Origin of the sequence: Nodosilinea nodulosa PCC 7104, assembly GCF_000309385.1 — a bacterium.
Taxonomy (GTDB): domain Bacteria; phylum Cyanobacteriota; class Cyanobacteriia; order Phormidesmidales; family Phormidesmidaceae; genus Nodosilinea; species Nodosilinea nodulosa.
In genome coordinates, this window is record NZ_JH976537.1 from 139,799 (window position 1) to 196,313 (window position 56,515).

Annotated in this window: 50 protein-coding genes and 1 riboswitch (2 of these 51 cut by a window edge); of the genes, 25 read left to right on the forward strand and 25 right to left on the reverse strand. The window is 59.0% G+C overall.

All coding sequences use genetic code 11. The features are described from left to right. On the reverse strand, positions 1-1,848 hold the 5' portion of the coding sequence (gene glgP, locus LEPTO7104_RS0100575; protein ID WP_017296592.1) for an alpha-glucan family phosphorylase. Its footprint begins 369 nt before the window's first position; the window shows 1,848 of its 2,217 coding nt (coding positions 1-1,848); its start codon is at positions 1,846-1,848; its stop codon lies beyond the left edge, outside the window. Positions 1,849-2,188: 340 nt separating this feature from the next. On the opposite strand from glgP, the gene LEPTO7104_RS0100580 reads away from it, so the two are divergent. Together LEPTO7104_RS0100580 and LEPTO7104_RS0100585 are read left to right on the forward strand one after the other, a co-directional pair. Next, entirely contained in the window at positions 2,189-3,475 is a 1,287-nt protein-coding gene (locus LEPTO7104_RS0100580) for a YcbK family protein (RefSeq protein WP_225886902.1), read from the forward strand. Positions 3,476-3,589: 114 nt separating this feature from the next. Continuing rightward, the gene (locus LEPTO7104_RS0100585) at positions 3,590-3,835 is read left to right on the forward strand and encodes a hypothetical protein (RefSeq protein WP_017296594.1); all 246 of its coding nucleotides are present in this window, start codon (positions 3,590-3,592) and stop codon (positions 3,833-3,835) included. 152 nt (positions 3,836-3,987) lie between these two features. On the opposite strand, the gene LEPTO7104_RS0100590 is transcribed toward LEPTO7104_RS0100585, so the two are convergent. The 8 genes from LEPTO7104_RS0100590 to LEPTO7104_RS0100620 all read right to left on the reverse strand — a co-directional run bounded on the left by LEPTO7104_RS0100590 (position 3,988) and on the right by LEPTO7104_RS0100620 (position 10,102). Continuing rightward, positions 3,988-5,394 carry a 16S rRNA (cytosine(967)-C(5))-methyltransferase gene (locus tag LEPTO7104_RS0100590; RefSeq protein WP_051158461.1) on the reverse strand — a complete coding sequence of 469 codons (1,407 nt, stop codon included), beginning with the start codon at positions 5,392-5,394 and terminating at the stop codon, positions 3,988-3,990. 1 nt (position 5,395) lies between these two features. After that, complete coding sequence (locus LEPTO7104_RS0100595) at positions 5,396-5,584, reverse strand: hypothetical protein (protein ID WP_017296596.1); 189 nt, start codon at positions 5,582-5,584, stop codon at positions 5,396-5,398. Positions 5,585-5,640: 56 nt separating this feature from the next. Beyond that, a complete protein-coding gene (gene petN, locus LEPTO7104_RS32140; protein ID WP_017296597.1) occupies positions 5,641-5,730 on the reverse strand; it encodes a cytochrome b6-f complex subunit PetN in 90 nt (29 codons plus the stop codon). Between the two features lie 134 nt (positions 5,731-5,864). Beyond that, on the reverse strand, positions 5,865-6,902 hold the full coding sequence (locus tag LEPTO7104_RS0100605; RefSeq protein ID WP_017296598.1) for an agmatinase family protein: 1,038 nt from the start codon (positions 6,900-6,902) through the stop codon (positions 5,865-5,867). Positions 6,903-6,914: 12 nt separating this feature from the next. Continuing rightward, positions 6,915-7,253 (reverse strand): HepT-like ribonuclease domain-containing protein, encoded by a 339-nt coding sequence (locus tag LEPTO7104_RS0100610; RefSeq protein WP_017296599.1) that lies wholly within the window; start codon positions 7,251-7,253, stop codon positions 6,915-6,917. Next, complete coding sequence (locus LEPTO7104_RS37745) at positions 7,225-7,557, reverse strand: nucleotidyltransferase family protein (RefSeq protein ID WP_071527348.1); 333 nt, start codon at positions 7,555-7,557, stop codon at positions 7,225-7,227. Before LEPTO7104_RS37745 ends, LEPTO7104_RS0100610 begins: the two co-directional genes overlap by 29 nt. A 116-nt stretch (positions 7,558-7,673) precedes the next feature. Next, entirely contained in the window at positions 7,674-8,954 is a 1,281-nt protein-coding gene (gene speE, locus LEPTO7104_RS0100615; protein ID WP_017296600.1) for a polyamine aminopropyltransferase, read from the reverse strand. A 596-nt stretch (positions 8,955-9,550) separates the two neighbouring features. After that, positions 9,551-10,102: a peroxiredoxin gene (locus LEPTO7104_RS0100620; RefSeq protein ID WP_017296601.1), complete on the reverse strand. Its 552-nt coding sequence runs from the start codon at positions 10,100-10,102 to the stop codon at positions 9,551-9,553. Between the two features lie 104 nt (positions 10,103-10,206). Between LEPTO7104_RS0100620 and LEPTO7104_RS0100625 the strand changes: the two genes are divergently transcribed. Continuing rightward, positions 10,207-11,184 carry an aldo/keto reductase gene (locus tag LEPTO7104_RS0100625; RefSeq protein ID WP_071527152.1) on the forward strand — a complete coding sequence of 326 codons (978 nt, stop codon included), beginning with the start codon at positions 10,207-10,209 and terminating at the stop codon, positions 11,182-11,184. A 256-nt stretch (positions 11,185-11,440) separates the two neighbouring features. After that, positions 11,441-11,597, forward strand: a riboswitch (cyclic di-AMP (ydaO/yuaA leader). A 189-nt stretch (positions 11,598-11,786) separates the two neighbouring features. Continuing rightward, positions 11,787-12,275 (forward strand): universal stress protein, encoded by a 489-nt coding sequence (locus tag LEPTO7104_RS0100630; RefSeq protein ID WP_017296603.1) that lies wholly within the window; start codon positions 11,787-11,789, stop codon positions 12,273-12,275. Positions 12,276-12,503: 228 nt separating this feature from the next. Here the strand turns inward: LEPTO7104_RS0100630 and LEPTO7104_RS32145 are convergent, their stop codons facing one another. Next, complete coding sequence (locus tag LEPTO7104_RS32145) at positions 12,504-12,998, reverse strand: hypothetical protein (RefSeq protein WP_017296604.1); 495 nt, start codon at positions 12,996-12,998, stop codon at positions 12,504-12,506. A gap of 166 nt (positions 12,999-13,164) precedes the next feature. On the opposite strand from LEPTO7104_RS32145, the gene LEPTO7104_RS0100640 reads away from it, so the two are divergent. Then, a complete protein-coding gene (locus tag LEPTO7104_RS0100640; RefSeq protein ID WP_026072246.1) occupies positions 13,165-14,175 on the forward strand; it encodes an aspartate carbamoyltransferase catalytic subunit in 1,011 nt (336 codons plus the stop codon). Between the two features lie 155 nt (positions 14,176-14,330). On the opposite strand, the gene LEPTO7104_RS0100645 is transcribed toward LEPTO7104_RS0100640, so the two are convergent. Then, on the reverse strand, positions 14,331-15,107 hold the full coding sequence (locus LEPTO7104_RS0100645) for a YdcF family protein (protein ID WP_225886903.1): 777 nt from the start codon (positions 15,105-15,107) through the stop codon (positions 14,331-14,333). A gap of 256 nt (positions 15,108-15,363) precedes the next feature. On the opposite strand from LEPTO7104_RS0100645, the gene LEPTO7104_RS0100650 reads away from it, so the two are divergent. Beyond that, positions 15,364-15,858 (forward strand): molybdenum cofactor biosynthesis protein MoaE, encoded by a 495-nt coding sequence (locus LEPTO7104_RS0100650; protein WP_017296607.1) that lies wholly within the window; start codon positions 15,364-15,366, stop codon positions 15,856-15,858. A gap of 24 nt (positions 15,859-15,882) precedes the next feature. Here LEPTO7104_RS0100650 and LEPTO7104_RS0100655 read toward each other — a convergent pair whose 3' ends face one another. Both LEPTO7104_RS0100655 and LEPTO7104_RS32150 read right to left on the reverse strand, forming a co-directional pair. Next, a complete protein-coding gene (locus LEPTO7104_RS0100655; RefSeq protein ID WP_017296608.1) occupies positions 15,883-16,260 on the reverse strand; it encodes a hypothetical protein in 378 nt (125 codons plus the stop codon). A 79-nt stretch (positions 16,261-16,339) separates the two neighbouring features. Further along, complete coding sequence (locus LEPTO7104_RS32150) at positions 16,340-16,579, reverse strand: ribbon-helix-helix domain-containing protein (RefSeq protein ID WP_017296609.1); 240 nt, start codon at positions 16,577-16,579, stop codon at positions 16,340-16,342. A 147-nt stretch (positions 16,580-16,726) separates the two neighbouring features. On the opposite strand from LEPTO7104_RS32150, the gene LEPTO7104_RS32155 reads away from it, so the two are divergent. From LEPTO7104_RS32155 to LEPTO7104_RS32160, 3 genes are all read left to right on the forward strand, one after another. Next, positions 16,727-17,467 carry a leucine-rich repeat domain-containing protein gene (locus tag LEPTO7104_RS32155; RefSeq protein ID WP_051158463.1) on the forward strand — a complete coding sequence of 247 codons (741 nt, stop codon included), beginning with the start codon at positions 16,727-16,729 and terminating at the stop codon, positions 17,465-17,467. 36 nt (positions 17,468-17,503) lie between these two features. After that, positions 17,504-18,295 (forward strand): IS5 family transposase, encoded by a 792-nt coding sequence (locus LEPTO7104_RS0100670; RefSeq protein ID WP_017296610.1) that lies wholly within the window; start codon positions 17,504-17,506, stop codon positions 18,293-18,295. 257 nt (positions 18,296-18,552) lie between these two features. Then, the gene (locus LEPTO7104_RS32160; protein ID WP_225886904.1) at positions 18,553-20,883 is read left to right on the forward strand and encodes a COR domain-containing protein; all 2,331 of its coding nucleotides are present in this window, start codon (positions 18,553-18,555) and stop codon (positions 20,881-20,883) included. A 754-nt stretch (positions 20,884-21,637) separates the two neighbouring features. Here the strand turns inward: LEPTO7104_RS32160 and LEPTO7104_RS0100680 are convergent. The 3 genes from LEPTO7104_RS0100680 to LEPTO7104_RS0100690 all read right to left on the reverse strand — a co-directional run bounded on the left by LEPTO7104_RS0100680 (position 21,638) and on the right by LEPTO7104_RS0100690 (position 24,033). Then, positions 21,638-21,913: a UBP-type zinc finger domain-containing protein gene (locus tag LEPTO7104_RS0100680; RefSeq protein WP_017296611.1), complete on the reverse strand. Its 276-nt coding sequence runs from the start codon at positions 21,911-21,913 to the stop codon at positions 21,638-21,640. Between the two features lie 208 nt (positions 21,914-22,121). After that, a complete protein-coding gene (locus LEPTO7104_RS0100685) occupies positions 22,122-22,514 on the reverse strand; it encodes a hypothetical protein (protein ID WP_017296612.1) in 393 nt (130 codons plus the stop codon). Between the two features lie 52 nt (positions 22,515-22,566). Then, positions 22,567-24,033, reverse strand: a complete 1,467-nt coding sequence (locus tag LEPTO7104_RS0100690; protein ID WP_017296613.1) for a site-2 protease family protein — start codon at positions 24,031-24,033, stop codon at positions 22,567-22,569. Between the two features lie 195 nt (positions 24,034-24,228). Between LEPTO7104_RS0100690 and LEPTO7104_RS0100695 the strand changes: the two genes are divergently transcribed. Together LEPTO7104_RS0100695 and ispG are read left to right on the forward strand one after the other, a co-directional pair. Then, a complete protein-coding gene (locus LEPTO7104_RS0100695) occupies positions 24,229-24,930 on the forward strand; it encodes an MBL fold metallo-hydrolase (RefSeq protein WP_017296614.1) in 702 nt (233 codons plus the stop codon). A 189-nt stretch (positions 24,931-25,119) separates the two neighbouring features. Next, positions 25,120-26,349 carry a (E)-4-hydroxy-3-methylbut-2-enyl-diphosphate synthase gene (gene ispG / locus LEPTO7104_RS0100700; protein WP_017296615.1) on the forward strand — a complete coding sequence of 410 codons (1,230 nt, stop codon included), beginning with the start codon at positions 25,120-25,122 and terminating at the stop codon, positions 26,347-26,349. 39 nt (positions 26,350-26,388) lie between these two features. Here the strand turns inward: ispG and LEPTO7104_RS0100705 are convergent, their stop codons facing one another. Further along, positions 26,389-27,153, reverse strand: coding sequence for a peptidylprolyl isomerase (locus LEPTO7104_RS0100705; protein ID WP_017296616.1), 765 nt, complete (start codon positions 27,151-27,153; stop codon positions 26,389-26,391). A gap of 210 nt (positions 27,154-27,363) precedes the next feature. Here LEPTO7104_RS0100705 and LEPTO7104_RS0100710 point away from each other — a divergent pair, with 210 nt between their 5' ends. After that, positions 27,364-28,296, forward strand: coding sequence for an isopenicillin N synthase family dioxygenase (locus LEPTO7104_RS0100710; protein WP_017296617.1), 933 nt, complete (start codon positions 27,364-27,366; stop codon positions 28,294-28,296). A 238-nt stretch (positions 28,297-28,534) separates the two neighbouring features. On the opposite strand, the gene LEPTO7104_RS0100715 is transcribed toward LEPTO7104_RS0100710, so the two are convergent. Then, entirely contained in the window at positions 28,535-30,016 is a 1,482-nt protein-coding gene (locus LEPTO7104_RS0100715) for a site-2 protease family protein (RefSeq protein ID WP_017296618.1), read from the reverse strand. Positions 30,017-30,299: 283 nt separating this feature from the next. Here LEPTO7104_RS0100715 and LEPTO7104_RS0100720 point away from each other — a divergent pair, with 283 nt between their 5' ends. Further along, a complete protein-coding gene (locus LEPTO7104_RS0100720; protein ID WP_017296619.1) occupies positions 30,300-31,640 on the forward strand; it encodes a pentapeptide repeat-containing protein in 1,341 nt (446 codons plus the stop codon). Positions 31,641-31,844: 204 nt separating this feature from the next. On the opposite strand, the gene LEPTO7104_RS0100725 is transcribed toward LEPTO7104_RS0100720, so the two are convergent. After that, positions 31,845-32,744: a transglutaminase family protein gene (locus LEPTO7104_RS0100725; protein ID WP_017296620.1), complete on the reverse strand. Its 900-nt coding sequence runs from the start codon at positions 32,742-32,744 to the stop codon at positions 31,845-31,847. Between the two features lie 258 nt (positions 32,745-33,002). Between LEPTO7104_RS0100725 and LEPTO7104_RS0100730 the strand changes: the two genes are divergently transcribed. Continuing rightward, a complete protein-coding gene (locus LEPTO7104_RS0100730) occupies positions 33,003-34,829 on the forward strand; it encodes an ABC transporter ATP-binding protein/permease (RefSeq protein ID WP_017296621.1) in 1,827 nt (608 codons plus the stop codon). A gap of 364 nt (positions 34,830-35,193) precedes the next feature. Further along, positions 35,194-35,538, forward strand: a complete 345-nt coding sequence (locus LEPTO7104_RS0100735) for a DUF1815 family protein (protein ID WP_017296622.1) — start codon at positions 35,194-35,196, stop codon at positions 35,536-35,538. 264 nt (positions 35,539-35,802) lie between these two features. Here the strand turns inward: LEPTO7104_RS0100735 and LEPTO7104_RS0100740 are convergent, their stop codons facing one another. Then, a complete protein-coding gene (locus tag LEPTO7104_RS0100740) occupies positions 35,803-37,614 on the reverse strand; it encodes an aspartate kinase (RefSeq protein WP_017296623.1) in 1,812 nt (603 codons plus the stop codon). Between the two features lie 356 nt (positions 37,615-37,970). Between LEPTO7104_RS0100740 and LEPTO7104_RS0100745 the strand changes: the two genes are divergently transcribed. The 6 genes from LEPTO7104_RS0100745 to LEPTO7104_RS0100770 all read left to right on the forward strand — a co-directional run bounded on the left by LEPTO7104_RS0100745 (position 37,971) and on the right by LEPTO7104_RS0100770 (position 46,384). Further along, positions 37,971-39,371, forward strand: coding sequence for an NAD(P)/FAD-dependent oxidoreductase (locus LEPTO7104_RS0100745; RefSeq protein WP_017296624.1), 1,401 nt, complete (start codon positions 37,971-37,973; stop codon positions 39,369-39,371). Between the two features lie 136 nt (positions 39,372-39,507). Beyond that, positions 39,508-39,816, forward strand: coding sequence for a hypothetical protein (locus LEPTO7104_RS0100750; protein WP_017296625.1), 309 nt, complete (start codon positions 39,508-39,510; stop codon positions 39,814-39,816). A 102-nt stretch (positions 39,817-39,918) separates the two neighbouring features. Continuing rightward, positions 39,919-41,094, forward strand: coding sequence for a FecR family protein (locus LEPTO7104_RS36530; RefSeq protein ID WP_155523464.1), 1,176 nt, complete (start codon positions 39,919-39,921; stop codon positions 41,092-41,094). A gap of 32 nt (positions 41,095-41,126) precedes the next feature. Next, positions 41,127-43,079, forward strand: coding sequence for an adenylate/guanylate cyclase domain-containing protein (locus LEPTO7104_RS32170; RefSeq protein WP_017296627.1), 1,953 nt, complete (start codon positions 41,127-41,129; stop codon positions 43,077-43,079). Between the two features lie 773 nt (positions 43,080-43,852). Then, the gene (locus LEPTO7104_RS0100765) at positions 43,853-45,754 is read left to right on the forward strand and encodes a transketolase C-terminal domain-containing protein (RefSeq protein WP_017296628.1); all 1,902 of its coding nucleotides are present in this window, start codon (positions 43,853-43,855) and stop codon (positions 45,752-45,754) included. Between the two features lie 72 nt (positions 45,755-45,826). Beyond that, positions 45,827-46,384 (forward strand): sugar O-acetyltransferase, encoded by a 558-nt coding sequence (locus LEPTO7104_RS0100770; RefSeq protein WP_017296629.1) that lies wholly within the window; start codon positions 45,827-45,829, stop codon positions 46,382-46,384. Between the two features lie 48 nt (positions 46,385-46,432). On the opposite strand, the gene LEPTO7104_RS0100775 is transcribed toward LEPTO7104_RS0100770, so the two are convergent. Next, positions 46,433-47,152, reverse strand: a complete 720-nt coding sequence (locus LEPTO7104_RS0100775) for an ABC transporter ATP-binding protein (RefSeq protein WP_017296630.1) — start codon at positions 47,150-47,152, stop codon at positions 46,433-46,435. Positions 47,153-47,469: 317 nt separating this feature from the next. Here LEPTO7104_RS0100775 and LEPTO7104_RS39770 point away from each other — a divergent pair, with 317 nt between their 5' ends. Beyond that, positions 47,470-47,709: a hypothetical protein gene (locus LEPTO7104_RS39770; protein WP_155523465.1), complete on the forward strand. Its 240-nt coding sequence runs from the start codon at positions 47,470-47,472 to the stop codon at positions 47,707-47,709. 10 nt (positions 47,710-47,719) lie between these two features. Here LEPTO7104_RS39770 and LEPTO7104_RS0100780 read toward each other — a convergent pair whose 3' ends face one another. Both LEPTO7104_RS0100780 and LEPTO7104_RS0100785 read right to left on the reverse strand, forming a co-directional pair. Further along, entirely contained in the window at positions 47,720-48,463 is a 744-nt protein-coding gene (locus LEPTO7104_RS0100780; RefSeq protein WP_017296631.1) for a hypothetical protein, read from the reverse strand. A gap of 119 nt (positions 48,464-48,582) precedes the next feature. Beyond that, complete coding sequence (locus LEPTO7104_RS0100785) at positions 48,583-50,361, reverse strand: ABC transporter ATP-binding protein (protein WP_017296632.1); 1,779 nt, start codon at positions 50,359-50,361, stop codon at positions 48,583-48,585. A gap of 238 nt (positions 50,362-50,599) precedes the next feature. Here LEPTO7104_RS0100785 and LEPTO7104_RS37755 point away from each other — a divergent pair, with 238 nt between their 5' ends. After that, entirely contained in the window at positions 50,600-51,055 is a 456-nt protein-coding gene (locus tag LEPTO7104_RS37755) for a GFA family protein (RefSeq protein WP_071527350.1), read from the forward strand. 628 nt (positions 51,056-51,683) lie between these two features. After that, positions 51,684-52,091 carry a GFA family protein gene (locus LEPTO7104_RS43445; RefSeq protein ID WP_071527153.1) on the forward strand — a complete coding sequence of 136 codons (408 nt, stop codon included), beginning with the start codon at positions 51,684-51,686 and terminating at the stop codon, positions 52,089-52,091. Positions 52,092-52,181: 90 nt separating this feature from the next. Here LEPTO7104_RS43445 and LEPTO7104_RS0100795 read toward each other — a convergent pair whose 3' ends face one another. Continuing rightward, entirely contained in the window at positions 52,182-53,492 is a 1,311-nt protein-coding gene (locus LEPTO7104_RS0100795; RefSeq protein WP_017296634.1) for a homoserine dehydrogenase, read from the reverse strand. A 115-nt stretch (positions 53,493-53,607) separates the two neighbouring features. After that, a complete protein-coding gene (gene petH, locus LEPTO7104_RS0100800) occupies positions 53,608-54,867 on the reverse strand; it encodes a ferredoxin--NADP reductase (protein WP_017296635.1) in 1,260 nt (419 codons plus the stop codon). Positions 54,868-55,623: 756 nt separating this feature from the next. Here petH and LEPTO7104_RS0100805 point away from each other — a divergent pair. Then, a protein-coding gene (locus LEPTO7104_RS0100805) for a phosphoribulokinase (protein WP_026072248.1) crosses the window boundary here: on the forward strand, positions 55,624-56,515 show its 5' portion. The gene runs 113 nt beyond the window's last position; 892 of the gene's 1,005 nt are visible here — the first part of the coding sequence; it begins with the start codon at positions 55,624-55,626; its stop codon lies off the right edge, out of view.

A 56,515-nucleotide genomic window follows, 5' to 3' on the forward strand; every position in this document is an offset into this window, starting at 1 on the left:
GCCGCTGGTGCCCGAGGCCTCGGGGCGGCGCGGGTGGTTGAGCCACACATCGACCCCGGCCAGCAGCAGCTTGGCCACCGCCATGTCGTAGTTTTCGATAAAGGCGACGCGATCGCGCAGGGCGGGGTGGCGGCACCACTCCATCAGCCGCTGAATGATCCGCTTGCCCTCGTCATCGGCGGGGTTGGCCTTGCCCGCAAACACAATTTGAATGGGCCGTCGGGGGTGGGCCAAAATGCGAATCGCCCGGTGCAGGTCGCTAAACAGCAGCTCGCCCCGCTTGTAGGGGCTAAACCGACGGCCAAAGCCCAGGGTCAGCACCTGGGGATCGAGCAGGTTGTCGACGGCGGCAATTTCATCGGCGGCCTCGCCCCGGCTGTGGCGGGCGGTGCGGACGCGATCGCGGGCGTAGGCCACCAGCCGCTCCTTCAGCAGGCTGTGGCGCTGCCAGAGCTGCTCGTCGGGGATGGCAGCTACTCCGGCCCAGCGATCGGAGTCGGCAAACGGGGTGACGCCGCCCTGGTTTAGATGCTGGCGGTAGAGGTCGGCCATCAGCGGGGCCGTCCAGGTGGCGGCGTGGACACCGTTGGTAATCGCTCCAATCGGCACCTGGGAGACATCGCAGTCGGGGTAGAGGGCCTGCCACATCTCCCGGCAGATTTCGCCGTGGCGATGGCTGACACCGTTGGCCTTACCGCTCAGGCGCAGAGCTAGCACCGTCATGGAGAACAGATCCCAGGGGTCGTCCGGGCGACGGGTGCCCAGGGCCAGAAAGTCTTCCCGCGATAGCCCCAGCTGGGGCCAGTAGCCGCCCAAAAATGACTCGATCAGGTCGGCGGCGAACACATTGCTGGCCGCCGACACCGGGGAGTGGGTGGTGAACACGCTGTGCTGACGCACCTGGGCCGCGATCGCGCCAAAGTCGGCCTCGCTGTAGCGCAGGTCGCGCTGGGCCACCTCCAGCAGCGCAAAGGCCCCGTGGCTGCCGTTGAGGTGGTACACCATCGGCTCGATGTCGAGGGCGTAGAGCATGCGCACACCGCCGATCCCCAGCACCAGGGCCTGGGCCAGGCGGGTTTCGGGGTTGCCGCCGTAGAGCTGGCTGGTAATGCGGCGATCGAGCGGGTCGTTGTCGCTGCGGTCGGTGTCGAGCAGGTACAGCTGCGATCGCCCCACCTGCACCCGCCACACCTGCACCCGCACCGGCCGCCGCCGAATGTCCAGTTTGATCGTCACGGGCTGGCCAAACTCGTCGCGCACCAGCTCCATGGGCAGGTGGTTGACCTCGCAGTGGGTGTAGTGCTCCTCCTGCCAGCCGCTGCGATTGAGGTGCTGGTGAAAGTAGCCCTGGCGGTAGAGCAGCCCCACCCCCACCATGGGCACCCCCAGATCTGAAGCCGATTTGAGGCTATCCCCCGCCAGCACCCCCAGCCCCCCAGCGTAGATGGGCAGCGACTCGTGCAGGCCAAACTCAATACAAAAGTAGGCAACCGGACGGTCAAAATTCAGCGGCGGCCCGCTCCGAGCCTCGGACGGGGCCTCAGCGGCCGTTGCGACCGTCGCGATTGGCCCCTGGCCTACCCGGCGGTAGGCCTCAAACTGACTGGTCAGGTGCCGCAGGCGGTTGAGGTAGTGGGGATCTTCGGCCACCTGCCAGAGGCGTTCGGAGGAGACCGATTCCAGCAGTGCCACAGGGTTGTGGCCGCAGGCCTGCCACTGGGCCGGATCGATGGTGCTAAACAGCGAAACCCGTTCCTCAGTCCAGCTCCACCAGTAGTTGTAGGCCAGGTTGGCCAAGGAAACCAGGGGCGTGGGGAGTTTGGCCTTGAGGCGCGATACAGAAGTCATGGGCACGAAGGAGAACGGCCAGCGGAAAGGGGCGCAACATTCCCCAGCATAGGGGAGAAGGCTGTCTATAAATTAACTAAATAACCTGAGGTCGGGGTTGTCGGGCCAGGTCCGATAAAACGGCACCCCTCTTCCCCCGTTTCTCTCCCAGCAGCGGCGGCTAGCCAGTAGCTCAAACATCAGACGGGGAAAAGGCCCGCCTTGAGCCTGGCGCTGGCAACCGTTAGGCCCGCCAGTGACCCCAGGGCAGAGCGCTGGTCCATCCCTATCCCCAGGGGGATGCTCTGGGGTAGAAAGCGGGTGATATATGATAGGCCGTGGCGAGAGTGGGAATCCCAGGGTGAATCAAGTTTTACGGGTGAATCGAGCGACGGTGTTTGTGCTCAGGCCGGAGCCGCCGTCGCAGCTGGCGGCCAATGAGCAGGTGGCGATCGCGGCGGGCAGCACCTACCCGCTGCAATCCTACGCCTACGCCGACATCAACGGCGGCTTCAACGGCCATATCAAGGTGGCGCTGAGCGATCGCACCATCGGCGGCTTTAACACCTGGTTTGTGCCCAGCAAAGACGCCCAGGTCGAAGCCGATGGCGTGGTCGTCTACCCCTACGAAGACCAGGAGAGCATGTCGGTGCTGTGGATTAACACTGGCACTCTGCTCAAGCGCCGCCCCCTCGACTCGACCCTGCTGCCCGCCAGCGAAACCGTGGCCGTATCCCGCGGCCAAACCTACACTCTGCAATCCTACGCCTTTGCCGATTCCCAGGGTAATTTCAACAACCACATCAAGTTCGCCATCCGCAACTCCCAGGACTTCGTCAACGGCCTCAGCACCTGGTTTGTGTTCACCCCCCACGCCTTTGTCACCCTCGACGACGATGTGGTCTACCCGCGTCCCGACCCCAATGCGTTTATGCTGCGGGTTACGGCCAATACCCTGTTTAAGCGCCGCCCGGTAGACAGCAGCCAGCTGGCCCCCCAGGAGCAGGCCCCGGCCCTGCCAGGTACGGTGCTAACCCTGAGCAGCTACGCCTTTGCCAACGCCCAGGGGTCGTTTAACGGCCACATCCGCTTTGCCCTCAAGTACGTCAAAGACGACATCCAGGGCTTTAACACCTGGTATGTGTACCAGGGCCACGCCCGAGTCGAGCGCGCTGGGGTGGTCGTGTATCCGCCCCCGGCCCCGCCGCCGCCGCCCCAGTACGTGGGCCGTCCGTTCAAACTGCCGGGCAACACCTCCACCTTTTACACCGATCAGCCGATCATCCCCGGCGGCAGCTTTACCTGGGGCGAGGCCACCCGAGATGCCACCCGCATTCCCGAGACCCAGACGATTGTGGACAACATTATTGGCCTGGCGCGGGCGCTGCAGCCGGTGCGCGATCGCCTCAATCGCCCCTTTCAGATCAATTCCTGGTATCGCCCACCCGCGATCAATGCCGCCGTGGGCGGGGCTTCCCAGAGCCAGCACCTGGTCGGCAAAGCCGCCGACATTCAGGTGCAGGGCATGAGCGGCCGCCAGGTGGCCAACGCCGTAATGCTCACCTGGCCGGGGGGCGTGGGCATCTACAGCAACATTCCCAACATTATTCACCTCGACACCGGCCCCCGGCGCACCTGGGGCTTTTAGGCGGGGTTCTGGGACTTTTTTCGGCGGCTATACCGACTGCTCTGCAGCGAATTCTGTTTCCTGGTTATCATGAAGAACGCTCTTGTTCAATTTCGCTGACTTTTTTGAATTATCATGGCCCAGCCCAAACATACCCAGGCCCATCTGTCGCGCACGGTGCCCAAGGATCAGTCTGAGTTTTTCAAAAAGCGCACCCGCGACTCCATGGAGTACTACATGGGGGCCAAGCTGCTGGAGGTGGGCGTAAACCCTAAAAACACCGTCTACCGCTGGACCTCAGAGATTAAGGGCAGCCAGGAAGTGATTACCGTCAGCGCCTACTGGGGCGAGTCGCGCCAAAAGCTTGAGGCCGAGGAGTAGAGTGTCCCGGCGATCGCGCTCACCTATCCTGCCGGTTCATAGCAGCCGACGGGTAGGTTAGGACGTTTCCCAGAGCCAGCGTTCGAGCGTTTGAGCGTTCTCAACCTCTCTCATTGTCCTGACTAGCGTGACGAAGGCTATACCTCAGGCGATCAGGCCTGCTGTAGCCGCGCCATAAAGAAGCCATCCATGGCGCTGCGGTGGGGCCAGACTTTGATCCAGCCCTGGGGAGCTATCTCTAGCCCAGCGCCAAAGCTGGGGCCAGGCGGCACAATTCGCCAGCTAGGGTGGGCCTGGCAAAAAGCTTCGATCACCGCTTCGTTTTCGGCGGGGTGCAGGGTGCAGGTGGCGTAGACCAGAGTGCCGCCGGGTTTGACACAGCGGGCGGCTTCGGCCAGCAGGGCGCTTTGCAGCTTAGATAAATCGGCGATCGCGGCCTCACTCTGCCGCCAGCGGGCATCGGCGTGACGGTGCAGGGTGCCCAGGCCCGAGCAAGGGGCATCCACCAAAACGCGGTCGGCGCTTTGGTAAAACTGGCCCAGCTCGGTGCTGTCGCCCGCGTGGGTGTGCAGGTTGGAGAGGCCCAGCCGTTGAGCATTGGCGGCGATTTTTTTCAGACGGGAGGGGGCGCGATCGCAGGCCCAAACCCTGCCGTCACTCCCTACTATCTCAGCGATCTGAGTTGCCTTGCCCCCCGGCGCGGCGCAAGTGTCCAGCACCGTATCCCCCGGCTGCGGGTCGAGCAGCAGCCCCACCAATTGGGCGCTGGCATCCTGCACGCTCCACCAGCCTTCGCTGTAGCCCGGCAGGTTGGTCAGCGCCCCCTGGTGGTTGACTAAGCGCAGCCCAAAAGGAATTCCGGCCAGGTGCTCTACGGCAATCCCCGCCGCTGTAAAGGCAGTCTGCACGGTGTCTGCCGTGGCGCGATCGCGGTTGACCCGCAGGTCAATGGTGGGCACCTGGTTAAACCACTGGCAGATCTGTTCGGTTTCCTCAGGGCCAAGCTGGTCGAGCCACAGGGCGATCAGCCAGTCGGGGTAGCTGTGGCGGATGCCCAGCTGAGCCACAGGGTCCTCGGGTAGTGCTAGGGGATCTTTGCCGTCCGCCGCCTGGCGATCGTACTGGCGCAGCAGGCCGTTTACCACCCCAGCAAGCTTGCCTAACCCGTTAGCTTTGGCCAGCTCAACGCTGGTATTCACCGCCGCCGAGGCCGGCACGCCCGCCAGGTAGCGCAGTTGATACAGCCCCAGGTGCAGCAAAAGGCGCAGCACCGGGGGCTGTTTGTCAGCGGGGCGAGTGCCCAGCTGGTCGATCAATGCATCCAGGGTGCGCTGGCGGCGAACGGTGCCGTAGACCAGCTCGGTGGCGAAGGCGCGTTCCGCCGAGCGCTCCCCAGCAGAATCGCCCTCGCCAGGCTGAACCTGAGCGAGAGTGCGGTGCAGGGCCACGTCGGCGTAGGCCCCGGCCTGCACCTGTAGCAGCACGTTCAGCGCCAGCTGCCTTGCCCCAGAAAACGCCTTACGGGACGCAGCCGATCGACGGGGGGTGGGGTTAGTCAAACTACGATTTAGCGCGACGCTTGCCGATCTGCGGATCGCGCTTGGCGGTCTGCTGATCGTTCTTGCGGCGACGGCGATCGCGCCAGTCGGCGGCGGTGAGGTACACCACACCGCCGGTTACAACAACCATCAGCACCAGGGCCACGGTGGCCAAAATGCTAAAGGCTTGGGTTTGTAAGGTCGCTTCCATAGTCGCTTTTATCAGTTTACGGGCCGCTGCAGGTTGGTCACGGCAAGGGCGCTGGGTTAAAACCCGTTGCGGCCCCAGATCACCATTGACAGCGAGAAAGTAAACACCACCAGCAGCGCCACCCAGCCAAAAGACAAAATATCCATAGGTGCTTTCTAAAGCTCAATACAACACAGCTATTTTTATCATAATGCCACGGGGTTTCTGCCGTTTACGGAGCGGATTGGTTTTCTCGGATGGAGATTGGGGGAGGGTTACATAACTGGGATGCACCCGCGAACTAGAGCTGCATGAGGCAGCAGAGTTTGTAGACGGCTCTGGCGCCCACGTTGCCATCCCATTCGCCGTTGCCCACCTCCGACAGGTCAAAGCCGATGATCTGGCGTCCGCTGCGGATGACCTGGCGCAGCAGGCAAAAGACTTCTTCGAGTTCTAGCCCGCCGGGGACGGGGGTGCCGGTGTGGGGGCACAGCTTGGGGTCGAGGCCGTCGGCGTCGAAGCTGACGTAGACTTTCGCTGGGAGATCTGCCACGATCGCTTCGCACTGCTGCATCCAGGGAATGCCCCGGTAGGTGTTTTCCTTCACCACTGCGTCGTAGTGGGTGACAATGCGCCCTTCGGAATGCTGGATCAGCGCCACTTCGTCGTGGCAGAGGTCGCGGATGCCGACCTGCACCAGCTTAGACATCTGGGGCAGCCCCAGCAGGTTGTACATAATCGACGCGTGGGAGTAGCGAAAGCCCTGGTAGGCGTGGCGCAGGTCGGCGTGGGCGTCGATGTGCAGGACGCCGAAGTCGGGGTGGCGCTCGGCCAAGGCTTGCAGGTAGCCCAGGGGCACGCTGTGGTCGCCGCCGATGACGCCCACCCGCTTGCCCTGATCTAGAGCGGTGCTGGCCTGGGCGTAGAGCCAGCCGGTCATTTGTTCGCAGGCGTGGTTGACGTTGTCCAGATCGGTTTGGAGGAGGGGCTGGCTGGCGATCGCAATGCCCTCTTCCGTCGCCTGAATCACCCGGTTGGCGGCCTCGCGCACCTGCTGATTTAGCTCTAGCAAATGCTCCGGAATGGTTGGCATAAAGATGCCCTGACGCCAGCCTTCGGGGTTGTCGCGATCGTAGAGATCGAGCTGGGGCGAGGCTTCCAGCACCCGGCTGGGTCCCTGGGCGGTGCCGGTGTGGTACGACACCGTGACTTCCCAGGGCACGCCGAAGACGATGATGCCCGCCGTGTCGTAGTCGCAGGGCAGCCCGTAAAGGTTGCCGTTGTCGAGGCCCACGCCGCTGGGGTCGAAGGTCTTCAAGGTGGGGTGAACGGTGGTCATGGGATGCGATCGCTAAGGTGCTGGTGGAACATGCAGAATGAGTACTTTAATTAATGGCGGAATCTCAGACTTGGCAACATGCCAAACAATATCGAGATTGATATCGTCATAGCCGTGAACTAGCCGGTTCCGCATGCCGTTAATTTCTGCCCAAGAAATAGTTGACAGCCGATCGCGGGTGGTTGATGACACTCGTCTGGCGGCTTCAGCAACCACTAACAATCTACGAATTACCGCATCTTGCAGCTGCACATCCTCAATAAATACCTCTTTTGAGCATTGAGCTGTATAGGCCACAATCAGCTCTGCTGATTGCAGCATGTCAAGCAGATATTGAAGATCGCGCTGCATAAATTATCTGGGCAGAGGAAAGAATTTCATGTTTTCTCAGATAGTTGCGGCTGGCTTCAATTCCTCTGCGCGTTATCAGGTCGACATCTCGGCTAAAGATGTGCGCTAGTTCAGTTTCCATCTGATCGAGAGTGCGGAAGGTTGGGTGGGTATCTGGATGAAACAGCACCATGATATCTATATCGCTGTCCGGGCCGAAATCATCGCGCAGCACAGAGCCGAATAGGGCAAGCTCAGTGACCTGCCAGCGATCGCAAAATTCAGCAATGGCGTCTGTCGGTAGTGCGATTGCTGGCAAAGGCATGTTGGCCACGTTCCGGAGCTATAGAGGGCGCGATCATTGAGAAAGTCAAAGCCCTGACGCTATCTCCTCCAGTTTATTCCAGAAGCAGGTCGTGGTTCTAGGCAGAGTTACCCAGATCACGTCAGCATGGTCTGCACAAAGGTGGGCAGGGCAAAGGCCGCCTGGTGCATGCCGACGTTGTAGTACTGGAGGCTGTGCTCCGCCGCGAAGGCTTCTGACTTCGCCGCATCCATCCCCTGGAGCGGGTGGGCTGCCCCCTTGGTGGCGTAGTTAAAGCTCCACATGCCCGTCGGGTAGGTGGGAATAAACGCCAGGTAGCAGAACACATTCTCGTCGCCAAAAATACCCTTGAGGCAGTGGTGAATATCCACAAAGGCCCGCTGGTTAAACCGGGGCGACTCGCTCTGGGCGGCGATCGCCCCCCCTGGCTTCAGGCAGCGATGCACCTGCTGATAAAACGCCGTGCTAAACAAACCCTCCGATGGCCCCACCGGGTCGGAGGAGTCGATCACAATCAGGTCGTAGCTGGCGTCGGGGGCGTTGGCGACAAAGGCGATGCCGTCTTCGATGCGCAGGTCGAGCTTGGGGTCGTCCAGCGCCCCCGACAGCGACGGCAAAAATTCCTTCGAGGCCCGCACCACGGCTTCATCGATTTCGACCATGGTGACCCGCTCCACCTGGGGATGGCGCAAAATTTCGCGCACGCTGCCGCCGTCGCCGCCACCAATCACCAGCACGTCTTTAAAACTGGGATTCAGCAGCATCGGCACGTGGATGATCATCTCGTGGTAGGCATTTTCATCCTTTTCGCTGCACATCACCATGTTGTCGATGGTGAGCATTTTGCCGTAGGCAAAGGTGTCGAAAATCTCCACGGTTTGGTAGGGCGATTTTTCCCGAAAGACGCGATCGCCCTTGTGGCGAATCGACAGGGCGATGTCGTCGTTTTTGTCGGTAAACCAGACGCTGCGGCTCTGTTTAGGGGTCACCAGCTTGTTGGTAATCTCGTCGCGCAGCTCGCCCATGTCCACATCAATGCGCTCCAGCAGCTCCAGCTGCCCCCGGTTCATCTCCAGGGCCGAGCCGTAGTCGGCTTTAAACGCCGCCTTCAGCTTGTCGAACGAAATCCAGGGGTTGACGGTATCGCCGCAGGTGAACAGGTCCACCGCCGCGTAGCGGTACTCGGGCCAGGTGTGAATGGCCAGGTGGCTCTCTTGAATCACCACTACTCCGGAGACGCCAAAGGGCGAAAAGTGGTGAAACACCGAGCTAATCACCGTCGCTCCGGCATCGGCGGCAGCCCCCACCATGCTGCTCTCAATCAGCGGCACGTCGTTGAGAATGTCTGACGAACAGCCGAAAAACTCAACTAGAATATGTCGTCCAAGCGAATTCATGCGCCGATACTCCCCTTAAAAGTGGCTGCAAGCGAAAAAAAGAACCCAGGCCAGGCCCAGAGCAGCGAACAACTCCTGTGCCGCCGTTTTAGATTCTATTTGCCAGAGACAAAATCGATAAAATGCTTTGGCATGTTGTAATAAGACACCGCCGGACAGCGGGGCAGTACCTCTGCCCCACGGCACAGGCTCAACTATCTGGGAATTAGACCGACGGAAAGCCTTTTGGGCAAACTCGCAGTAGTCTCTGCCCCAGGCTAACTTACTGGCCCTGAGCTGATTGACCGACAAAAGTTCTGATGTAGGTTGGTGTTGAGCGAAGCGTTCGCGTAGCGCCTCTAGACGAGAAAACCCAACACTAGCAACGGTTTTGTTGGGTTTCGCTGGCGCTTCACCCAACCTACGGCAGCACAAGGGCTTCAAGGGTTTTGTCAGTCAACCAGAGTCCAGAGTCAAGGGCGAAAACTGCTCTAGGCCCATAATTCCTATGGAACCGCATAGCTCCAGCTCCCCCGATCAGGAGCAGGCCCGGCTACGGGCGCTGCACCGCTATCAGATTTAAATACCCCGCGCGATCGCGTCACCGCCATTGTGGCCTAGGAATTGGCCTGCAACTCGTCCAGGGCCGCCAGCACCTCCTGGCTGTGAATTACCGGCTGCACCCCCAAAAAACGGGCCTGCATCGTGCCATCGGGGCCAATGATGTAGGTGTGCCGCAGCGACATCGCCCCCAGCCACGAGCCGTAGGCCTTACTCACCTCGCCCTTCGGGTCAGACAGCAGCGGAAACTCCAGCCCCTCGGCATCGCAAAACTCCGCGTGGGACTCCACGCTGTCGGCGCTGATGCCGACAATCTGAGCCTTGCGGGCTTTGTACTCGGCGATATCGCGCTCAAATCGCTGGGCCTCTATGGTGCAGCCCGAGGTGAAATCGCGGGGATAGAAATACACCACCACCCACTGATTGCGAAAGTCCGCCAGGGAAATTTCCCCGTCGCCAGCGTTGGTCGGCAGGGTAAAGTCTGGGGCCATCTCTCCCAGGGGAATTTGCGGCCCTCCCATGGCCAGAGCCGGTAGGGGAGAGACAGCCCAGCTCAGGCAGGCCAGGCAAAGCCCCAAAGCAGTTTGCAGCAGTTGACGGCGGTTCATGGAACGTTCCTCCTCAGGGCGGATCTCGGCAGGGGAATTCTGAAAGCTCTTTACTAAAGTTTACAATAAAGCAGTAACCCCATTCCCGCCCCGGAGCCTGTCCTATGTCCCCCATGGCCAATCTACAAACCGTCTCCCTCGGTCCTGGAGGTTTGACTGTACCGGCCCTTGGCGTAGGCACCTGGGCCTGGGGCGATTCGCTCTTTTGGGACTATGGCAAAGCCTACAGCGACAGCGATCTTCAGGCCGCCTTCAACGCCTCTCTGGACGCAGGCCTGAGACTATTCGACACCGCCGAAATCTACGGCTTTGGTCAGTCAGAGCGTCTGCTGGGGAGCTTCATGCAGCAGCGATTCCAGTCGGCAGACCAGCAGGCCATCCTGGCGACCAAGTACTTTCCGTTGCCCTGGCGATTTTCTAAACAGTCGGTGGCCGATGCCTTAACCGCCAGCCTCGATCGCCTTCAGGTGGCCTCGGTGGCGCTGTACCAGGTGCACTGGCCACTCGATTTTCTGCTCAACCAAACGGATCTCATGCAGGCGCTGGCCGCTGAGGTAAAGCGGGGCCGCATTGGTGCGGTGGGGGTGAGCAACTACTCGGCCCAGCAGATGCGCCAGGCCCACAGCTATTTGGCGGAACAGGGGGTGCCTCTGGCCGTAAACCAGGTGCAGTACTCGCTGCTCTACCGCAACATCGAAACCAGCGGCGTGATGGCAACGGCCCGAGAACTGGGCGTAACGATTCTGGCCTACAGCCCCCTGGCCCAGGGTTTGTTAACAGGGAAATACACCCCCGAAACCCGGCTCAAACCTGGGGGTGCCCGCTGGCTCAACCCGCGCTTTAGCCAGGAGGGGTTGACCAAACTCATGCCCGTAATTCGAGCGCTGCGAGAAATTGGCGAAAATAGGGAACGCACCCCTGCCCAGGTGGCCCTCAACTGGCTGGTGTGCCAGGGCAACGTGCTGCCCATTCCCGGCGCTAAAAATGCTCACCAAGCCTCACAAAATGCCGGAGCCCTGGGCTGGGAGCTAACCCCAGAAGAGCGCGATCGCCTCGGTCAACTCACCCAAAACTATGGCTAAAAACCAAAACATATTCCGTTGGGAGGATGTTCAAACTAAAAGATTTGTTATCTTGTCAATCTATTCCTGATGCGTTTGAATGCGATAGTTTTAGACAGGAATTCTGCCAAAAAATAAAAATAATTGACACTCTAGATAAATTCACACGGGTCAAAACAATTAGTCACATAACGCAAAGATTTTGTTGACACTCTAAGTTTTTCGCTTCTACAATTTAGATGTTGAACAAGTCAGCCTAATCCAGGTGAAACGTTGTGCTGCGACTGTGTTGAAGCACAATGCATTCCTTGAGCGGGGGAACCAGTAAAGGGGCGTATTTTCGAGTTCGCCATACCCATCGGAGGGTAATCGGAAAGGGGTATCTCTCAGCCCTAGCCCGTCAGCTAACCTCGTCGGCACTGAGGGGAGACTGAACCATCAGCCTTTGCCAATGCGTTGATTGTTCAGTGTCCTAAGTCGTGTTATCACGGCTTGTTCGCTGTACACAAACTAGACTCTAGGAGGGTCTTATGCGGTTAAAATCGCGCCCCACTGCCCAATCAAGGCGGTCAGTTTCAGTTGCCGATACTCCATCGTTCAGCGAGTGTATTGCGCTCAAACCCATGATTACGCGCCTTGAGGCAGCCCTCGGCCGTAGCGATTTGGTCCAGCGGATGGTGCTGCTGCCCAGACCCATAAAACCCGATTTGGAAACCCATCCAGATACAAAAACGATTGGTTTTGTGGTTGGGTTTAGCGGTTCAGCCCATAGTCAGGCGGCTTTAGATTTAGCCCTGTGCATGGCCCATCAAACCCGTTTGGCCAAGCCAAACCCGGTGCTGGTGCATGTGGTGTACGTGGTTGATAAAACCCGGCCTAAAACGATCGCCAACGCCGATCGCATTCTGTGGCAGGCTCGCTGTTTGGCCAGCGAATGGAGGGGGGCCTTAGACGCCCATCTGCGGGTTGGCCAGGTGGCAACTGAGCTGAGCCAGGTGGCCCGAGAGATGAAAGCAGAAATTATGCTGCTGGGCTGCCACAGCCGGAAGCACCTCCTGGTGCAGCAGCTAGCCCGCCAAACCCCCTGCTCAGTCCTGGGCCTGCCGGGCTAGCTCTAACGCCAATTTGGGATCAGCCTCACGCCAGACATGTAGCGTGGGTCAAACGTAGTGCGACCCACGGAAGTTAGCAGAATTTGGCTTAAAAGCCCATGGGCCGAGGGACGAAACCCACGCTATAGCAGTCTCTATGGTGAGCATTCTGCTGAATTGCCTGATCCTGAATTCGGGCCAGATTTAGGTGGTTAGTTAGCCGTTAATAGAGCAAGCTGTGGGCGTGACTTACAGCGCCAGGGGGTTGCCTCGGTTTGTAAATGTCACCGCCTCAATCTTCCAGTCGGGTTGATGAATGAGCGTCTCGCGCAGGCTGCCCAGCAGCGCCTTTTGCTCGCACAGCGACAGCGATTGCAGCACCCGGCGCGAGTTGCGGGCCACCCGCAGGTCAATGGTGACGGTTTTGGTGGCGGGGTCAAAGCTGGTGCGGTAGCCCGAGAGAATGAGGTCTGGAATTGCCTGCTCTGCCATAATCCAGGCGACGGTGGTCTCCATGCTCTGAGGACGGGGCACCTGAACTGGCTCGCTCTGATACCCTTCGCAGCGATCGTCGACGGTGTAGAGGTCGACGGCAACCGGGTCGGCGGGCACCACCAGCCGCCTGGCCCTGGCCTGGATCAGGCGAGTGGCGTTTACCAGCGCGTCAGCAGGGCTAGGGACTGACTCTAGGGTTTGAACGGTGGATGGGTCGTCGGGGGCGATCGCAGGCTCGGTCGAGGTCACCGGGGTTGGTGCCAGGGTCGCCGTTCCGCCCTTTTCCCCAGCGCAGCCTCCCAGAAGACCTCCCAGGGCTAGGAAAAATGCCCCGGCAATCAGCCCCGACCTTATTTCTGAGGCCCCAGGCCGGGTATGGTGAGGACGGTATTGCACTGGGCTTGAACAACGGACCATGGTAAGCGCTCCCTGGAATCGACGACATGTGCTGTCGCTGGCCGATTTTACGGCGGCAGAGTTTGAAACGGTGATGGAAACGGCGGTGAGCTTCTGGCAGGTGCTGTCGCGCCGCACCCGTAAGGTGCCCGCCCTACAGGGGTTGGTGGTGACCAACATGTTCTTTGAGCCCTCGACCCGCACCCGCAGCAGCTTTGAGCTGGCCGCCAAGCGGCTGTCGGCGGACGTGCTCAACTTTGCCCCCGGCACCTCGTCGCTGACTAAGGGTGAGACCATTCTAGACACCGCCAAGACCTACCTGGCCATGGGCACGAACCTGATGGTGATTCGCCACCAGGAGGCGGGGGTGCCGGGGGCGATCGCCGCCGAAATGGACCGCCTGCACACTGGGGTCGGCGTGCTGAACGGGGGCGATGGCCTCCACGCCCACCCCTCCCAGGCCCTGCTCGATCTATTCACGCTGGGTCTGACCCTAAATCCGGATCAACCGACGGCGGCGCTGCTGGCAGGCAAGAAAATTGCCCTGGTGGGCGATATTTTGCACTCCCGCGTCGCCCGCTCAAACCTGTGGTGCCTGACCGCCTGCGGGGCTGAGGTGCATCTGGCCGCTCCGCCCACCCTGCTGCCGCCCGGCTTTGCCGACGCCTTTGTCGCCCAGTCGCCCATCGATATTCCCCGCGCCATCGTCCAGCACAGCACCCTGGCCCCGGCCCTGGAGGGCGCTGACTTTGTCATGACCCTGCGCCTGCAAAAGGAGCGCATGGCCCAGCACCTGCTGCCCAGCCTGCGGGAGTACCACCAGGGGTTTGGGGTAACGCGCGATCGCCTGCGTACCTGCCAGCCCACCGTCAAAGTGCTGCACCCCGGCCCGGTGAATCGCGGTGTTGAAATCAGCTCCGACCTGATGGATGACCCCGCCCTGAGCTTGATCAGCGACCAGGTTACTAGCGGCGTTGCTGTGCGTATGGCTTTGCTGTATTTGATGGGAGTGGGGGATAAGGGGGTGTAGGGGCGTGGGAGCGTGGGAGCGTGGGAGCGTGGGGGCGTGGGAGCGTGGGAGTGTGGGAGCGTGGGAGCGTGGGGGCGTGGGAGCGTGGGGGCGTTAGCGTCACCCTACTACCCCGTCACCCCATCACCCCGTCACCTCATCACCTCATCACCCCGTCACCCCATCACCTCCGCCCCCGCCTGCGCGCCAAACCTGGGATGACTCATGTCTCGGGCAAAATAGCGGCCCATTACACCGTAGCCGATCAGGCCTGCCCACTCCCGCAGCACCAAAAACTGCCGCCGCCTAAAGTTCAGGCTGCTGGGCACCGGGCTGGGGTGGGGGGTAACCTCAAACCCCAGGCTGCGAAAGGTGAGCAGCGATCGCGCCATGTGGGGCGGGTCGGTCACCAGAATGAGCCGCTCAATGCCTCGGGGCTGTAGCAGCGCCGCTGTGAAAATGGCGTTCTCGTTGGTGGTGGCCGAGCAGGGCTCGCCGTCGATATCTGCCGCTGGCACCCCGGCCGCCTCTAGCATGGCCTGAATTTCGGTGGCATCGCCGCGACCGCTGGCAAACACCAGCGGTGCCCGCTGCTGCTGCCACAGCTTGGCCGCCACTCGGACTCGGCTGGGCCGAAAATCGCCTCCCCGCCCCAGCACCACAATGGCATCGGCGGGCTGGCCATTGTCTTGGGGGATCAGCAGGGAAAGGCCTTCACCGCCCAGTTTGGCCCCCAGCGGCGACAGCCCCAGACCGTAGAGCAGCAAAAGCAGCACCCCCGCCAGACTGGCCTGGCGCTTCCACGGCCAGGAGCGAAAGATCCAGGGGGCGGCAATCAGCAAGGTCAGCAAGGGAAGCATCAGGCTGGGCTGCAAAACCAGGTTGAGCAGCCGCCATATCGATCGCGTCAGGTGCCCCGCAGACGTAACCACACACATTGAAATATCAACCACGGTAGACCTCCAGCTGGGCTAAGACATCAGCCTCAAGATGCTCGTTCTATAATGCACGGCATTGGCGGTGGAGAATGTCGGCCTCCATACTGGCCCAAGGGCGACACAACCGACAGGCGAAGCTCGGCCTTTCACGGCCGCTGCGGCCCTGACCCGCTTAGGCTAGTCCTACTCCCCTCCACCGTGTAACCGTTCATTACGGTAGACGAAGTTATTTTAAACCTGTGCCACCCCTGCTGTTTTTTACCGTTTCTTTATGCATAGTTCGTCTCCCACTGCCGCCGTTGCCGCCCCTGCTGCCCCTGCCGACAGCCTGCGGGTTGCCTTTGCCCCCCTCTCGCTGCCGGAGGTCTACGCCGCCGCCGATGACCCGGCCAACGGGGCCGTGGTGGTGATGAGCGGCATGGTGCGCAACAACAGCGAAGGCAAGGCGGTGGTGGCGCTGGAGTACCAGGCCTACGAACCCATGGCCCTGGAGGTGTTTAAGCAAATTGCCGCCCAAATTCGAGCCACCTGGCCCGATGCCACCCGCGTGGCAATCCACCACCGCACCGGCAAACTTGCCGTGGGCGACATTAGCGTGCTGGTGGCGGTGGGCTGCCCCCACCGGGCGGAGGCGTTTGCGGCCTGTCAGTATGCGATCGACACCCTCAAGCACAACGCCCCGATCTGGAAGAAAGAGCACTGGGAGGATGGCTCCACCAGCTGGGTTAGCATTGGGGCCTGCGAGCAGGGTTCAGAAAGTTGCTGAAATTTTCTGGCTTTGGCCACCCAGCTACCCAGATAATTCAGTCCGAGCCTTCATGAGAATCATCAAATGTTCAAGCTGTTCGTAAACATCAAGCTCGGCGACCTCAGCCTCTGTTAGGATCCCTCCACGGTTTTTGTCGAGCAGGGAACTGAGGCGGTTTTGGGCTGCGGAAGAAACTTTGAAGGCGAGGATATCTTGTGGCGTGGGGCGAGTCACCAAAAAATCGAGGACTTCGAGGTAAGCCTGGGGAATCTCTGGCAAGTGAGCGGTCGCCGCTGCTAAAGAGGTTGAGGTGGAAACGCCCTCGCCCACTAATTGGCTCAATAACTCGGGTAGACGGTGACGAATGGGTTCTAATTGTTCCGCCAACTCGTCTGAAATTCGAATGGTCAACTCAGCCATTTCGATAGGTTGTTTATGGAGCAGTGATTGGCATAGGCTGCTTTATTCTAGACCTTGTGTTGACTCTGGCGGCTCTCGATCAGGTTGAGCCGCTCTTGCTCCACCAGCCGTCGGTGGCTCCGCTGCCTTCGCCTCGATCCAATCTGTCTAGCCCGTCGATAAGAAGGCTATCTAGGGAATCTTTGGCCTGCCGCCGTCGCTGGTCTAGCCGCACCAGGGCCAGGAAGTAGTCATCGGCAGAGGCGTAGCCGCTTTGGGCAACCTGCTCATCTACATAGGCTTTGAGGTTGTCGGGCAGAGAAATGGTGATGTGACTCACGGTGGGGGTTCCTCAAGCGGCTAAAGGCTTTCTATGTCAGGGCTTGTGAGAGCGAGCGATAGGAGCCTGCCTTTAGTTTATGCCTTTTGCTAGATTCGCCAGGGTAAGGGCTATAACAGAGGCAGCAAAAAATGCGGGTGAGAGCAAATGGCGCGCAACGAAGCCTACCAGGAAGCAGAACGGCGGATTGAAGCAGCTCGCCAAGAGGGAGCGACAGAACTCGATCTCAGTCACCTGGAATTGACGGAATTACCAGAGGCGATCGCATCTCTCACCCAGTTGCAATCGCTCAACCTCCATAACAATCAACTGACGGCATTACCGGAAGCGATCGCGGCTCTGGCCCAGTTGCAATCGCTTAACCTCTCTGAGAATAAATTGACGGAATTATCAGAGGCGATCGCCGCGCTCACCCAGCTAGAAAACCTTAAAATATCCTATAACAAATTAACAAGTTTGCCAGATGCGATTACTACCCTTGATCAGTTAAAAGTAATTGATCTAGTTAATAACCAATTATCAAAACTACCTGATGGGATCGCTTCACTAGCTTGCCTAGAAGGCCTTTTCTTGGGATGGAATTTATTTGATGAAATTCCTGAGTCCATAAGACAACTAAAGCAATTGAAGCGTTTTTTCATTCAAAATAATTGCTTAGGAGAGATTCCAGAATGGATTGGAGAGCTTCGATCCTTAAGGGGCTTAGGGGTCGATGGGAATAATTTGACTAGTTTGCCTTTATCAATGAAAGACTTGATTGATTTAGGGGATCTTAGGCTGGGAGCGTTTGGTAGCGGGAATCCACTGAGCCAACTTCCAATGCAGCTCCGGCAGCTAAGAGGGTGTTTGAAAAGTCGGTCCGTGGGTAAAAAAGCTCACTCCGTGTAAGTTGCAGATAGAAGTCAGCAATGCCGGAGTGAGACGATGAGTAAAGACTACCCCAGCAATTTAACCCGTGCCCAATACGAGCTGCTGAGTGACTTGCTGCCTGAGGCCAAACCAGGCGGACGACCCCGCAGCGTGGATCTGTGGGAGCTGCTCAATGCCATGATGTATCTCCTGGTAGAAGGGTGCCGTTGGCGGGCCTTGCCGGGAGACTTTCCGCCATGGCAGACGGTGTACACCTACTTCCGGAACTGGCGCAAGGACGGCACCTGGATCATCATTCATGACCACTTGCGCGAGTGGACTCGGATTGAGCAAGACCGACACCCTCAACCGTCAGAAGCCGTCATCGATAGTCAGAGCGTGAAAAGCGCGGCCATGGTGCATGAGGCCGTTGGCTATGATGCGGGCAAAAAGATTAAAGGACGTAAACGGTTTCTGGGCGTCGATACCTTCGGCTTGGTGCTGCGGGTGCTGGTCACCGCCGCCAGTGTGCCGGAGCGTGAGGGGGGTAAGCAACTCCTCAAGCGCGTCAAAGCGATGGGGCCTGCCATCTCGAGACTGACCATTATTTGGGCGGATGGGGGCTTTGATGGCCCTGCTTTCATGATGTGGGTGATGGATACCTGTCGTTGGATTCTCCAAGTCGTGCTGCGACCTCAACAAACTAAAGGGTTCGTGCTGCTCAAGAAACGCTGGGTGGTGGAGCGTACCCTCGGTTGGCTGATGGGGTGCCGACGTTTGGTGCGAGATTATGAACTGCTACCCGAAACCTCAGAGACCCTCATCTACCTGGCCATGATCCGTATTATGGTCAGGCGGTTGGCATAATTTTTGACCCCTCAGATCTTTTAAAACGTCCTCTAAGGAACATCACAGAACTTTTTGCTGAAAAATGCTTGTTAAAAGTTGTCCCAAGTTGGATTTGTGAGATCGGAAATCTGAAGTATCTAAAGTTTGCTGGAAATGATATTCAGGATTTGCCAGCATCCTTGGCCAATTTAATCTATTTAGAGGAGCTGGACCTTGAGAATAATCCTCTTTCTTCAGACCTTGCTGCTGCTTATACACAAGGTATTAAATCCGTAATGCAATATTTACGGGCAAGAATAGATGGAGAGGTGGAGCTGAATGAAGCAAAGCTGGTTCTGGTTGGCGAAGGTGAGGTTGGGAAGAGTTGCCTGTTAGGAGCTTTACGGGGAGATCAATGGGTAGATAGTCGCTCCACAACTCATGGCATTGAAATTAAGCCAGTAACGGTCAAAGCCGCCAAAATCGAAACGGATATTACCCTCAACGGTTGGGATTTTGGTGGTCAGCGAGTATATCGTCCCACCCACCAGCTATTTTTTAGTTCGACTGCCGTCTATTTGGTAGTGTGGAAGCCACGAGAGGGGCCGCAGCAGGGTTTTGTCAAAGAGTGGATTACGCTGATCAAACATCGTGAACCCGATGCCAAAGTGCTAGTGGTCGCTACCCACGGCGGCCCTGGTCAGCGCCAGCCCGATATTGACCGGCAAGAATTAATTGACCTGTTTGGCAGCGATACGGTTGTCGGCTTCTTTCATGTCGATAGCAAGCCCCATCCCGACACTCATACTTGTACCGGCATTGCCGAATTGCGAGAGGCCATTGCCAATGTTGCCGCTACTTTACCCGGCATGGGTCGTCTTGTACCTACTAAATGGCAGCAAATTCGTGAACTGCTCGAAGCATCTGGCAAAACCCATATGCCTTACGCAGACGTGCTTGCCCTCTGCGAGGAGCATGGGCTAGAGGGCTTTGCTGCCGAACTGTTTGTGCGCGTATCCCATACCCTCGGCTATCTCATCCACTACGACTACGACGAAATTCTGAAAGACATCGTCATCCTCCAGCCCGACTGGTTGGCCAAAGCCATTAGCTACGTTCTTGACGATGAAACCACCCGCCAGCGCAATGGGCTAGTCGAGTTTGACCATCTCAGTCACCTGTGGAGCTATCCCCCCTTTGAGGGCGAAACCGGCTATCCCAAAGAACTCCACCCCATCTTTCTGCGGCTAATGGAGCGCTTTGACCTGTCCTACAAAGTTGTCCTCGACCCGGCAAATCCCGCAGCCAGCACCACCAGCCTGATTGCCCAACTCGTGCCCGACCAGCGGCCAGATCAGCTGCCCAACTGGGACGAACAGCCAGAAGGGGGAGACCGACAACAGGTGCAAATCTGCCGCATTGTGGACGATCGCGGTCAGAGCGGCAACGCCGAAGGCTTGTTCTACCAGCTCATCGTGCGCCTGCACAAATACTCCCTGGGCCGAAACAACTACAAAGACAGCATCCACTGGCAGCGGGGCCTCATGCTCGACAACGACTACAACGGTCGCGCCCTGCTAGAGCACATCGGCAACGATGTCAAAATCACCGTCCGCGCCGCCTATCCAGAACGATTTCTCTCCTACCTCACCGAAGAAGTCAAATGGCTTGTGGAGAGTTTCTGGGAAGGGCTGAACTGCAACATCATGGTGCCTTGCATTGCTCCCTGCGGCATGGAAGCCCCCGGACATGGGCTATTCGAGGTGCAAAAACTGATCGAAAGCAAAAAGAAGAATCGCCCAGAGTTTCCCTGTACGGTTTCGGGCTGCGACGAGTGGCAAAATATCGATCAGCTGCTAAACAATGCTGCAACTACTCCTGCCCCGTCTCAAGATCTTGGCCTAGAACAATTTCGTACGGTTGTTAAAGACGAACTTAAAGTAATTCGTAGAGATTTGGTAACGCTCGATCATCGAGAGCAGCAACGGCATCAAGCGTTGTCAAAAGATCAGCAAGCCATTATGAGCCAAATCGATCAGCAGTTTGCCTACCTCATGCAAATGCTCACCGATGAAGCCAAAGACGGCCCGCGCCTTTTCAGCTTCAAGCCCGTTAACCCTGGGTTCTTCGATCGCCCCAAGTGGATCAGCGAAAAATTTCAGCTCACCCTCTGGTGCGAACATGCCCGCAAACCTCTGCCCGTGCTTAATGAAGGTAGTCAGCAGGGCGTCTATGAACTCGAACTCAACCGTGAGTGGTTTACCAAAGCGGTGCCCTACTTTAAACTCGTTACCGGCACCCTGAGCCTGGTCTTACCTGTTGCCGCTTCAACCACCCAGTTCATGCTTGATGATGCCACCTACAAAGGCATTCAAGAAGAATTGGATCTCGGCCAAAAAAGCCTGGAGTTTGGCATCAAAGGCAGCAACACAGCCGTCGATTGGCAGACCAAACGCGATGGTGCCGAGTTTGAACAAGGGGAAGCCATTCGCGCCCAAGGGGCAATGCTCCGAGAACTCCACACGTTGCTCCAAGACAAAGACCCTGGTTTTGGTGGACTAGTGCGAGTCCAGAACAAGCGGCGAGAGTTTCTGTGGGTTCACACAGATTTTGTTAGCGAATATTAGATTGAGCGGTATACAACCACCTAGAGACGAAACTCGACTCACCACCAACAGGTCTATGCACGTAATACCACTACCATCTGAAAGAAGGAGCACTGGCACGATGGCTCGACCAGCTGGGTCAGCATCGGCGCTTGCGAAGAGAATTAGTGCGCCGCCTTGTCAGCAGAACGCAATAGCCTTTATTGGTCTCGATCGAGCAGGGTTTGAATATCTTGAGCACCCTAGAAAACCCTAACAATTTCGATGCTATTGGTTTGAAAGGCGATAGAAAATTAGATATCGTTTGAAGCCTTTCACATATCACTTGCGCAGGCTTTTGAGCCGTTCCTGGGCACTGGGGTAAGCGCTTCCCATACTGGGCGTATGGGCCAAAGTCGCAAAGGTTTCGCGAGCGGCATCAAAAAAATCTAAGGCTTTGTCATAATCGCTCTCTGCTAGATACCCAAAGTGCTCTCTCAGATCCAGGCGGGCTGGCTATGAAACAGCGATCCTAAGCATTGCGCCGATTCTGATGGCTCGCGACCAGGTCGAGCCGGTCTTGCTCCCACCAGCCGTCGGTGGCTGCGTGGCCTTCTGCTCGCTCTAGGCTGTCTAGCCCGTCAATGAGTAGGCTACCGAGAGTCTCCTTAGTGGTGCAGAAAACCCCTGAAACCCTTATAGATAAAGGTGAGCTTAAGCTACCTGCCTACTGAAAGTAGATAAATGGCAGAAAAGATGTACATCGCGATTGTACCTCTGCCCGCTTAAAGTAAATTCAGTAGTCTTTTCCCTGTTGGTCTATGTAGCACCACAGCCATTGCTCGCCCAGTTCAGCCGAGCTAATGACAGAATGCCCTGTGGTTTCGTAGTGGCGACGAGCGTGCTGGTGCTCAGAAGAATCGCAGCACAGCATTGTGCCGCAGGTCTGGCAGATGCGCAAATGCACCCAGCGGCCATTAATCCGAATGCACTCTTCGCAGCGAAAGACCGGATAGTTTGCCTTGGGAATAATCGTTTCTGCCGTAAAGTCGTTGAGATGTTGACAACTCATAGAAAAATCCCTGCCGCAAGATGAAATTGATGATTGTATTTAGTTGTAATTTAGCTGTAGTCTTTTGAGCGCGGAGCTGCTCACGCGCTGCACCATGCTGACTCCCACCGCTGGCGGCACGCGCTACGGTCATCTCTAGATCGCGGTTAATCATTGTGGTCACCCCCTACCTGATATGTGAGTTCAACCCGGAGCAGGGCGGCAAAACTCACTTCAGCGCGTCGAAGGTATCGCCTAGGGCAGAGGTAAGGGTTTGGCGAGTTTGGGCGTGGGCCTGCTGCTCGGCCTGCAATCGCTGGGTCAGCTCCTGGCAGCGCTGCACCAGCCCATCGAGCTGCTGCTGCAGGCCGAGCAGCGAGTCAACAGCGGCAATGTCTTGCCCAAGCACCGTGCTAGGGGCAGCGGCCAGACGCTGCTGCAAGGCCTCCAGCTGGGCCTGAAAGTCTACGGTTTCCTCGCGGCGCTGGCGGGCTTCGGTTTCGTAAAGGCGACGCCAGTTGGCGGCACTGTTGTAGGCCTGGTCGCGGTCTTTTTGGGTGTCGGCAAGCTGCCGTTGGAGGGTGCGCACCTCCGCAATCCACTGGGTCAGGTCTTGGGACATGGCAATTACGATGGACAACAGAGCCAGAATCGGAGCCGAGCTGGCCCCGGAGCTAGTACAGCAGCCGGGTGAGAATGCCCGGCGCTGGCAGCACAATCATAACCAACAGTGTCAAGGCCAGCAGCCCCAGAAAATCGCGGCGATCGTCCAGCTCGCTGACGTCGTTGAGGGCGGGCTGGTCTGCCGCTGGAATAAAGAAAAGCAGAATGGCCCAGATCATAAGCTCTGGGTGGACCAGGGCAAGGCCAAACACCAGCAGCCGGGCCACGCGCCCAACAACGCCGCCAATCCGCTGGCCGTACATGGCGTGAACAATGTGGCCGCCGTCGAGCTGGCCCACGGGCATCAGGTTGAGGGCCGTGACCACCAGGCCCAGACAGCCCGCGATCGCCACCGGATGCAGGTGGATCGCCTGGTCGGCAGACACGTTGGCCCCCAGCACCAGCTTGGAGAGCAGCGTCAGCATCAGCGAGGCCTTGGGGTCTAGGGCCTCAAAGTTCAGCAGGCTGGAGCCATCCTTGGGCATGGGCACCACCGTCGACTGGCTCAGCCCCCAGAGCAGGAGGGGAATCGCCACGACCAGCCCCGACAGCGGCCCGGCAATGCCCACATCAAACAGGGCGCGGCGGTTGGGCACCGGCGACTTCATTTGAATAAACGCCCCCAGGGTACCCAGAAAAAACGGCACCGGAATGAAGTAGGGCAGAGTGACTCGCATGCCGTAGCGACGGGCGGCCAGGTAGTGGCCCATCTCGTGGCAGCCCAAAATAATCAGCAGCCCCAGGGCGTAGGGCAGCCCCTGCAAAATCAGGGCTGGCGACGCCTGGAGCTGGGCCTCGGTGACCCCGGCCAGGTAGGTGCCCACCGCCGTAGTGGTGAACAGGGTGACGGTCAGCAGGCCCAGGGCCAGCCCCGGACGGGTGAGGGGTTGGGCGCGATCGCTCCTTTCCGTCTGGGGGTTAGGCACCAGCGCAAACACCGGCTTGCCCTGCAAACCCTCCTGAAAAAGCACCAAAAAGCGATCGCCAAAGTGGCGGCGAATATTGTCGCGCACCGTATCGTAGGCCACTGTCGGCGACGCCCTCAGCTGCCCCCGACAGATCATCGCCTGGGGACGGTACTCAATGTTTTGCAGGTAATACACCGACCACGGAAAACAGCCCTGCAGCATGGCCTCTTCGTCTTTGTCGATGGGGCGCAGGGCAGCGGGTTTGGGCGGTATCGGTGGGGCGGCAGGGGGCTCGCTCGCCGCCGCCGGGGTGGCCTTGAGTTCGGAGCGGCGACCCTTTTGAATGAGCGCCCAATAGAGCAGCGGACAGGCCACAAAAAGCCCCAGCAGCAGGGCCGTAGGCGCAGGCGCTTCGCTGCCGTTGACGATCACCCAACCCGTGAGAATAAACGCTGGCAACATCATCACCAGCCACAGCAGCCACACCGGAGTACGGGTGATACGGCTAACGCTGCGCTCAAGCAGCACATAGGTCAGCAGACCAAGAACTAAAAGCCAGAAAAACACCATCGAATAGCCAGTGGAGTGCGACGATTGAAGCCAGAGTGAAGCCAGAGCAATCCGCTTCAGTAAAGACAGGCCATGGAGGCAGATTTACAAAACCGACTCAGGCAGCCGGGACATAGGACTGGCCCAGACAGCGGGGACGGGGTTCCGTTAGTATAGGCGTTTCAAAGGTGTTTCTCACCCCTTCTCCTGCGCCCCATGACAGCAGCTTCAGCCCCGATTTCCCCCACCCCCAAGGCTCCGCGCTCAGTATTCGACACTGTGTATGTGTTCCCCCCCAACCGCGATACCCAAGGAGCCACCGCCTACTTCATTCTAAACAACACCTCTGACGCTCGACCCGCCAATCTGCTGATCGATTCTCCCGCCTGGGACGAGGACCACCGCGAGTGGCTGGTCTCACGCGGCGGCGTGCGGTGGCTCTTTCTCACCCATCGGGGGGGCATTGGTCGAGCGGCGGCCATCCAAAAAGCCCTCAACTGTCAGGTGGTGATTCAGGAACAGGAGGCCTACCTGCTGCCCGACACCCCCACTACCACCTTTCATCACAGCTTCAGGTTTAGCCCTGAGCTAGAGGCCTTTTGGACCCCTGGCCACTCCCCAGGCTCGGCCTGCCTCTACTACAGTGCCTACGGAGGCACCCTCTTTACCGGACGGCACCTGCTGCCCAACCGCCAGGGCCAGCCAGAGCCCCTGCGGCTGGCCAAGACCTTTCACTGGCCCCGTCAGCTGCGGCAGGTAGAGGCGCTCAAAACTCGCTTTTCCGCCGATACTCTGGCCCATCTCTGCCCCGGGGCCAGCACGGGCTTTCTGCGGGGGCAGCGCACCATCGATCGCGCCTACGAACGGCTACAGCAGATCGATATCGACCAGTTGCGGGGGGCACAGGCGCTGCTCTAGCCACAGTGAATTCTGCATCCCATCGGCACCCCAAACAGGCGGCAGGTTTTGTCGCTCCCTTATCTCGATCCGCCATTCTGTGGCACTCTGGGAAGTGGATATGCAAGATAGGCGATCGCCATAAACCGGCCCTCTGGGCCATCGCCACCATCCCTGTTTCCCCGCCCCGGCAACCATTGAGCAAAGGCTATGCAAACGCTTCCTAACCCTGTCTCCCAAGCCCCCATCGACCCCGCCTTTGATCCCTTCGCCCCTACCATTTACCGCCGCCAGACCCGCCCGGTACCCGTAGGCAGCGTCACCATTGGGGGCGGCCACCCGGTGGTCGTACAGTCGATGATCAACGAAGACACCCTCGACATCCAAGGCTCCGCCGCTGCCATTCGCCGCCTGCACGAAATCGGCTGTGAAATCGTCCGGGTCACGGTGCCCAGTATGGCCCACGCCAAAGCCCTGGCCGACATTCGCAAAATCTTAGAAGATACCTACCAACCTGTCCCCCTGGTGGCCGACGTCCACCACAACGGCATGAAAATTGCCCTGGAAGTGGCCAAGCACGTAGACAAGGTGCGCATCAACCCCGGCCTCTACGTGTTTGAAAAGCCCCAGACCGATCGCACCGGCTATTCCCAAACCGAGTTTGAAGACATTGGCGCCAAAATTCGCGAAACCCTAGAGCCCCTGGTGGTCTCCCTCAGGGATCAGGGCAAAGCCATGCGCATTGGCGTCAACCACGGCTCCCTGGCCGAGCGAATGCTGTTTACCTACGGCGACACCCCCGAGGGCATGGTGGAGTCGGCCCTAGAATTTATCCGCATCTGCGAATCCCTCGACTTTCATAACCTGGTGATTTCCCTTAAGGCGTCGCGGGTGCCGGTCATGGTCGCCGCCTACCGCCTGATGGCCCACCGCATGGACGAGCTGGGCATGGATTACCCGCTGCACCTGGGCGTCACCGAAGCAGGCGATGGCGAGTACGGCCGCATCAAGTCCACCGCCGGAATCGCCACCCTGCTGGCCCAGGGCATCGGCGACACCATTCGCGTCTCGCTGACCGAAGCGCCAGAAAAAGAAATTCCGGTGTGCTACAGCATTTTGCAGGCCCTGGGCCTGCGCAAGACCATGGTGGAATATGTCGCCTGCCCCTCCTGCGGGCGCACCCTGTTTAACCTCGAAGATGTGCTCCACGAGGTGCGCGAAGCCACCAAACACCTCACCGGACTGGATATTGCCGTCATGGGCTGCATCGTCAACGGCCCTGGCGAAATGGCCGATGCCGACTACGGCTACGTGGGCAAAACCCCCGGCTATATCTCCCTGTACCGGGGCCGCGATGAGATCAAAAAAGTCCCCGAAGCCCAAGGGGTGGCAGAGCTGATCAACCTGATCAAGGCCGATGGGCGATGGGTTGAGCCCTAGGGGAGTATGGGAGTAGGGGAGTACGGGAGGAGACGGGGTTTACTCGTCTGCGGTGGGGGAATTTTCCCTCAGGGTGGCTTGCACCTGCTCAAGCAGCCAGGTGTTAAACAGCTCATCTAGCAGGCGCTGGCGGGTCGCCTCGTCGAGACGGGCGGGCAGAAACTTCTCCAGCCGCACCACCACAAACCATTCCCCCACGCGGGTGGGAGGCCAGAGCTGCCCCGGCTGACTGATGGAGAGAATGCGGGCCAGGGTCGGGTGCGGCACCGATAGCTCGACGGGGCCAATCAGGCCGCCGGTTTGGGCTTCCTGCCCTTCGGAGTACTGTCGGGCCAGGTCGGCAAAGGGCTGACCGTCGTCTTGAATGCGAAAGAAAAGCTCCTGGGCCAGGCCCGCTTCTCGGGTGCGAATGAGGGAATACAGCACCCGGTCGAGGTTGCTTTTGCGCTGTAAAAAATAAGACTCAACCTTGGCACCCCAGGCATCGAGCTTGTGCTGCTGTAGCTTCTGGGCTCGCTCGGCAAAAAAAACCAGATCGGCTTCGGTTATGCCCCGCTGGGCTAGAAAATTCTGGCGCTGCTCAGGACTGGTGACCTGATTGGTTCGCAAAAACGCCTCAATGGCCTGGGCCGACTGCTCTGGAGTCAGGGCAATATCGGCAGTGACCTGGTCGATGATTAGTTCTTTGACCAGGGCGGGCAGCATGCCGTAGCGACGCAGCAGGGGCAGCACATCGGCGGCGGCCAACAGCTGGGAGCCAAGGCTTAGAACCGGGCTAAAATCGTGGGTCGAAGGGGTATTCACGGTAAAAAAGAGCGCAGCGGACCAACTAGCCCAACCTTATCGCATTCTGCGCAGTCGTTCCCCGTGGTGCAGGCCGTGAAGGCTGGATGAGCTGGGCTTTACAGACTTTCAGCCCAGGGATTTGCGGCAAAAATTTGGGGCAGGTCGTCTGGGATTGACCGGGCTGCTACAATCCACCCAATCTGTTATTTCGTCCCCAAGGACAATGCCATGCCTCGGCCTACCATTCCCGTGGTGTCTTACCCCGATCTGCTGAGTACCACGGCAGAGCGGCAGCGGGCGATCGCCACCCTAGGCCAGGCCCTTGAGAACGTAGGATTTTTCATCCTCGAACCGCACCCGGTTTCGCCCGAGGTGGTGCGGCGGGCCTATCAGGTGGCGGCGGCGGTGTTTGCCCTGCCGGAAGCGGCCAAGGTGCGATACTCACTGCCCCAGCAGCAGGGGTCGGGCGGATTTTCCAGCCTGGGCAGCGAGCAGGCCAAGGGGTACACCGTCCCAGACCTGAAAGAGTTCTGGCATATCAACCGCCACAGTCTCAGCCATGCCGAGGCTCCCTGGCCCCAGGAGGTGCCCTCCTTTCGCCCGGTTATGACCCGCCTCTACCAGCAGCTTATGGCCTGCGCTGAGGTGGTGCTCGAAGCCTGCGCCGAGTATCTAGGCCAACCCCAGGACTGGCTGGTGGCCATGGCCACCGGAGGCAACACTGTGCTGCGCCTGGCCCACTATCCGGCGGTGGAGGTGGCGCCCCTGGGCAGCCTGCGGGCCGCTCCCCACGAAGACATCAATTTGATTACGCTGCTTTGCGAAGCCACCGCCCCTGGGCTTGAAATTTTGACCCGGACGGGGCAGTGGCTGCCCGTGCAGACCCATCCCGGCCAGATTGTGGTCGATACGGGCGATATGCTGCAAAGTCTGACGAACGGTCTGTTTAAGAGCACCACCCATCGGGTGGTCAATCCCCAGTCAAACAATCAGGCGCGCCTGTCGATGCCGTTTTTTGTCCATCCCCGGCCCGAGGTAGACCTGACCCCCGAGCCAACGCTGGTGGAGCGCACCGGGGGCACGGCTCAGTTTCCGCCGATTACCGCCGCTGCCTATCTGGCCCAGCGGCTGGGGGAGATTCAGGTAGAGCCGGTTAGCTAAAGAAGGTAAGGAAGGTGAGGAGATGAGAAAGATAGGGAAGGTGGGGGAGGTGAGGGGATGAGAAAGATAGGGAAGGTGGGGGAGGTGAGGGGATGAGAAAGATAGGGAAGGTAAGGAAGATAACGAGGATAGGAGACGGTAAGAATAACCCGTGTATTTTAGTGTCTACTTTACTCATCCCCTCATCTCCCCATCCCCTCATCTCCCCACCCCCTCATCTCCTCATCCTCCCATCCCCTCATCCCCCGATGCCGAGGCGACCGGCCAGACTGGGGGTAAGCGGCAGCAGCACGGTTAGGGCCAAAAACAGGGCCAGCAGGCTGAGGGCGGCGCGGGCATCGTTGGGTTCAGAAATGTCGTTGAGGCAGGGGCGCTCTGGGGCGCGCTGCAAGAGGAAAATGACCCCGGCCCAGTAGAGCGCCAGGGGGTTGGCCAACGATACCAGGGCCAAAACCACCAGGGTAAATACCGTGGTGCGATTCAGAGTTTTGCGGCCGTAGATGGCCTGCACCATGCGGCCGCCGTCGAGCTGTCCCGCGGGCATGAGATTGAGGGCCGTAATCACCAGGCCCAGCCAGCCCATGATGGTGAGCGGATGAATATCGACCAGCGGTTCTTGCAGAGCCGCGCCTAGCACCACCCGCGCCAGGGCACCGATTAAAATCGAGCCCTGGAAAAACCCGGCTGGAATCTGAAAGGCGCTGCCGGGATGGGACAGCAGCAGCCCTCCCACCAGCATGGCCAGGGAAACCAGCCCGCCAGCGGCAGGCCCCGCCAGGGCGATGTCGAACAGTACGCTGCGGTTGGGCAGCAGCGACTCAAACCGGGTGAGGCTGCCAAAGGCTCCAATTTGCCAGGCGGGAATGAGAAAGGGCGGACTGAGGCGGATATTGTAGCGGCGGGCGGTGGTCCAGTGCCCCGCCTCGTGGGCGATTAAGATGGCTAGCAGGGCCAGTAAGAAGGGCAGCGCCGCCCGCCAGCGAGAAAAGTCCTGCACCAGGTCAAAGCCCTGCAAAATCGCTCCGGCCTCTAGCCCTGTGAAGATTGTGGCGATCGCCAGGAACCCCGCCAGCGCCCACTGGGTCGGGGTGGTTATAGCGGGGTCGGCAGTGGCGGGCAGCACCACGACGGTGGGCTTTTGCTCCAGGTTTTCGACCAGAAACAGGCGGTAGCGATCGCCCAGCCGCTCCTCCAGCGCTGCCGCTAGCTGGGCTCGGGTAGCCGCCGGTTCGCCCCGCAGGTTGCCGCGAAAAATCGCCCCCTGGTCGTAGGGGATGGTCTCGGTGCGGAAGTAGGTGTCGAGGCCAAAAATGCCCTCAATCTGGGCCAGATCTTCGGCGGGAATGGAGATAGCGGCAGAGGAATCTGCGGGGGCGGCGGTGGGCTGGTCGGTGGCGTCAAAACCGTCGCGATCGCCAGCGGCCGGTTCTGCCGCCGCCGCCGTCGGGCGCTGGGTCGAGAGCATGTCCTGGCCCAGGGCGCGCAGCCGTCGCCCCAGATAGATGTACAGGCCCGTAGACCCCAGCAGCAGCAGCAGCACCCCGGCCAGGTTAATGTAAATGCCCAGGGCAAATAGCCCAAAGAACAGCAGCCACGGGCCCATCAGCACCACCGACTGGAGCCAGGCCAAAACACCCACGCTGCCGTAGGGCTGGGCGCGGCGGTAGCCCCAGACTAAAATCGCGATCGCCGCCAGCAAAATTAACCCAGTAATCACCATAGTGCTGCCGTTGCTAGCCTCCTCAAATACGCCCTAAAGCGCCCGTAATCCGGCGCAAAACCGGTGCAAAATCCCCATCAGTCTACCGTTGATGGGTCGGAGCCGGCCAGCCGAGTCGGGCTTGGGGTTAACTTCAATGGCTCCGGCAGCGGCGCCCTGGGGGCAGCAGCGGGGGCAAACCCAATCCCATGGCTGTGGGGCCAGGATTAAGGTGCTTAAATAAAGCCAGATACCTCGCCCTGCGCCGCCAGGGGTGCAATTTTGTTTTTCGCCGCCCCGCGCTATGACCCCACCGTCCCCCAACCCCGCCCAGCAGGACAGCAATCCCAGCTATGGCCCCAGCAGTGATCCCAGTAACGGCTCCAATAACGGCACCGATCCTGACCTCGGCGCGCTGACCCCTCGGCTTTTTTCACCCCCTCCCAGCCCCGATGCCCTGGCCGATGGTCCGCCCGAACTGCCCACCCAGCGGCTCGATCTCGACCCGTCCGACCCGATGAATGCCGGGCCAGTTCTGGTGGACCCCGCCGTCACCTCCGCCAGCGCCATCACCCTGGTATCGGTGGCCGTTATTGGGCTGGGGCTGATTGTCGGCAGTTTCTGGCTCACCCTGGCCGGATCGCTGGTGGCAACGCTGGTGTCCGTGCGGCTTATGTGGCCTTTCTTTCGGGAGGTGCTGGGGGAACTGTCGCCCCGGCAGCAGGCGCTGCTGATCGCCATTCCTGGGGCGCTCATCGGCATCGCCGGGCTGATGAGCATTACCGGCATCAACCGCGCCATTGTGACCTGGGGGTTGACCCTGCGGTGGGATATTCTCGGTTCCCTGGGCGATTTTTTGGGGGCGATCGGGCAAATTTTCATTGCCTTTTTGGCCCTGTTTGTGGCCTGGCGGCAGTACGTCATTTCCCGCGACCTGACCCGCCAGCAAAACCTGATTACCCAGCAGCAAACCATTGACGCCTTCTTCCAGGGCATCTCAGAGCTGGTGCTAGATGACGAGGGCTTGCTCGAAGACTGGCCCCAGGAGCGAATTATTGCCGAAGCCCGCACCGCCGCCATTCTGAGCAGTGTCGATGCGGGCGGCAAAGCCAAGGTGATTCGCTTTCTGTCACGCTCCAAACTGCTCACTCCCCTGCGGCGGGACAGTCGCCTGGGGCGGCCAATCTTAGACGGGCGGGGCGGCTATGAAGAAGACCTGGCCCAGGGCACCCGCGTCATCGATCTGGGGGCGATGCTGGCCGCCGTCGATCTCACAGGCACCGACCTGCGCTGGGCCGACCTCAGCGAAACCAACCTGATTCGCGCCGACCTGCGCCGGGCCGACCTGGTGAGAACCAATTTTGCTAGGTCCATTTTGTACCAGGCCAACCTGGCCGGGGCCGACCTGATGGAGGCGCGGCTGTTCTACGGCCCCGTGGACACCGCCACCCCTCGCACCCGCACGGGCGCGCCCGACTACACTACCGGGGTCAATACCGGAGCCGTGGTGGAAGGGGCTAACCTAAGCGGCGTCTATCGCCTGTCGGAGGATCAGCGCCGCTACCTCTGCGCCTGGGGGGGCGAAGGCACGCGGGCCACGGTCCCCGGCGGCTGTGCCGACATTCCCAATCTGCTGGGTCGGTGATGGCGATTTTGGATTGAGCTGGCTGTAGGAGTTTGGGGTATCAGCTTAAAGCGGGACAAATTGTCTAGAAAGCCGTCAGAAGCCAGGAGCCAGAAGGCCAAGCCCTCTTAGCTTCTGGCTTCTGACTCCTGAATTCTCGTACCGGCCTTGTCCCGGCTTACGTTGATACCCGGAGTTTGGACAGTTATCCAGGCCTTCTGGCTGCTAGCCAAACTCGGGAATGCTGCCCAGTTTGCGAACCGCCACTGAGACCTCCATGCCCAGGTAGTCGTCGGCGTCGCCAAACCACGAGCCCGCCAGGGGAATGGCCTGGCCGGGGTGCCGCGCGATCGCCACCGCGATCAGGTCAAACCCTTCGGTAATGCGGTTGGTGGGGTCGTACACCAGCCAGCCAGCCCCCGGCAGATACACCTGAAGCCAGGCGTGGGTGGCCCCCGAACCGGTCATGCCCACATCGCCGCCGTCGAGGGCCGAGTCGTACAGGTAGCCCGACACAAACCGACAGGCAAACCCCAGCCGCCGCAGGGTTTCCATCATCAACCAGGCGTAGTCGCGGCAGGTGCCCGACCTCAGCTTCAGGGTTTCGCCGGGGGCCTGGGTGCCTTCTTCCTCCCGGCCCCGGTAGGTAAAGGTGTCGCGGATGGCGTTCATGATCCGGCTTAGCACGTCGCTGGTCGTGTCGCGATCGCCGGAGACAAAATGCTTGGCCCAGGCCGCCACCGAGCCGTCGGGGTCTTCGGCGTGGGGCCGCAGATAGACGGCCAAATCCGTCCATTCGTCGGGGGTGTACTGCACCGGCACCTCGTTGGCCCTGGGGTCTAAGGGAAAGGCTTCAATGCTCTGGTTGCCAAAGTGCTCGCCCCGAAACCGGCAGGTGACGGTGAGTTCCTGAGCCGGTTCCTTCACATCAATGACCGCCACGTTGTTGGATAGGGTATCGCTGACCCAGTGCACCCTGGCGGGCACGTTAGTGTCGAGGGAGTAGCCCAACAACCGCCCGCTGTAGTTGCCCCGAGGCAAAAACATTGCCCGATGGGAGCCAAAGGTAACCGGCTTGGCGTAGCGATAGCGAGTAACGTGCTCAACTTCATAGATAACGGACATGGGGCAGGCCTAGAAAGGGGTCTCAGTTCTTTGTTGTACTACGGGTTAACACTCTAGAAATGGGCAGTTCGCAACTTCGCTTCAGACCATAGCGACTGGGGCCATACAGTCCAGCGCTCGACCCAGCGCAGAACTGCTTAAAGACTTGGCCTGGGATCAGTTCAGAGGTGCTCTGCTTGAGCCCGGTCCGGCACAAAAGAGTTAACTTTTGTAAGATCTCCCCAGCACCCTTTGCGCAGCGGGAGACAGGGCTACGGCATGGAACGATTTAACCTGACGGGGTTTAGACGGTTTTGGGCGATCGCCAGGGCCTACTGGTTTGGCGACGAAAAGTGGAAAGCCGGGGGCCTGCTGCTGCTGATTACGGTGTTTTTGCTGGGCTATACCGGCCTCAGCGTGGTGCTCAACAACAAGCGCGGCGTGCTGATCTCGGCCCTCTCGGCCCAGGATGAGGCCCGCTTTTGGGAAACGGTGCTGGTGTTTATTGGGGTGCTGGTGGCCTACGCGCCGCTGCTGGCGGGCTACGAGTATCTGCAAAAGCGTCTGGGGCTGGAGTGGCGGCGCTGGCTGACCGGGCGGTTTGTGGGCGACTACTTCCGCGATCGCGCCTTTTACGACATCCAGCAGTTCCAGCCCGACATCGACAACCCCGACCAGCGCATCGCTGAAGATGTCAAGAACTTCACCCAGCAGTCCCTGGCGCTGCTGCTGCTGGTGGTCAGCTCGGTGCTCCAGGTGATCGCCTTCAGCAGCGTGCTGTGGGGCATTTCAAAATCGCTGGTGGGGTTCCTGGTGCTCTACGCCCTGGTGGGCACCCTGGTGACGGTGCTGATCTTCGGCCAGCCCCTGGTGCGGCTCAACTTTGAGCAGCTGAAGCGGGAGGCCAACTTTCGCTTTAGCCTGGTGCGCATTCGCGAAAATGCCGAGGCGATCGCCTTCTACCGGGGCGAAGCCCAGGAGGCCAGCCAGGTGAACAGCCGCTTTATGGCCGCCTTTGAGAACTTCAAGCGCTTGATTATCTGGGAGCTCAACCTCAACGCCCTCACCAACGCCTACGAGTTCATTCCCTTTGTGCTGCCCGCGATCGTGGTCGCCCCCGCCGTGTTTGCGGGCGATATTGAAGTGGGCAAGGTTTCTGAGGCCCAGGGGGCGTTTGTGCGGGTCTTCTTTTCGCTCAACGTGGTGGTGGCCCGGTTCCAGGAACTGACCTCCTTTGGCGCCGGGATCGATCGCCTCTACGGCTTTGCCGAAGCCCTTAACCACGGGGAGATTGAGCCCACCAAACCCACCGTGACTCAGGACGCCACAAAGCCAGAGACCACCAAGCCGATGTCCTCTCAGCCAGAGGGCGAACGCGCCACGCCCGAACCCACCGCGCTAGAGGATACCGAGCCCGAGACGGCCAGCCAGCCCAAAATCGCCATCGCCACCGCCAATTCCCTTTCCCTAGAGGACTTCACGCTGCAAACCCCCAACTACCAGCGCACCCTGGTCAAAGATCTCTCCATTCAGGTGCCCGACCACAGCGGACTGCTGATTGTGGGGCCGAGCGGCTGCGGTAAAAGCTCGCTGCTGCGGGCGATCGCGGGCCTGTGGCACTCCGGCAGCGGCACCATCCACCGTCCGGCGCTGGACAATATTTTGTTTCTGCCCCAGCGGCCCTACATGATCTTGGGCACTCTGCGGGAGCAGCTGCTCTACCCCCACACCCAACAGAATGTTGAGGACAGCGCTCTACAGACGGCGCTGGAGACGGTGAATCTGGCCAACCTGGCGGAACGCTTTGGCGGCTTTGACGCGATCGAGGAATGGGGCGATGTGCTGTCCCTAGGCGAGCAACAGCGGCTCACCTTTGCCCGCATTTTGCTAAATCAGCCCGACTTTGCCATTCTCGATGAGGCCACCAGCGCGCTAGATCTGGCCAATGAAGCAAAACTTTACGAGCATCTGCGCCACAGCGGCACCACCTATGTCAGCGTCGGCCATCGCGAATCGCTCAACGCCTACCATCAAACCACCCTGGAACTGGGAGAAGACAACACCTGGACGCTAAAGACCTCCGGTTTGGCGACGGCGGATGCCTAGAGCAGATTCCTAGGATTGGATGACATTTTTGCCGCAGCAGCCCGTTTAGTGGTGACAGCTACCGATTGAGCTGGGGTTACTGCTTACCCTGGACCGAGATACATGGCCCCGTAGATTACTGGCTGACGTTAGATTAGGCCACAAGTTCTCAAGTTTTCACAATCTACAGGATCCTTTGCCAGTCTGCCTCTCTGGCCCCAGCCCAGCAGATAAAAAGCCAAATGCCTCTACAAAAGAGGCGTATTTACGTCAAGGTAGTTAAGATGATGAGATTACCAACGCAGAAAATAAGTACCTTAGTCCACATCTTAAGAATTAATTAATTTTTAGGCTACAATCTCTATGGGTAACGAGGAGTGTCGTTATGTTTGTCCGATTAGCCGAGCAGCACCGCCAATTTGTTAGGGACCTGGTCATGAACCTGCAAGCGCTGGCCACGGTGCTTGAGGGTATGGGCTATCTAGCCTCCTGCTATACCTGCGGTGGCCAGCTCAACAGTGCCTCCTTTATGGTGAGCCTGGGCGACGATCACCTGATTCGCTTTTTGGTGTCAGACTACGGCATCACCTGGACCGAGATGCGCGACGATCGCGAACTGATGAAGCTAGAGGGCGCTGAAGCCATTCACCAGCTGCAAGAACTGGCCACGCTGGTCAAATTTCGCATTCAGCCCGTGGGCTCTCAGCAGAAGGTATCGACTAAAGCCTAGGCTGGCGTCAAGTCTAAAAATTTAGGGCTGCTGCAGGTTGGCAGCAGCGGAGCGATCGCGCGGTTTGCGCTCTGCGCGTCTAAGCTGAGTTCTGCGATCGCACCACCCAGCCCACAAGTTTAGGTTTGACAGCCTACTAGAACTCCCGGGCCAATCGGTCCGCTGCCCTATCGTGATTGCGCAGCGCCAGTTTGCCAGCCCTCCCCCGCTAGGGCCAAAGGGCACCGATGATAGCCATCGGTGCCCTTTGGCGTTGTCTTGTCCCTAAGCGGGTACAACCGTCCGTTCCAGACCCGCCAGCCCAAAGGCGTTGTGCACGGCTCGCAGGGCTGTAACACCCTCGGTTTCAGCCACCACGCAGCTGATTTTGATCTCAGAGGTGGCAATCATTTGCAGGTTAATGCCCTGCTGCGACAGCGCTTTGAACATGCGCGCCGCCACGCCGGGGGCGTAGATCATGCCGGTGCCCACGACGCTGACCTTGGCAATTTCCTCGTCCACGGCCACATCTCCAAAGCCCAGTTCGGCTGCCGCCGCCTCAACCACGGCCTTAGCGGTCTGGGCATCGCCCTGGGCCACGGTAAAGGCGATGTCGCGGGTGGCCTGCCCGTTCACCAGGCGGCAGCGCTGGGACTGAATGATCATGTCTACGCTGACTCCGTGGGTGGCCAGCAGCTGAAAGATTTTTGCCGCCATGCCGGGGCGATCGGGCACGTGGCGAATGGCGACGCGGGCCTGCTTCAGGTCTAGGGCGGCGCCGCGCACCTCCGGCACCCTGAGACTGGCCGTGGGCGCACTGCCCTGGGGCATCGGTGACGAGGTGACCTCAAAGGCATCGCAGAGGACCGCAATGGCGCGATCGCAGTCCTCCACATCGATCGTGCAGCTGACCTTCACCTCCGAGGTCGAAATCAGCTGGATGTTGATCCCCGCTGCCGCCAGGGAGGAAAACATGTGGGCCGCCACTCCAGGCCTGCCAATCATGCCCGCTCCGGCGATGCTGATTTTGGCCATGCGCTGGTCCACCATCACCTCAGCCTGGCTGGTATCGGTGGGGTTGCTGCGCAGGGCGGGGGCGATCGCCGCCGCCACCGCCTCGGCCCGAGCTAGGTTGGCCTTAACCATGGTGAAGGCGATGTCGTTGGTGTTGCCCTCGTGGATCGACTGGATAATCAAGTCGACATTCAGCGCCTGGGTGGCCAGTTCGCCAAACAGTCGGGCGGCAATGCCGGGGCGATCGGGAATGCGCAGCAGCGCCACCTTGACCTGGTCGGTGTCAAACTCAACGGCGTCCACCGGGTGGGCCAGCTCTAGCCCCTCCAGGGGCCGAGGCTGAGGCCTGGGCGAAATCACGCGGGTGCCGGGCTCATCGGTCCAGCTCGATCGCACCACCAGGGTAACGCCGTAGTTGCGGGCGATTTCCACCGCGCGGGGGTGCAGCACCTTGGCACCCAGGCTGGCCAGCTCCAGCATTTCGTCACTGGTGATCTCCTCCATCAGCTGGGCCTCGGGCACCAGGCGGGGGTCAGTGGTGAGAATGCCGGGCACATCGGTGTAGATTTCGCATTTCTCGGCCCCCAGCGCCGCCGCCAGCGCCACCGCCGAAGTGTCCGAGCCGCCCCGGCCCAGGGTGGTAATTTCCAAATCCGAGGTCTGGCTAATGCCCTGAAACCCCGCCACCACGATCACCTTGCCCTCGCTGAGGTGGCGCTGGAGGCGATCGGTTTTAATTTTGAGAATGCGGGCGCGGGTGTGCTCGGCCTCGGTGACAATGCCCACCTGAGCCCCAGTCAGCGAAATTGCCTCCTGGTTCTGGGCGTGCAGGGCCATGGTCAGCAGCGCGATCGAGACCTGCTCGCCGGTCGAGAGCAGCATGTCCATCTCGCGGCGGCTGGGCTGATTGGTAATGTCGGCGGCCAGCTTCACCAGGCCGTCGGTGGTCTTGCCCATGGCCGAGACCACCACCACCACCGAGTTGCCCGCCTCCACCGTGGCCTTGACCCGCCGGGCCACCGCCTGAATGCGCTCTACGGTGCCAACGGAGGTGCCCCCATATTTTTGTACGATCAGCGCCATGGTGTTGTCGTTTGCCTCCCTGCGAGGGTTGAGTACCGCCCCTAGAGCATCGCGGCCTTACCCTTTACGCGCCCGCCTTGCCTAAATTTGGGGTGTTTAAAGTTCTCCAAATTCTAGCCCTATACCGCCGCCCCAGAACGCCATTGGGCGCCGCGTGGCAACGAGATTTTGGGCAGAGGATGGTTACAGCCAGATCGTTTACTCTACCAGGCTGGAGCCTACCAACAACAGCCCCCAACCGCAGCTTGCCTCAATCTTGATCGGGTTAAAGGGATATAGCACAGCGCACAGTATTTAGCGGTATTCTGCTTTATAACGAAAAGTAACAACCTGCTTTCCCCTTTCCCACTATTGCCATGCAGACCGTCAAACGCCCTATCGACTCCAGCATCATGGCCCAAGACACGGTCCTTGAAACCCCTTGCCCAACCCTTGACGTGCCGCCGGTTACCCCTGGCAAACCCCAGGTGGTGATTATTGGCGGCGGCTTTGGTGGTCTCTACGCCGCTCAGCAGCTGGGTCGGGCCGATGTGGAGGTAACCCTGATCGACAAGCGCAACTTTCATCTGTTTCAGCCTTTGCTGTACCAAGTGGCCATGGGAGGCTTGTCCCCAGGGGATATTGCGTCGCCGCTGCGGGGGGTGCTGAGCGCTCAAAAAAATACGCGAGTGCTGATGGGCGAGGTCACCGACATTGACCCTGAGCAGCAGGTGGTCAAGCTCAAAGACAACCGCACCATTGCCTACGACAACCTGATTGTGGCTACGGGCATGAGCCACTTCTACTTTGGCCGCGACGACTGGGCCGACGTGGCCCCTGGCCTGAAAACCGTAGAAGACGCCCTGGAGATGCGGCGACGAATTTTTGCGGCCTTCGAAAAAGCAGAGAACACCAGCGATCCAGAGCTAAAACAGAGCCTGCTGACCTTTGTGATCGTGGGCGGTGGCCCCACCGGGGTGGAACTGGCCGGGTCGCTGGCGGAGCTGGCTTACCACACCCTGCGCAACGACTTTCGCGACATCGACACCACCGCCAGCCGTATTTTGCTGGTCGAAGGCATGGACCGGGTGCTGCCGCCTTTTCCCCCCGAGCTGTCGGCCCGCGCCCAGGCTGACCTGGAGAAAATGGGGGTGCAGGTGATGACCAAATCGCTGGTCACCAATATTGAAGGCCACGAGATCACCCTCAAGCAGGGTGACGAGTTGACTACCCTGCGGGCGGGCACGGTGCTGTGGGCGGCGGGCGTGCGCGACCCCGGCATGGGCGGTATTTTGGCCGATCGCACCGGGGCAGAGCGCGATCGCTCGGGCCGAGTCATGGTCAGCGATGATCTCAGCCTGCCGACCCACCCCAATATTTTTGTGGTGGGCGACCTGGCTCACTTTGCCCACCAGGAAAATCGTCCCCTGCCCGGCGTCGCCCCCGTCGCCATGCAGGAGGGCAAGTACGTGGCCCGGCTGATTCAGAAACGGCTCAAGGGTGAAGCCACGGCCCCCTTTGAGTACAAAGACACCGGCAGCCTAGCGGTGATTGGGCGCCACGCCGCCGTCGTCAACTTGCCCTGGGCGAAGCTCACCGGCTTCCCCGCCTGGTTTGTGTGGCTGTTTGTGCACATCTTCTATCTGATCGAATTCGACAACAAACTCCTCGTCATGACCCAGTGGGGGGCCAACTACTTCACCCGCAAGCAGGGGTCGCGCTTGATTACCGAGAAGGTAATCGAGAAGGTGGAGGTCGGTGCGGCTAGCTCCAGCTAGCGAGTTCCAGCGGGGAGCGATGGGGGCGGGTTGGGGGGCCTAGCGCGCGATCGCTGCCCCGCTCAATCCAGCTTTCCCCGTTTAAACTCGACCGCGCAGCCGCTAGTGTTTTAGGGGTACCCTGCATCGTTTTTCTATGCCCCTCACTTCCCCAGAGCTGCCCGACTACGAAAGCCATTTGCTCACCGCCATGGCCTACTTTTTAGGGCGCGACCCAGAGGCCCAGGCGCGGGCCTGCCTGTGCATGTACCTGCGTCAGGCGGAGCCTCGAATTATGGCGCAGGTGCGCTACTACGCCCACCAGCTGTCGATTCACACAGGGCAGCCGGTGGAGGCCTACGACCTGCTCACCATGCTGGCCCAATCCCCCGAAACGGTAACCGCCGCCCTGCCGCACCTGGGCCGGGTGCACGACGACAGCCAGCCCGATGTATTTAGCGCATAAAGCTAGCGCGTGAAGCTAGCGTATACATTCCGCTGGTTAAGTTTCGCAATCTATGCTGAATTTGGGATGTTGCCTGTGTATAGATCCTATCAAGGCAACTCAGTGGAATTTATGATTGCGTTTTTTGGGTTTAAGGGGTTTCAGCTACGGTCCAGCAATCGTTGGCGGAGGTTTGCGCGGCAGCTGGGAATAGCGCTGGCGGCCAGCTTTCTGCTGGCTATACCAGGGCATCCGGTCCAGGGTCAGGCCATTTCCGCCGCCACCGTTACCGAAATTTTAGACAGCAACCAGGTTTACATCCAAAACCGTGCAGCCCAGGTCAACAGCGTAGCCCAGCAGCGCCAGCAGGTCAGAACCCAGGATGCCCGTGCCTCGCTGCGGTTTAACAATGGGGCTGTGGCCCGCCTGGCCCATAACTCCAGCCTGGTGATTGGGCAGTGCGCCCAGCTCAACCGAGGTACGCTGCTGGTCAACGGCGCCCTCAACGGCTGTTCGACCTCCACCCTGGCCGGGGTACGCGGCACAATTTATACCATTGAGGTCACCGAAGCTGGAGAAACCACCATTCAGGTGTTTGAGGGCACTGTGGTGGTGACCAAAAACCCTGATCCTGAGCCCGTTGAGCCCATGGTTGACGGCTTCGACCCCATTGATCCCTCCCAGGACCCAATGGTGCCCAGCACCGACCCGGTGGTCCCCTTTGCCAACCCCGTCGAACCATCCCCAGGACCGTCAGAGGTGCCCCCTGGCCCTGGCTCCGGCCCTGAGCCACCCCCTACAGACCCTGGTAATCCGGCCCCCGATCCGCTGACTCCAGCCCCCAATCCGCTGACTTCTCCCACCGGGTATCCGATTAACTACCGCCCAGGCAGTGCAGTGGCCAACGGCCTGCTGCTATTCAAGACAAAGCAGGCCGACGACAAGCAGGGCGCCTCCTACGGCAGTACCAACCTGACGGCGGGCTTGCCCCCGGAGACCGCCGAGCAAGTTGAGCAAGAGGAACCCGTGGGCTTCACCGCAAACGACTCGCTCACCATCGCTGAGGGGCAGCAGGTGACGATCGATCCAGAGCAAGAGCAGGCGGTGATTCGTGAGCTTTTGCCCGAGGACTTTACTGACCTTTTGGAAGGCCCTCTGATCAACGGGTTTGCGGTAGAAATACCGGGTATGGGCAATCTGCGGCGAGCCTTTGAGCAGCTGTTTCCGGGGGTACCGCTGCCCTACTATTGGGCTCCGTCTATTCCCACCCCGCCGATCCGGTTTCCCTTCCCGTTCTAGGATGAGGTCCATGACGTTGGGGACTATCTGCCGTGGTTAAATCCTACCGCCGCCTGTTTCAGCTGGGCCATGGCCTGATGGTGAGCTGGGCGGTATTTGGGGCGATCGCCCTGGCCTCCCAGCACCCCTGGATTTTGCTAATCGAGGGTCAGGCCCAGTCGTTTTTGCTGCGGCTGCGGGGGGCGGTACCGCCCCCCGCAGACATTGTGATTTTGGGCATTGACGAATACTCCCTGTCCCAGGGCGATCTGTACCAGGCCGAGCCGGAGCGCTATCCCTTTCTGGCCCCGCTGTCTACCTGGCCCTGGCAGCGTCAGGCCTACGCCCTGGCGATTGAGCGGCTGATGGCCGCCGGGGCAAAGGCGGTGGCCGTCGATGTACTGCTGGTGGACCCCAGCAGCTACGGACCCGCCGACGATGCGGCGCTAGAGGCCACCCTGGCTCGGTGGGGCGATCGCGTGGCCCTGGCCGCCGCCTACGATGTGTCGAGCAGCGACTTTGGTCTGTTTACCAATCTGCTCCAGCCCATCTACGCCAGCCCGACCGAGATCGGGCTGATCAACATGAAAATCGATGCCGACGGCAAACTCCGCGCCTTCCCCGACCTGGGCATTGAAACCCTGCGCCAGAACTACGGGTTTACCGATAGTTTGCCGTCCTTAGCCGGGGCCACCCTGGCCGCCGCTGGCTACCCAAAGCCTGACCAGCAGAGCCGAGATCTGTTCTTCTATGGCCCGGCGGGCACCTTCCCCGTGGTGTCGTTTGTGCAGGTGCTCGACCCCGACAACTGGCCTCTGATTGCCCATCAGTTCAAAGGCAAAATTGTGCTGATTGGTCCCATAGCCGAGTCCTTTCAGGACAGCAAGCGCACTCCAATCGACAACGCCATGCCCGGGATTGAGATTCACGCCAACGCCCTGGCCGATCTGATGGAGGGCCGCACCCTCGACCCCATGGTCGGCAATCCGGTGGTGGAGGGGCTGCTGACCGCGATCGCGATCGCGGCGGTGGGGCTAGGGCTGGGCTATCGCTTTACCCAGCCAGTGCCCAGAATGGCAGGCTTTTTGGCGGCGATCGCCGCCTGGGGAGCGCTGGCCTACCTGCTGATGGTTCACCGCGATCGCCTGGTGCCCGTCGCCGTCCCCGTCGCCTGCCTGGGCATGGGCGGCGTCACCTACATCGCCACCGGAGCCGTCAGCAACCGCCTGGAAGAACAGCGCCTGCGCCGCACCCTGGAGCGCTACGTCGCCCCCTCGGTCGCCCAAGAAATCCTCAACCAGCCCGAAGACTTTACCAGCCTCACCGTAGGCCAGCGGTTTCAGGCGGCAGTGCTGTTTTCAGACATTCGCGGGTTTAGCCGCATTTCGTACCAGCTGGGGGCAGAAGAAACCGTCAGCCTGCTCAACACCTACCTAGATGTGATGGTAGACGCCATTCTGAAGTACCGGGGCACCATCGACAAATTCATTGGCGATGCGGTGATGGCCGAGTTTGGGGCACCCAAATCCCAGGGACCCGAGCAGGATGCTCTAGGGGCTGTCTCGGCGGCCCTGGCGATGCGAAAAGTCCTGGCCACCCTGCGCACTACACTGGAAAGCCAGGGCCTACCCCCGCTCTACAACGGCATTGGCATCAGCTACGGCGAGCTGGTGGTGGGCAATGTTGGCTCGGTGCTGCGGCTGGAGTACACCGCCATTGGCGACACCGTAAACGTCGCCAGCCGCATTGAAGGGTTGACCAAGGTAATCGGCACCGATATTTTGATCACCCAGTCCTGCTACAACCTCGTAAAAGAGCAGATTGTCGCCGTGGACCACGGCACCCATACGCTGGCCGGGCGTGAGCAGGAAGCGGTTCAGGTGTACGGCGTGGTGGCTTTCAAGGGCGAAAGCGATGCCCTCTACCACCAGGTTCAAAAAGACCTGATTCAGCACCTGAGCCAGCCCAAGGCCATCACCTTTCCCACCGATATCAAATCCAGCTAGGCAAGCCCAATCCGTCCGTTAGGCCAGACAAATCCAAGGGTACGTCCCCAAGTGCGGCTGGGTGGACATCAGGCCACCGCTCCAATTCCCCTGGCTCCCTAGCCCCCCTGCCCCCTTGCGATCGCACTAGCAAAAACCTGTGCCATCAGTCTGTACCGTACCCGTAGCCAGTCTGGTTGAGACATTTCCCCTCAAAACGCTCAAACGCTCAAACGCTCGAACGCCTCTAGATGTCCTAACCTAAGCGACTATGGCGATAAAAGCAGCCGAGCAATCAACCCTGGCAGTCTCCTTCTGGAGGCATAGATTTATGTCAATGCCGCAGCTAGACCATAGATTAGAATGATGGTGCGTGGGGAGTTTTAATCAAGCGCGCCCATTCAATCAACTCGATTAAATTTCGGTTGACGCCATCTGCGCCAGCTTCAGGTCTGGGGTGCTGCATGTGGGCGATCGCGGTCAGGGCCTCGGTTTAAAGACTATGGTCAAGCCGAATGGATGTTCGGCCCAAGCCAGTCCAACACTCTGGCATGGCAGAGGCCACAGGGTGTGCTCGACCCTTGGCAACCGCAGCATTTGTCTCCCGCAGAGCGATTTTCTACCCGCCTAAATGGTTTTAACCAAGTCTTACCGAAAACCTTCACACCGATCCCACAGTATTGAATGATGGAAGGAATGGATATTGATATCCGCCCTCAGGCGATGGACTTGTTTCCGATTTCCCTTGGCTTGGCCCACGCTTTTCTGTAAATCAAACCTTAGGACAAACCCTTATGACGAGCTTTCCCATTGATCTGGGCGCATACCAGCGAATTTCTTTAGATGCCTCTAACCCCACCCTCACCGACGAGCAGCGCAGCGCCCTTAAGGCCAATGTTCAGCTCTGTCGGGATGCGATTGTCTTCTTTACCGCCACGGGGGCGGCGCGCGGGGTGGGCGGCCATACGGGCGGCCCCTACGACACCGTACCCGAGGTGATGATTCTCGATGCGCTGTTTCGGGGCGCGGGCGACAAGTACGTGCCGATTTTCTTTGACGAAGCAGGGCACCGGGTCGCCACCCAGTATTTAATGTCGGTGCTCAACGGCGACATGCCCGCCGAGCAGCTGATGCAGTACCGCGCCGCCAACGAAAAACTGCCCGGCCACCCCGAACTGGGGCTGACCCCCGGCGTTAAGTTTAGCTCGGGGCGGCTCGGCCACATGTGGCCCTACGTCAACGGTGTAGCCCTGGCCAACCCCGGCAAGGCGGTATTCTGCCTGGGCTCTGACGGTGCCCAGCAGGAGGGCGACGACGCTGAGGCGGCCCGCTTTGCCGTGGCCCACCACGTCAACGTCAAGCTGCTGGTTGACGACAACGATGTCACGATCGCGGGTCACCCCTCCCAGTACATGGGCGGCTACAGCGTCAAGAAAACCCTGGAGGGCCACGGCCTGACCGTGCTCGAAGGCGATGGAGAAGACCTCGACGGCCTCTACGCCAACATCTGCAAGGCGATCAACACCCCCGGCCCGGTGGCGGTGATCAACAAGCGAGCCATGGCGGTGGGCATTGAGGGCATTGAGGGCAGCACCCACGGCCACGATGTGATCTCGGTGAAGGCGGCGATCGCCTACCTGAGCGCCAAGGGCCACACCGCTGCGGTGGAAATTCTCGAAGGCATCCAGGCCCCCAAGAACACCTACGAGTTCATGGGCTCCAGCAAAACCGTGGGCGCGAACCGCAACGTGTTTGGCGATGCCATGGTGGAGGTGCTGGGCGAGATGGATGAAACCACCCGCAAAGACAGCGTGCTGGTGGTCGACAGCGACCTAGAAGGCTCCTGCGGCCTGGCCCAAATTCGCAAGGCCTACCCCGAAATCTTTGTCAGCGGCGGCATTATGGAGCGGGGCAACCTGTCGGCGGCGGCGGGCTTTGGCATGGAAAAGGGCAAGCAGGGCGTATTCGCCACCTTCGCCGCCTTCCTGGAGATGTGCATTTCTGAAATCACCATGGCCCGGTTGAACTACTCCAACCTGCTGTGCCACTTCTCCCACTCGGGCATCGACGACATGGCCGACAACACCTGCCACTTCGGCCTCAACAACTTCTTTGCCGACAACGGCCTCGACGACGGCTACGAAACCCGCCTCTACTTCCCCGCCGACCCCAACCAGATGAAGGCCTGTGTCAAGAAGGTGTTTGGCGACCCCGGTCTGCGCTTTATTTTCTCGACCCGCTCAAAGGTGCCGACCATTCTCGACACCGACGGCAACGAGATGTTTGGCGGCGACTATACCTTTACCCCCGGCAAAGATGAGGTAATCCGCGAGGGCAGCGCTGGCTACATCGTCACCTTTGGCGACTCGGTCTACCGCGCATTGGATGCCGTCGAGCGCCTGAAGCAGGAGGGCATTGACGTGGGCCTGATTAACAAGGCCACCCTCAACGTGGTGGACGAAGACACCATGGCTAAGGTGGGCAAGGCGCCCTTTGTGCTGGTGACCGAGGCCTTTAACCGCAAGACCGGCCTGGGCAGCCGCTTTGGCACCTGGCTGCTGGAGCGGGGCTACACGCCCAAGTACGCCCACATTGGCACCCACGAAGAAGGCAGCGGCGGCCTGTGGGAGCAGTTCATTCACCAGGGTATTGACCCCAACGGCATTATGGCCAAAGTGAAAGAGCTGGTGGGCTAAATCCCCTTAACACCTCCAGATCCCCGGTTTCTCGAAGAAACCGGGGATCTTTTGCTATAGGAGATTTTCTAAATGCCTAAGACCGAGCGCGAGAAAATGCTGGCGAACGAGCCCTACCGGGCGGCGGACCCGGAGCTGGTGGCGCTGCGGCGGCTGGCTCAGACCCAGCTGCATCAGTTTAACCAGTCTCGGCCTGAGCAGGTAGCGGTGCGGGAGACCATGGTGCGATCGCTCTTCCACGCGATCGGCCCTAACTTTGAGATTACGCCGCCCTTCTTTTGCGACTACGGCAGCCACATTCGAGCTGGCAAAAACCTCTACATCAACGCTTACTGCACCATTCTCGACTGCAACTGGGTCACCCTGGGCGATGACGTGCTGGTGGGGCCTAACGTGCAGATCTACACCGCCTACCATCCCACCGACCCGGCGGTGCGGCTGACCGGGGTAGAGATGGCAGCCCCCATCACCATTGGCAGCAATGTGTGGATTGGCGGTGGGGCCATCATTTGCCCCGGCGTGACCATAGGCGACAACACCACCATTGGCGCGGGCAGCGTAGTCACAAAATCGATCCCCGCTGGGGTAGTCGCCGTGGGCAATCCCTGTCGAGTTGTGCGCGGGGTTTGAAGTGTCTGTTCTAGAAACACCGCTATCCAGCCCTTGGCCAAGGGAGCACTATCGAAGCGCGATCGACTGGGCCAGATCGTCAGGGCTGAGGTGGTCGTTGAGCACCTCGCCGTCTGTGAACCAGACGATGCGCTGGCTGGCGCGGGCTACGTCGGGTTCGTGGGTGACCATCACCACGGTAATGCCTGCGGCGTGGAGATCGGCAAAGATGCCCAGCACGTCGTCGGTGGTGCGGGTGTCGAGCGCGCCGGTTGGCTCATCGGCCAGTAGTAACAGGGGCTTGTTGACGATCGCCCGCGCGATCGCCACCCGCTGCTGCTGCCCGCCCGACAGCTGGCTGGGCTTGTTGTTGATGCGATCGCCCAGCCCCACCCGCACCAGCGCCTCGGTAGCCCGCTGGTGGCGCACATCGCTGCGCACGCCGGAGTAGATCATCGGCAGCTCCACATTTTCCCGCGCCGTCAGCTGGGGCAGCAGGTGAAACTGCTGAAACACAAAGCCAATTTTTTGGTTGCGGATGTGGGCCAGCGCATCGTCATCCAGGGTGGCGACATTCTGGCTATCGAAGAAGTATTCTCCGGCGGTGGGGCGATCGAGGCAGCCAATCATGTTCATGGCGGTCGACTTGCCCGAGCCAGACGGCCCCATGATGGCGCAGTATTCACCGGGGTAGATGGACAAATTCACGTTCCACAGCGCCCGCACTTCGGTATTGCCCGAGCCGTAGACCTTTTGCAGCTGGCGAAATTCGATCAGGGGAGTGGGCATAGGAGAGAAAAGGAGCGAACTACCTTATTGTAATGAGCCCTTCTGCCGTAGTAGGTTCAGCTCTGTCCCCAGGGAGCGTCGTTAGTTTTAAAGATAAGGGAGCAACTCGCATGGCTTCCTTAAAATAACGATACAAAAGCTTCCCAAACCCCCAAGTAGAGCGACGATGCTTCTTTTGCAAAGCCCCGCATTGCATCTCTCTCTTAAAAAAATCCCAGGGGAAAGAATTCTCTTGCCATAGGAGCTTGTTTTATAGTACAAATGAACTTAGAGTAAGTTCTCAGGGTGCGCCTCGTACTATATAAAGGAACAGAGAAATGATGCGCGATATCCTGATTTCCCGTCTTAATGCTCGTAAAGATGAAGCGAATGCCTCATCCCGAAGGACGGAACGAATGCCACGCCAACCTGGACGTATTATTTGCGAAAGCTTAGAGTCACTTCAACAGGAAATTAACGAGATGAGAAATTTAACACCAATGCAAAAGGCAGATCTTCTAGAAGCAGCCAAAAAACTCTGGCTGGTCAGAGGTTGCGATAAGATGAGTCGTAAGTAAATAGCCTTTTTTACATCGAAGCTTGACGAGACAGTTCAGTGATGTAATCTTGTAAGTCTCTTACCTCAGGATCTGAGAGCTGCCCAAAGTCATTAATTTCGGCAAGTTCCTGAAAGGCAGCTCTATATGGAAAGGGAGAAGCAATAGCTGGACTTCTAACGTAATCTTCAATTTTGCATGTAAATCCATAATTAAGGCTGTCATATATCCAGTCTAGATATTTCAAAATGTCTAGCCTGAAACGTTCGACATCGCCATTCTTTATTAAATCGGGGTATCTATCTCTTGCACTCTTTACCAATTTAAATGACCAATCTTCCTTTTTATAAGTAACCCACTCAGCAGCGGTTTTCGTGCTCTTTAGAACCTCTTGATTCCGATCAATATTAGCCAATAAGCTTTCTATTTTTCTGAGGCTTAATCTGGTTTCTGGCGTTATTTCTTGAGTTGATAGATCATCAAAAAACTTCTCTGCTGTATCTTTGAGATCCTTCATCTCAGACAGCTCGCGTTTTTTATTCTCTAATTCTCGGTGAAGATTATCCATGTCTCTTTGAGCATTTTCTCTTAAAAGGTTTATCTGCTCAGAGTGTCTTTTTTCAAGTTCAACAATAGTTCCTTCTAAATTCTCTATACGAGTATCTTTAGCATCTGTCACCTGTTTGAATAAATTAAACAGGATAGTTGAAAATCCGACCAGCCCCCCTCCTCCAAGGACAATTGGAACCCAACTTGGGAGATTTGATTGCGACATAAGCTTTACGAAACGCAGCTTTCATTACGAGCTTTCAGAAATACTACACCAATCATGCTGAACAGCACTATTCATAGCTAATAGTAGTTTGTGAAACCTGTCATGACTTTACTAAACAGCTACCGCAGGCCCGACTGCACTCGCCACAGGCTGGCGTAGAGGCCGTTTAGCGCCAGCAAGTCTTCGTGGCGGCCCTGTTCGACGACCTCGCCGTCGGCCATCACATAAATGCAGTGGCAGTGGCGAATGGTGGAGAGGCGGTGGGCGATCGCCAGCGTGGTCCGCCCTTGGGTGATCACCGCCAGCGATCGCTGGATCGCCGCCTCGGTCTCGTTGTCCACCGCTGAGGTGGCCTCATCCAGCACTAGAATCGGCGGGTCTTTGAGAATGGCGCGGGCGATCGCCAGCCGCTGCCGCTGCCCCCCCGAGAGCTTTTGCCCCCGCTCGCCCACAATCGTGTCGTAGCCCTGGGGCAGTTGGGCAATGAACTCGTGGGCCTCCGCCCGTTTCGCCGCGTAGAGAATTTCGGCCCGGCTGGCCCCAAAGCTGCCGTAGGCAATATTTTCGGCCACGGTGCCCGAGAACAAAAACACATCCTGGCTGACCAGGCCAATGCAGCGGCGCAGATCCCGAGGCAGCAGATCCTGAATGTCCTGGCCATCCACGCAAATGCGGCCCTGCTGGGGCTGATAAAAGCGCAGCAGCAGTTTCACCAGGGTGCTCTTGCCCGAGCCGGTGGCTCCCACCACGCCAATGCTCTGCCCGGCGGGAATGTGCAGCGACAGATTGCGCAGCACCGGCTGGCGATCGCGGTAGGCAAAGGTGACATGTTCAAAGCGCACGTCGCCCTTTACCTGCTCCACCGGCAGCGGGTTGCGCCCCGGAATCAGCTCCACCGGGGTATCGAGAATGCCCATCACCCGCCGCACCGAGGCCATGGCCCGCTGGTACTCATCCATAATTTCGCTGAGCTGGGTAAAGGGCCACAGCAGCCGCTGCACGATAAACACCATAAAGCCGTAGGTGCCCGCCGACAGGGTGCCACTGGCCACCGCCATACCGCCCAAATACAGCATGGCCGTAAAGCCCACCAAAATCACAATCCGAATCAGCGGAATGAAGGCGGCGCTGAGGGCGATCGCCCGGCGGTTGCTGCGGCGGTAGGCATCGCTGTCCAGGGTGACGCGATCGCGCTCGTAGGCCTCCGCCGTAAAGCTCTTGATCGTGGCGATGCCCGAGAGATTGTTGGCCAGCCGCCCGCTGATCAGCCCCGCTTTGTCTCGCACGTCGGCGTAGCGGGGGGCCAGCCGCCGCTGAAACGCGATCGACCCCCACAGCACAAAGGGAATCGGCAGCATCGCCATCCACGACACCCCCGGCGCCAGCACCAAAAAGGTCGTCCCCACCCAGATCACCGTAGTCAAAAACCGCAGCAGGTTGTGGGCCCCGGTATTCAAGAACCGCTCTAGCTGGTTGATGTCGTCGTTGAGAATCGACAGCAAACTGCCCGTGCTGCGGTCCTCAAAATAGCTCAGGTCTTGCTCCTGTAGATGGCCGTAGGTGTCGATGCGCAGGTCGTGCTGAAGATTCTGGGCCAGGTTGCGCCACAGGGTAGCGTAGATGTATTCCGTCAGCGACTCCAGGCTCCAAATCAAAAACGTCAGCGCCGACAGCACCCCCAGCTGGCCGGAAATACTGGTAATTCCCGTGCGGGCAATCAGGGAGCTTTCGTTGTTGGTCACCACGTCGATGGCGATGCCAATCAGGTAGGGCGGGGCCAGATCGAAGATGGTGTTGAGAATGGAGTTGGCGATCGCCCCCCAAATCTGCGGCCGGTAGCTGCGCCCGTAGCGCAACAGCCGCATTAAGGGATGCCGCACCGACTGAAACGTGGTCATAGATACCCTGTCTACAAAAGCTCAAGTGTAACGCCCAGAGACCGGGTACCTGCTAGTGTTGCTAAGATTTTGGCAACTCCCCAGGCACCGGTTCCTGGGGAGAATGGTTATGAGCACCGTTAGCTGGAAACCAATATCATGTGGTTGTGTTCACTTTCAACTCAGTACAAGTACAGGAGCGTTGCTTAAGATCATTGGTACAAAGAATCCTGTTGTCCCGAGCGCTAAGGAGTTAATGATGAGAGACAGCAATCCTCACACGACTGGTAAATGTAGATGCGGACAGGTTCAATTTGAAGTTACTTCAGAACCTCTAATGACCATGGCGTGTCACTGCACGGGATGCCAGCGTATGACGGCAAGTGCCTTTAGTTTGAGCGCCCTTTATCCAAGCAATGAGTTCAAGGTAACGTTGGGTGAGCCGGTCATCGGCGGACTACATGGTGCCTCGCGTCATTATTTCTGTGCTCACTGCATGAGTTGGTTATTCACACGTCCGGAAGGCATGGATGAATTCGTCAATGTCCGAACGACTATGATGGATGACGCCCAATTTTTCAGCCCGTTTATCGAAACCTACACGGACGAAAAGCTGTCTTGGGCAGCGACACCTGCCGTCCATAGCTTTAACAAATTTCCATTGCCAGAAAATTTTCCAGCGCTGCTCTCCGAGTTTGCCCAACAAAATCAATAAAAAGGCTGAACAACACCGTCGAGCCATCAAACTTCACGTGACCGGTTTTGTTTAGGACCTGACCAGACACGAAGTCGTGGTCAAAAGGCAGTGGCTCACCCCCACTGATAGGGAGGATGTTTAACCTGTCGTTGGACAACATAGCGCCAGCGCACTATTAAGCCAAAGGCTGTTGCGCAAATTCCTCGAGCTTCTAGGTGTATCGAGTTGAGTGCTGAAAAATCAATGAAAGGAGTTTCAAAAATGAAAGGGATCTGCCACTGCGGACGGACCGACTGGAGAACGCAAGAGCCAATCGACGATGATGCCGGATTCCTACAGGACACCGCTCAAAAGGCAGTCGTTCGATTTGCTGAATATAATTTGGTTGAGTTAACTGCTTGGGACATAACTATAGATCGCTTCGCTTATCATCCAGTGGATTCCGATCCAAAAGGAACTCATGATTCTGCGTACAATGCACTGGCATCCGCATTCGCGTCATGGTCACGGGTCACACTTGACCTACCCGGAGTGCGCCAGAACAAACCGATGGACTCCAGCAGCGGAGCGGGCGTTTCCTGAAGTTGAAGTTTTTTGCCCGCCGCTGGGTTATCGATACCGTCGATATGAATTTTGGAAGATTTAGATGGAAAACATTGAGTTGGATGGGAGCTGTCTCTGCGGCTCAGTAACGTATTCGGTATCGGTTGAAGTCAAGAAGTTCTATATGTGTCATTGCGAGCAGTGTCGCAAAAGAACCGGCTCTGCTTTTGCGTCAAATATTCTGGCCAAACCAGCAGACATAGCATGGCTATCGGGGCAGGATAACATCAAACGATATGATCACCCTGGTGATAAATCATTCACAAATAGCTTTTGCACCGAATGCGGGTCTCGGCTGCCGTATCTTAGCAAAAGCGGCAACCTCGTTATCCCGGCAGGCTCCCTCGACTGCGACCCTACCGTAAGACCAGACAACAATATATTTTGGGAAGACCGATCTTCCTGGTATGAGGACGGCATCACCGCTCCAAAATGCGATCGCTATCCGTAGCCCAGGACCCTGCTTTAGCCCGTCTCTTCTAACGTTACCCGTTCGCTATGAGTGATAAAGCGAAGATCGTGAGGGCCAGAGCAGAGGCGGTTACAACACCCGCAGCACGCTGGCGACGCTGTGAATTTCAGGATACTCGCGCAGCTCATCCAGCGCTGTCTGAAAGTTCGCCTCCGTCACCTCATGGCTGACGATCACAATCTCCGCCCGCGTCTCCTGCTGACCAATCTGCACAATCGACTCCAAACTCACCTGATGACGGCCAAAACACGTCCCTAACTTGCCAATCACCCCTGGCGCATCCTCCGCCAGCAGCCGCACGTAAAAGCGGCTGACGATATCGGCCATGGGGCTGACCTTGCAGTAATGCTGATGACTACAGGCCAGCAGCGGGTTAGTAGCCTGAGGCGTCGTCCCCGCGCGCAAATTAGCCGCCAGGTTCAGCAGGTCAGACACCACCGCGCTGGCCGTCGGCCCTTCCCCGGCCCCGGGGCCAAAGAACATCACCTGGCCAATCGGGTCGCCCTCAATCAAAATTGCGTTGTAGACATCGCTGACCGAGGCCAGGGGGTGGCTGACGGGCACCAGGGTAGGGTGTACCCGCAGCTGTAGCTGATCTAGCGCCTGGTCCGAGGTTTCGTCAAACTCACCGTCGCGGCGGGCGATCGCCAGCAGCTTAACGACAAACCCGAGGCGATCGGCGTAGGCAATATCGGCGGCGGTCACCTGACGAATGCCCTCGCTGTAGACCTCCGAAAGCTTAATCCGACCCCCAAAGGCTAGCGACGCCAAAATCGCGATCTTATCGGCGGCATCCAGCCCGTCCACGTCGGCGCTGGGGTCAGCCTCGGCGTAGCCCAGCCGCTGGGCGTCGGCCAAAATTGCCTCAAAGTCGCCCCCCTCCCGCTGCATGCGAGTGAGGATGTAGTTGGTGGTGCCGTTAATAATCCCCGTTACGGCGCGAATGCGGTTCACCCCCAGGGCCTGCTTCAAGGGCTGAATCACCGGAATGCCCCCGGCTACCGCCGCTTCCAGCAGCACGTAGACTCCCACTGCGTTGGCGGCGGTGAAGATCTCGTCGCCGTAGCGGGCGATCACCGCCTTGTTGGCCGTCACCACATGCTTACCGTGGGCAATGGCTTTGAGAATCAGCGATCGCGCCGGTTCCAGCCCCCCCATCACCTCAACTATGGCGTCGATAGTTGGGTCGCTGACGATGCTCTCCAGGTCGGTGGTGAGGCGATCGCCCCCGATCTCGACCGATCGCGGCTTATCCAAACTCCGCACCCCCACCTTAGCCAGCTCAATCTGCCCCACTAGCGGGTGGCGGTGGGCCGGATCGAGCAAAATTTTGGCCGTTCCGGACCCCACCGTTCCCAGCCCCAGCAGCCCAACACGCATAACCAATGGCCTGAATTCCTTACCGCGATCGCTATGCCCAATTGTAAAGGGATTGCTGCTAGGCAAAAAAAAGAAGGGCCGAATGGGCCCTTCTTTTTTTTGCCTAGCGCGTGACCTAGTAGGTTTCCACGTGCCAGCGGTGCTCTTTCTTCATCTGCTTGCGGAACTCGATCCAGTCGACGCCGTGCTTAGTAGCCGCGACGGTCATGCCTTCGTCAATGCCGTCTTCCATGCCCTTCAGACCGCACATGTAGGTGTGGGTGTTGGGCTTCTGCATCAGGTCCCACAGCTCGTCGGCATGCTCAGCTACGCGGTGCTGAATGTACATGCGGCCACCCTCAGCATTTTGCTGCTCGCGGCTGATGGCGTAGGTGAGCTTAAAGTTGTTGGGGTACTGCTCTACCATTTGCTCCAGCTCCTCTTTGTAGAGAATGTTGGGCGTATAGGGCACGCCAAAGATCAGCCAGGCCATACCCTTGAACTGGTACTCAGGGTTCTTCTGGCGCTCAGCGTCTTTGAACATGCGCCATAGGTAGGCGCGGAAGGGGGCAATCCCCGTACCTGTCGCCAGCATGATGACGGTGGCCTCGGGATCGTCAGGCAGCAGCATTTCCTTGCCCACAGGCCCGGTGATCTTCACATCAGCGCCGGGCTCAATCCCACAGAGGAAGGTGGAGCAGGTGCCGTAGACGGTTTCACCCGTCTCAGGATGCTTGTATTCGAGCTGACGCACGCAGAGCGACACGGTTTTGTCATCCATGTCGTCGCCGTGGCGGGTCGAGGCGATGGAGTACAGGCGCAGCTTGTGGGGCTTGCCCTTGTCATCGATGCCGTCGGGGATAATGCCAATGCTCTGACCCTCCACGTAGTGGAGATCGCCTCCCGAGAGATCAAATTTAATGTGCTGCACAATCCCTGAACCACCATCTCGAACCAGCGGTTCGTTCGACAATACCTTGCCGACATAGGGGCTGTTGGGCTTGTAGAGGTTAATGGGCACGCTCGCAGCGGCCTTGGGCGCGGCTTGAGTCATGGGCTTATTCTTGGTTTGGGTGGGCGCGGTCTCGGCTGGGGCAACAGCTTCGGCGGGCGCGGCCACGGGCGCCGTAATGGGTGTAGGCTCGGCATTGCTAGCGGTACCCACGTCTTCCATGGGTCGAATGCTGACAATCTTGCCGCCCATTCGGGTAATGCGCTGCATCTCTTGATTCATACGGCTGTAGGGCACCGTAATAAACACGCTGCCACTCTTGCGAATGGTGTTGTTCATCTGATCGGTTTCTGCGTTTTGGCGCAGACCCTGCACTTCGTATAAAAACAAACGGCTTCCGGCCACAGTACTGGCGTTGCCGCCGCTCACACTTGGATTGTACATATCTAAAATTCAGTGACTCTCTAAACCCAACTTAAGTGCGACGGAGGCACACCGTCATGACCCGTCGCTTTTGTTCTAATGACCCTACTTCAGGTGGCCCGGCGGCCAGCTTAGAAACGGCGGCACTAGAAATATGTTTAGCTTAGGGTATCACTGTAAGACGGCGTAATGCCGAGGGACAGGAGATTTAGCAGACTGAGTAGCCCGCATTTAACTCTTGCCCGACCTGAATCTATGCCCCAGTGAATGGTTGCACTCTAGTAATATCCTGCGGGAAAGATTGTGTCCTTTGCAGCAGCGGGCGTTAAGTTAATCTAAAATCTCTCCCCAGGCCAAATAGCATCCACTGAGGCCTAGCCGATCCCCCGCCAAAAACTGTTGTGAAGGATACTAGCTTCTGATAGGATGAAGCTAGCTGCGGTAGAAATACTTATCCTCTGGGCTAGCTCGTGCCTTTGGCGGTTTAGCGGGTGCAGGGGAATTGAACAGAAGTCGGCGCTTGGGCTGAGTGTTTACTAGCTTCAGCCGTTCAGGCGATGGTGTTGGGCATATCGGGAAAGGTTCGCTTCCCTGTGCCAGGGCATCTCGGGCTTTACAGCCGCGACATTCATCGGTTAAGTAATGTGCCGCTCGGGGCGATCGCCCCAGAGCACTGGAGATGCAGGCCAAGCCAGGGGTACCTCTGGGGTTGGTGGCTCCTCTGTTACGTTTCAACGCTGGGCTCTATTTTTATAGAAGGTTGTTTAGAGGGAACTTATGATCAGCAAGCCAGACAAAGTAGTTCTAATTGGTGTCGCCGGCGACTCTGGATGCGGCAAGTCTACGTTTCTACGACGACTGAGCGATTTGTTCGGCGCTGAATTCATGACCGTCATCTGCCTGGATGATTATCACAGCCTCGATCGCAAGCAGCGTAAGGCGGCTGGGGTGACCGCCCTCGACCCCAAGGCCAACAATTTTGATCTGATGTACGAGCAGATCAAGGCCCTGAAAGACGGCAAGAGCATCGACAAGCCCATCTACAACCACGAGACCGGCGAACTCGACCCCCCCGAGCGGGTTGACGCCAACCGCATCGTCGTGATCGAAGGCCTGCACCCCCTCTACGACGAGCGCGTGCGCGAGCTGATTGACTTCAGCGTCTACCTCGACATCAGCGATGAGGTCAAAATCGCCTGGAAGATTCAGCGCGACATGGCTGAGCGTGGCCACACCTACGAAGACGTATTGGCCTCCATCAACGCCCGCCGCCCCGACTTTGAAGCCTACATCGACATCCAAAAGCAGTACGCCGACGTAGTCATTCAGATTCTGCCCACCCAGCTTATCCCCAACGACGAAGAGAAGAAGGTGCTGCGGGTGCGCCTCATGCAGCGGGAGGGCATCGAAGGTTTCGAACCCGTCTACCTGTTCGACGAAGGCTCCACCATCGACTGGATTCCCTGCGGGCGCAAGCTCACCTGCTCCTACCCCGGCATTCGCATGCACTACGGCCCCGACTCCTACTACGGGCATGAGGTCTCGGTGCTGGAGGTCGATGGCCAGTTCGATCGCCTCGAAGAGCTGATCTACATCGAGAGCCACCTCAGCAATACCTCCACCAAGTACTACGGCGAAATGACTGAGCTGCTGCTCAAGCACCGCGAGT

Excerpts from the sequence above, each read along its gene's own strand:
- LEPTO7104_RS0100765 (WP_017296628.1), top strand. The coding sequence starts at position 43,853 with ATGACGAGCTTTCCCATTGATCTGGGCGCATACCAGCGAATTTCTTTA.
- LEPTO7104_RS0100685 (WP_017296612.1), bottom strand. The coding sequence starts at position 22,514 with ATGTCCCAAGACCTGACCCAGTGGATTGCGGAGGTGCGCACCCTCCAA.
- LEPTO7104_RS0100690 (WP_017296613.1), bottom strand. The coding sequence starts at position 24,033 with ATGGTGTTTTTCTGGCTTTTAGTTCTTGGTCTGCTGACCTATGTGCTG.
- LEPTO7104_RS0100710 (WP_017296617.1), top strand. The coding sequence starts at position 27,364 with ATGCCTCGGCCTACCATTCCCGTGGTGTCTTACCCCGATCTGCTGAGT.
- LEPTO7104_RS0100670 (WP_017296610.1), top strand. The coding sequence starts at position 17,504 with ATGAGTAAAGACTACCCCAGCAATTTAACCCGTGCCCAATACGAGCTG.
- LEPTO7104_RS43445 (WP_071527153.1), top strand. The coding sequence starts at position 51,684 with ATGGAAAACATTGAGTTGGATGGGAGCTGTCTCTGCGGCTCAGTAACG.
- LEPTO7104_RS0100625 (WP_071527152.1), top strand. The coding sequence starts at position 10,207 with ATGTCCCCCATGGCCAATCTACAAACCGTCTCCCTCGGTCCTGGAGGT.
- LEPTO7104_RS0100745 (WP_017296624.1), top strand. The coding sequence starts at position 37,971 with ATGCAGACCGTCAAACGCCCTATCGACTCCAGCATCATGGCCCAAGAC.
- LEPTO7104_RS0100650 (WP_017296607.1), top strand. The coding sequence starts at position 15,364 with ATGCATAGTTCGTCTCCCACTGCCGCCGTTGCCGCCCCTGCTGCCCCT.
- LEPTO7104_RS0100770 (WP_017296629.1), top strand. The coding sequence starts at position 45,827 with ATGCCTAAGACCGAGCGCGAGAAAATGCTGGCGAACGAGCCCTACCGG.
- LEPTO7104_RS0100795 (WP_017296634.1), bottom strand. The coding sequence starts at position 53,492 with ATGCGTGTTGGGCTGCTGGGGCTGGGAACGGTGGGGTCCGGAACGGCC.
- LEPTO7104_RS0100655 (WP_017296608.1), bottom strand. The coding sequence starts at position 16,260 with ATGGCTGAGTTGACCATTCGAATTTCAGACGAGTTGGCGGAACAATTA.
- LEPTO7104_RS0100610 (WP_017296599.1), bottom strand. The coding sequence starts at position 7,253 with ATGCAGCGCGATCTTCAATATCTGCTTGACATGCTGCAATCAGCAGAG.
- LEPTO7104_RS0100715 (WP_017296618.1), bottom strand. The coding sequence starts at position 30,016 with ATGGTGATTACTGGGTTAATTTTGCTGGCGGCGATCGCGATTTTAGTC.
- LEPTO7104_RS0100735 (WP_017296622.1), top strand. The coding sequence starts at position 35,194 with ATGTTTGTCCGATTAGCCGAGCAGCACCGCCAATTTGTTAGGGACCTG.
- petH (WP_017296635.1), bottom strand. The coding sequence starts at position 54,867 with ATGTACAATCCAAGTGTGAGCGGCGGCAACGCCAGTACTGTGGCCGGA.
- LEPTO7104_RS0100680 (WP_017296611.1), bottom strand. The coding sequence starts at position 21,913 with ATGAGTTGTCAACATCTCAACGACTTTACGGCAGAAACGATTATTCCC.
- LEPTO7104_RS0100725 (WP_017296620.1), bottom strand. The coding sequence starts at position 32,744 with ATGTCCGTTATCTATGAAGTTGAGCACGTTACTCGCTATCGCTACGCC.
- LEPTO7104_RS0100640 (WP_026072246.1), top strand. The coding sequence starts at position 13,165 with ATGGTAAGCGCTCCCTGGAATCGACGACATGTGCTGTCGCTGGCCGAT.
- petN (WP_017296597.1), bottom strand. The coding sequence starts at position 5,730 with ATGGATATTTTGTCTTTTGGCTGGGTGGCGCTGCTGGTGGTGTTTACT.
- LEPTO7104_RS0100585 (WP_017296594.1), top strand. The coding sequence starts at position 3,590 with ATGGCCCAGCCCAAACATACCCAGGCCCATCTGTCGCGCACGGTGCCC.
- LEPTO7104_RS37745 (WP_071527348.1), bottom strand. The coding sequence starts at position 7,557 with ATGCCTTTGCCAGCAATCGCACTACCGACAGACGCCATTGCTGAATTT.
- LEPTO7104_RS0100750 (WP_017296625.1), top strand. The coding sequence starts at position 39,508 with ATGCCCCTCACTTCCCCAGAGCTGCCCGACTACGAAAGCCATTTGCTC.
- LEPTO7104_RS0100620 (WP_017296601.1), bottom strand. The coding sequence starts at position 10,102 with ATGAACCGCCGTCAACTGCTGCAAACTGCTTTGGGGCTTTGCCTGGCC.
- LEPTO7104_RS0100595 (WP_017296596.1), bottom strand. The coding sequence starts at position 5,584 with ATGGAAGCGACCTTACAAACCCAAGCCTTTAGCATTTTGGCCACCGTG.
- LEPTO7104_RS0100740 (WP_017296623.1), bottom strand. The coding sequence starts at position 37,614 with ATGGCGCTGATCGTACAAAAATATGGGGGCACCTCCGTTGGCACCGTA.
- ispG (WP_017296615.1), top strand. The coding sequence starts at position 25,120 with ATGCAAACGCTTCCTAACCCTGTCTCCCAAGCCCCCATCGACCCCGCC.
- LEPTO7104_RS0100775 (WP_017296630.1), bottom strand. The coding sequence starts at position 47,152 with ATGCCCACTCCCCTGATCGAATTTCGCCAGCTGCAAAAGGTCTACGGC.
- LEPTO7104_RS0100730 (WP_017296621.1), top strand. The coding sequence starts at position 33,003 with ATGGAACGATTTAACCTGACGGGGTTTAGACGGTTTTGGGCGATCGCC.
- LEPTO7104_RS0100630 (WP_017296603.1), top strand. The coding sequence starts at position 11,787 with ATGATTACGCGCCTTGAGGCAGCCCTCGGCCGTAGCGATTTGGTCCAG.
- LEPTO7104_RS0100695 (WP_017296614.1), top strand. The coding sequence starts at position 24,229 with ATGACAGCAGCTTCAGCCCCGATTTCCCCCACCCCCAAGGCTCCGCGC.
- speE (WP_017296600.1), bottom strand. The coding sequence starts at position 8,954 with ATGAATTCGCTTGGACGACATATTCTAGTTGAGTTTTTCGGCTGTTCG.
- LEPTO7104_RS32160 (WP_225886904.1), top strand. The coding sequence starts at position 18,553 with ATGCAATATTTACGGGCAAGAATAGATGGAGAGGTGGAGCTGAATGAA.
- LEPTO7104_RS0100605 (WP_017296598.1), bottom strand. The coding sequence starts at position 6,902 with ATGACCACCGTTCACCCCACCTTGAAGACCTTCGACCCCAGCGGCGTG.
- LEPTO7104_RS0100785 (WP_017296632.1), bottom strand. The coding sequence starts at position 50,361 with ATGACCACGTTTCAGTCGGTGCGGCATCCCTTAATGCGGCTGTTGCGC.
- LEPTO7104_RS0100720 (WP_017296619.1), top strand. The coding sequence starts at position 30,300 with ATGACCCCACCGTCCCCCAACCCCGCCCAGCAGGACAGCAATCCCAGC.
- LEPTO7104_RS37755 (WP_071527350.1), top strand. The coding sequence starts at position 50,600 with ATGAGAGACAGCAATCCTCACACGACTGGTAAATGTAGATGCGGACAG.
- LEPTO7104_RS39770 (WP_155523465.1), top strand. The coding sequence starts at position 47,470 with ATGATGCGCGATATCCTGATTTCCCGTCTTAATGCTCGTAAAGATGAA.
- LEPTO7104_RS32155 (WP_051158463.1), top strand. The coding sequence starts at position 16,727 with ATGGCGCGCAACGAAGCCTACCAGGAAGCAGAACGGCGGATTGAAGCA.
- LEPTO7104_RS0100780 (WP_017296631.1), bottom strand. The coding sequence starts at position 48,463 with ATGTCGCAATCAAATCTCCCAAGTTGGGTTCCAATTGTCCTTGGAGGA.